Here is a 54,889-nt window from a genome sequence, read left to right as displayed (position 1 = left end):
GGAACTATCAGGCACCGCCGGCGACAAAGGCGCAAACCGGGGAAGGGGAGCGGGCGCGGTGATTGCCTCGCCCGAAGCCGTGCCCGCCGCGCCGCCGCGCCAGCCAAAGCCGTCGAGCGCCGAGGTGGCGTGCTTATACACCAGCGCCGCCGGGATCAGGTGTCCGGCAAACGCCACCAGCGCGCCGTGCGCCGCCAATTCCGGCGTGGCGGCGGCGCGCAGGGCGGCGGCCAAATTGCCCGGACCATCGCTGTTCGGATCGCTGATCGGCAGCATCGCCCCGGTCACGATCACTGGCTTGGTCAGCGGCAGCGACAGGTCGATAAGGAAAGCCGTTTCCTCCATCGCATCGGTGCCATGGGCCACGACGATGCCGCTCACCTCCGGCTTGGCCAGAGCGGACAGCACCGCATCGCGCACGCGGGCCATATCGGCCAGCGTCATATCCTCGGACAGGCCTGCGTAAACCTGTCGCACGACTGGCCCCGCCAGCGTTTCCCCAAGGCCGGACGCGCCCCCGGCCAGCTTGCCGCCCGCATCGGGCAAGGAGGAGATGGTTCCCCCGGCGTCGATCAGAATGATGCTCATGGGCCCAGCCTATGGCCGGGCCGCGCCGGGGGAACAAGGGGGCAAACTGCGAAGGCGCTACATCCGCCAGTTCACGCCTGCCGAAAAGCTGCGCTGGGGGAAGGGGTGGAAGAGGAAGTATCTGTCATTGTTGAGATTATCGACGCCAAGGCTGGCCTCGAAATGATCGGTGACGCGAAACAGGGCGCGGATATCGACGACGAAATATTTGTCGAAGCCCTGATAGGTGTTGCCGATGATGTCGCTGTTGTCGAGCGTGCCATAATTGCGGCTGGAATAGCGCGCCGCCGCGCTCAGGCTGAAGCGAGGCGTGGGATGCCATGTCAGCACGGCGCTGGCCTTCCAGCGGGGGACAGAGGGCAGCAATTTGCCTTGAGCCGAGGGCAGGACGCTGTTCTTGCTGGTGATCGCGGCGGCATGGGTCATGCTGGCCTGAAGGTCGAAGGCGCCGAGGATGTCGTGGCGTTCGGCGGCGATTTCGACCCCGCGCGCGCGGGTGCGCTCGACATTTTGCACATAGGTTGTGTTGGTTGCGGCATTGAGCTGCGAAATCAGAGCATTGTCCACGACTTCGTTGAACAGTGCGATCCGGGCCGAACCATGGCCCGCCTTATGCTCCATCGCCAGTTCGAGGCTGCGCGCGCGTTCGGGCAACAGGCCGGGGTTGGGATTGGCCAGCAAGGTGCCGGTGGTGACGGTCTGATAGAGCTCGCCCACGGTGGGCATGCGAAAGGCTTGTCCTGCCGAAAGCCGCGCGATCCATTGCGGTGCAAGGCGATATTCCAGCGCAGCCTTGGGGCTGAACCCGGCAAAGCTGCGCTCGGGCTGGGCCAGCGCGGCGTTGATCGTGGAGGAAAGCGCGGTGTTGGCCCCGCCATAGGCCCGCCACCATTCCTGCCGCCCGCCCAGCGTCAGTTTGACGCCGGAGGCAAGGCGGATCTCATCCTGCGCCCAGAGCGCGAAGGTCCGCGTATTGCCCCTGCTGGCCGAGCGCAATTGACCCACCGCTGAGCCACTGTCGAGCCAGTTGGCGATGGAATAGGTGGCTGCATTCAGCGTGGTGCGGTCGAAATGTGCGCCGATGCTGATCCTTTGCCCAGCCCCCACATCGCGCGCGATCCGTGCGTCCAGCGTGGCCCAGCCGGTGCCATCCTGCCGCGCCATCGTGCCGGCGCCCCCCGAAAACGCGCCGGGCAGATCGTTGCGCGTGGCTATAAATCCGGTACTGGACGTGCCGCTGGTCGTATCGGGCGAGGGGTTGTTCTGCGCATCGCGTTCATAGCGATAGAGCGTGCCGATCACCTGCCAATCGCTTGCCGTCAGGCTGAGCGCGTGGGACAGGTGGAGCGCATCGCGGGTGTAGAGCGCGGAATTGAAGGCGGTGGTGTAAGAGGACGTATAAGTCTGCACGCCTCCTTGCGTATCGTCGCGCCAGATGCCCAGCACATAGCGCGCCTGAACATTGGGCGTCAGGTCAAAGGCGAATTTGGCCTTATAGGTGTCCTGAATATGATGCTCGATGCCGCCTGCGCCCAGCACACGGATGGCTGAGCCTGTGCGGCTGACATCGGCATAGCCCGCCGTGCCGGTGGCGGCGGTGATAAAGCTGACGGGCTGGCTGTTGGCGGTGGTGCGGGTGGCGCTGAGCAGCACCGAGAAGCGGCCGAAACGTTGGCCCAGCGAGCCGGAGAACTGCGTGGTCGGCAGGGTCTGGTCGGTGCCGTAATAGGAATAGGTCTGGATGTTGGTCTGGGCCGAGAGGCGCGCCTCCAGATGGTCGGGCATGCGGGTGGTTATATTGACCACAGTGCCGATTGAATTGCCCGCATAGGCCGCCGAAAACGGGCCGTAGATCACATCCACCCGCTCGATTTCCGAAGGCGTGACGAGGCTCCAGCGGGGCGATCCGTTGCCGTTATTATTGGCGATCAGCGCCGAGAGCAGCGCGCCATCGGCATAGATCAGGCTGCGCGCGGAAGAGCCCAGCCCGCTGGTACGCGTGGCGATGGGGGCGTAATTGTCGCCTATGTGGCGTTTGCGGATGATCAGGCTGGGCAGATATTTGAACGTGTCCTCGACGCTGATGGCATTGACCTGCGCGGCGATGGTGGAGGCATCGACCGAGGCGGTGGTGGCCGCAGGTGTTGCGATGGTGGTGGCTTGGGCATTGACGATGATGGTGCGTTGGTCCTCATCGCCGGCATAGGCAGGCGTTGAAAGAACAGGCAGGGCAAGAACGGCCGAGAGGGCGACCATAGGTAGGGCCGCATAGGAAACAAAAGACATAAAACCCCCGAAACAGGCAGGCGCAGAAGGGCGCGGCCAAAGGCGCGCCATGGCGTCATTCCGGCAAGAAGCGCCGGTTCAGGGGCGGGCAGGCGGCCCGCGCAAAGGCGGCCGGATCGCGCGCGCGCGGCGCAGCGGCAGGGCAGGCCGGGGCAAGAACCCCAGCGCCAGAATAAAGGCCAGCGCGGCGGCCAACAGGAACCCATCGGCCCCGCCCATCGCCGCGTCCGCCATCACGCCATAGTCGCAATGGTTCTTCACCCGCGCCGTACCATCGTCGCGGCCGGGCAGGGTAATGCTGCGGGTGATCCTTTGCCCCAAAGAATCGGCGCAGATTTCCATGGTGAGCACCCGCGCACGATGATCGGGCATATAGCCTGCCGGAACCCATGCGCGCACCAGCAGCGCTAGCGCCACAAGGGCGGCGGCCAGCCAGCGGTGGGCCAGAGCAAGGCGGCGGATCGAATGCACGATCAAACGCATAGCGGCGCGTGGGCCTCGCGTCATCCGCTCGTTTCAGGACATATTGCCCCATGGCGGGTGGCCCATCACAAGTGGAAAGCGGGCGGGCATAAGTGGAAGGCAACTTGCCATCCAGATTGGTTCGCCTGTCGGGGATATTCCAACTTTCCCGCCAGTATCCGTATCTGGCACAGGCCTTGCTTAACAACCCCCGCTGAAATCTTAACACGCAAATCCCCGTCAAGGGGAAACGTCCGGGGAAGAACACGCATGGCCACCGAGACATTTTACGATGTGATGCGCCGTCAGGGCATCACAAGGCGCAGCTTTACCAAGTTTTGCAGCCTGACCGCCGCCGCATTGGGCCTGCCGCCCGCCGCCGCCGCCCAGATCCAGACCGCGATGGAAACCAAGCCGCGCATCCCTGTGCTGTGGCTGCATGGGCTGGAATGCACCTGTTGTTCGGAAAGCTTCATTCGTTCGGGCCATCCGCTGGCCAAGGACGTGATCCTTTCGATGATCAGCCTTGATTATGACGACACGATCATGGCCGCCGCCGGGCATCAGGCCGAGGCGATCATTCAGGAGACCATCAAGAAATATGATGGCAATTTCATCCTGGCGGTCGAGGGCAATCCGCCGCTCAATCAGGAAGGGATGAGCTGCATCATCGGCGGGCGTCCGTTCCTTGAGCAGTTGAAAGAGGCCGCCGATCACTGCAAGGCGATCATCTCTTGGGGATCTTGCGCAAGCTGGGGCTGCGTTCAGGCCGCGCGGCCCAATCCCACGCAGGCGACCCCGGTGCATAAGGTGCCCGGTCTGCCTGCAAAGCCCATCATCAAGGTGCCCGGTTGCCCGCCGATTGCCGAGGTGATGACCGCGGTGATCGCCTATATCCTGACCTTTGAACGTTTCCCGGAGCTGGACCTTCAGGGCCGCCCCAAGATGTTCTATTCGCAGCGCATTCACGACAAATGCTATCGCCGCCCGCATTTCGACGCCGGGCAATTTGTCGAGAAATTCGACGATGAGGGCGCGCGCAAGGGCTATTGCCTCTACAAGGTCGGTTGCAAAGGCCCGACTACCTATAACGCCTGTTCGACGGTGCGATGGAACGGCGGCCTGTCCTTCCCCATTCAGGCCGGCCACCCCTGCATCGGCTGTTCGGAGGATGGCTTCTGGGACAAGGGTTCGTTCTATGAACGCCTGACCGACATCAAGGGCTTTGGCATCGAGGCCAATGCCGACCAGATCGGCGGGACGGCTGCGGGCGTTGTGGGCATTGCGGCAGCCGCCCATGCCGCCGCCAGCGCGGTGAAGCGCGCGCGCCAGAAGACGGGCGAAGACACCAAAAGCCCGGAAAGCAAAAGCAACGAACTTGAGGGACAGGACTGATGGCCACGATCGCCACGCCCAATGGCTTTAACCTCGACAGCAGTGGCAAGCGCGTTGTCGTCGATCCCGTCACCCGCATCGAAGGGCATATGCGCTGCGAGGTCAATCTCGATGCCAACAATGTGATCCGCAACGCCGTTTCCACCGGCACGATGTGGCGCGGATTGGAAGTGATCCTGAAAGGCCGCGACCCGCGCGATGCATGGGCCTTTGTCCAGCGCATCTGCGGCGTCTGCACCGGCACCCATGCGTTGACCAGCGTGCGCGCGGTGGAAAACGCGCTGGGGATCGACATTCCCGAAAACGCCAATTCGATCCGCAACATCATGCAATTGTCGCTCCAGGTGCATGACCATCTGGTGCATTTCTACCATCTGCACGCGCTCGATTGGGTCAATCCGGTTAATGCGCTGAAGGCCGACCCCAAGGCCACCAGCGAGCTGCAGCAGAAGGTCTCGCCCAGCCACCCCAATTCCTCGCCCGGCTATTTCCGCGATGTGCAGACGCGCCTGCGCAAATTTGTCGAGAGCGGGCAATTGGGGCCGTTCAAGAATGGCTACTGGACCAACCCGGCCTATAAATTGCCGCCCGAAGCTGATCTGATGGCGGTGACGCATTACCTTGAGGCGCTGGATTTCCAGAAGGAAATCATGCGCGTGCGCACGATCTTTGGCGGCAAGGATATTCACCCCAACTGGCTGGTCGGGGGCGTTCCCTGCGCGATCAACATCGACGGCGATATGGCCGCGGGCGCGCCGATCAACATGGCGAGCCTCAATTACGTGGCCGACATCACCCAGCGCTGCATCGAGTTCGTCGAGAATGTCTATATTCCCGACCTGATGGCGATTGCCTCATTCTACAAGGGCTGGCTCTATGGCGGCGGCCTGTCGAACAAATCGCTGCTGGCCTATGGCGACATTCCCGACAAGGCCAATGATTACAGCCCCGCCAACCTGCTGATGCCGCGCGGGGCGATCATCAACGGCAAGCTGAATGAGGTTCACCCGGTCGATCTGGCCGACCTGACGCAGGTGCAGGAATTTGTGCCCCATTCGTGGTACAAATATGAGGATGAGAGCAAGGGCCTGCACCCGTGGGACGGCGTGACCGAACCGCATTATGAGCTGGGCAAGGGCGCCAAGGGCACCAGCACCCGCATCGAGGAAATCGACGAAAGCGCCAAATACAGCTGGATCAAGGCTCCGCGCTGGCGCGGCCATGCGATGGAGGTGGGGCCGCTGGCCCGCTATGTCATCGGCTATATGCAGGGCAACAAGGAGATCAAGGAGCAGGTCGACTGGGCGCTGAAAACGCTGGACGTGCCGATGGACGCCCTGTTCTCGACGCTGGGCCGCACCGCCGCGCGCGGGCTGGAGGCGCAGTGGGCTGCGCGCAAGCAGAAGTATTTCCTCGACAAGCTGATCGCCAATATCAAGGCGGGCGACACCGCTACCGCCAACACCGCCAAATTCGACCCCAAGACCTGGCCCTCCGAGGTCAAGGGCGTAGGCTTTACCGAGGCGCCGCGCGGGGCGCTGGGCCATTGGATCCGCATCAAGGACGGTAAGATCGACAATTACCAATGCGTCGTGCCCACCACTTGGAACGGCAGTCCTCGCGACAATCAGGGCAACATCGGCGCCTTTGAGGCCAGCCTGATGAACACCAAGGTCGAGCGTGCCGAGGAACCGGTGGAAATCCTGCGCACGCTGCACAGTTTCGATCCCTGCCTTGCCTGTTCGACCCATGTGATGGGGCCCGATGGGCAGGAAATGGCGCAGGTCAAGGTACGGTAAGGGAGAGGTTTGATGAAAGCGATTGGTAAAACTGTTCTGGCCGCCTCTGTCCTTGCGGCAACGGCCATGCCCGCGATGGCGCATCCGGGCCATGATGGATCGGTGATGGCGGGGCTGGCGCATCCCTTCTCCGGCGTGGACCATCTGGCCGCGATGGTGGCGGTAGGCCTGTGGGCGGCCACGCGGCCTGCGCGTCAGGCGATGATCGCTCCGGCGGCCTTCATGGGCGCATTGGCGGCGGGCGCCGCGGCCGGGTTGATGACGGGCGCATTGCCTATGGTCGAGCCGATGGTGGCGGGCTCGGTGCTGGTGTTGGGCGCTTTGCTGGTGCTGGCCACCCGGCTTTCCTCGGGCCTTGGGCTGGGGTTGATCGTGGCGGCTGGCGCGGTGCATGGGCTGGCCCATGGCGCGGAGGCCGGCGGCAATCTGGCGGCCTATTTCGGCGGCTTCCTGCTCTCTTCGTCGCTGCTGCATAGCGTGGGCTATCGCATCGGCCGGATGATCTTCTCACGGTCGCAAGGTCGGCTGGCGGCGGGCCTCGCGCTTGGCGCCACCGGCCTTGCGCTGCTTGCCGCATAAAGGGGGAGGGCGCCATGGCCAGCACCCCCATAGAAGAACCATTATCCAGCGAACCGCCATTAACCGTAGAACCGGCAGTCTATGTCTATGAAGCGCCGGTGCGCATCTGGCACTGGATCAATGCGCTTGCCGTCACGGTGCTTTTCGTCACCGGCTATCTGATCGGCTCGCCGCCCTTCACGCTGATGGGCGAGGCCTCCAGCCATTACTTCTTCGGCTGGGTCCGCTTTCTGCATTTCGCCTCGGGGCAGATCATGGCGGTAGGCTTTGTCCTGCGTTTTTACTGGAGCTTTGTCGGCAACCATCATGCGCGCGAGATCTTCCGCCCGCCTTTCTGGCATATCGGCTTTTGGAAAGGCGTGCTGCACGAAATGCGCTGGTATGCGATGATCGAGGAACATCCGCGCAAATATGTCGGCCATAATCCGCTGGCAATGGTTTCGATGCATGTCCTGTTCGTTTGGGTGGGCCTGTTCATGATCGTCACCGGCTTTGCCCTTTACGGCGAGGGCGAGGGACCGGGGTGGATCCACACGGTCTTTACCGGCCCGGTCCTGTGGCTCTTTGGCGGCAATTCGCAGACGGTGCATACCTGGCATCATCTGGCGATGTGGGCGATGGTGATCTTTGTGATCGTCCATATCTATGCCGCCGTGCGTGAGGATATCATGTCGCGCCAGTCGATCATTTCCTCGATGATTTCGGGCTGGCGCAATTTCCGCGATGCCAAACCGATTGACCGCGACACCTGATCGGTTTTGCCACGTGTGAAGGAGAGGGGAGTGGGAAACCGCTCCCCTTTTTTGCATGGAAATCTAGTGTCCATGTTGCCTTTCCATAGTGGAAAGATAGTTTGCATTTAACTCTTCAGGCCCGGCCTCACCCCTAACCCATATGGCCCGTATCTTCACGCTTTGGCAGGAACTGGCACAGCGCTTGCTATCCATCTTTCCATAGCGAAGCCATTTGCAAGAGATGGTGGGGAGCAATCAATGAACGGGCAAAAGCTCAACACGCTCATTCTGGGCATTGGCAATCTGTTGTGGGCCGACGAAGGCTTTGGCGTGCGCGCGGTCGAGCATCTCCATCGCCACTGGTCCTTTCCCGACCAGGTGCGGCTTATGGATGGCGGAACGCAGGGCATCTATCTGGTGCAGGACATCCGCGAGGCTGACCTCTTGGTGGTGTTCGATGCGGTGGATTACGGCTTGCCCCCCGCCACGATGAAAGTGGTTGAGGGCGAGGAAGTGCCAAGCTTCCTTGGCGCGAAAAAGATCTCGCTCCACCAGACCGGCTTTCAGGAAGTGCTGGCCATGGCCGAGATGATGGGCGAGCCGCCATCCGAAATCCTGCTGGTGGGGGTTCAGCCCGAAGAACTGGAGGATTTCGGCGGCTCTCTGCGCGAAAGCGTCAAGGCGCAGATGGAACCGGCGATTGCTGTGGCGCTCCAATGGCTGGCCGCGCGCGGGGTGCATGCCACGCGCCGCGCCACGCCGCTCTCGCCCGAGCAGGGGATCGGCAGCCTTGAGATGCTGATGGAGCATTATGAGGCCGCCCGCCCCGATGCCGATGACGCCCCCCGCCATGGCGACGCGCGCGTGCTGGCCGATGGCTGGGCCGGGCCTGCCGGGCCGGAGGATCATGAGGCCGAAATCCAGTCGATCCTTGGCGGACCCAATCTGAAAGTTGCGCTGTAATGTGCGTCGGCCTTCCGATGCGTGTGGTGGAAAATGGCGCGGGTTTTGCGCTGTGCCATCACGACGGGGCGCTCCATTCCATCGACACCGCGCTGGTGGGCGAATGCGCGCCGGGCGAATGGCTGATGACCTTCCTTGGCGCCGCGCGCGAAAAGATGGATGAGGAAACCGCGCTGCAAACGCTGGCCGCCACCGATGCGCTGGCGGCCCTGATGCGCGGCGAGCCTGTCGATCTGGACGCCGCCTTTGCCGATCTGATTGCGCGCGAACCGCAATTGCCAGACCACCTTATGCCGGAGTACCGCCCTTGAGCGACCTTTCCCCCGAACTCGACCGCTCGGCCCATTCGCCGCTGCTTGCCTCGATCATCGCGCGCCATCATTACGCCGTGGTGGGTGAGGAGGATTTCGAGGCCATCGCCGCGTCCCATCCGCTCTCCATGCTGCTGGTGGCGGGGGATTGGTGGCGTCTGGCCGAATGCGATGATCTGGCCGTGGTGGTGCCCGAACTGGACAAGGCGCTGGGCGGGCATGTCGGCGTTTTGGTGGCCGCGCGCGATGCCGAGCGCGCGATGCAGCGCCGGTTTCGCTTCGCCTCCTTTCCGGCGCTGATCTTCCTGCGCGAAGGGCAATATCTGGGCGCGATGGAGGGCATCCGCGACTGGTCCGAATATATGAATGAATTGCCCGACATGCTGGGCCGCGAACCGTCCGATCCGCCATCCTTTCGTATGCCTTCGGGCTGCGCTACGCCCAATGGAGACGCATGATGAACCCGGACATCGAAACTCTGCTCAGCGCTCTTGTCGGCCCCGGCAGCCAGCCCGACGGCCCGGACGATGCGAAGCTCGATTACATGATCATGCCCGAGGAGATGCGGGTGTTCTCGATGGCCAGCATTCCCGCCGATGCAGCCGACCATGGCGCGGGCGTGGCGGCGGGCGAGGCGATCCTGGCTGCCCTGAACCGCGTGGCGGCGGGCGGGCCGGAGGAAAGCGTCGATCTGGCCCATCTGGCCCCGGCCGATCTTGCCTTTGTCGATCAATTGCTGGGCGAGGGTGAGGTTTCGGTCGTGCTGGGCGAAAGCCATCAGGCGCAGGAATCGGTGCTGGCGGGCGTGTGGCGCGTGCGGCAAACGGGCGAACGGCGCGGTGACCGGGTAGACATAGGCGCCTTTCCGGCAGGCTTTATCGCCGCCGCCTTTGGCCGGGCGCAGGGCGAGGTGACCATCCCGGAAAAGAGTTTCGACGGCCTGTTCAACGCCCCCGCGCTGATCGCCGAGATCAACGCCCATATCCCCGGCACTGCCACGCGGGCCGAGCCGCATGTCATCAACCTCTCGCTGCTGCCCCATACCGAGGGCGACCTGCTGTTTCTTGAAGAAGCGCTGGGCAAGGGCGATCTCATCATCCTCTCGCGCGGCTATGGCAATTGCCGGATCCGCAGCACGGGGACGCGGCATAATTGGTGGGTGCGCTATTTCAATTCGCAGGACACGCTGATCCTCAACACGATCGAGATCAGCCCTCTGCCCGCCGTGGCGCAGGCCGCGCCCGAGGATATTGCCGACAGCGCCGAGCGGTTGGCCGAGATCATGGACACCTATCGGTGAGCGATCCGCATTTCTTCGAAGGCTCCTTTGGCGGGGATGTGGGCAAGATCGGGCCGCAGACAAAGCTGGAATGCAAGATCTGCTGGCACATCTATGACCCCGCCGATGGCTGCACCTATTGGCAGGTGGCCCCCGGCACGCCCTTTGCCGATCTGCCCGACCATTGGACATGCCCGCAATGCGATGCGCCCAAGGCGGGCTTTATGGTGGTGGAATGAGCGAGAGCCAGTCACGGCCAAAGACGTGGGCGGCGCGGGTCGAGGCGGTGTTTGCCGATATTGCGCAGACGCGCATGGCGGGTGTGCCGGTGATGAACACTGCGCTGGGCGTGGCGATGCGCGGGGCGTGCGAGCGTGATGGCTGGCGCATGGGCGTGCTGATCACGCCTTGGTTTATGAATGTGCTGGCTTTCGGCCCGGATGATGAGGCCCCCGCCCGCGTGGGGGAAAAGCGCCACATAGCTCTGCCGTCGGGCGCCTATGAGGCGATCCGGGGGTATGAGGAGGCTTTGGGCTTCTATTGGGCAATCTCGTTGTTTTCGCCCATGTTTGAATTTGAAACCATGGAGGCGGCCACCGCCACGGGAGATGCCGCCATGGCCGAAATCATGACCGAGCCTCAGGCGCCGGAGCCGGAGCTCAGACCCGCGCTCAGCCGCCGCGCCCTGTTCCGGCTGCCTTGTGAGGATGCGGCGTGACCGGCCCGGCCATCCGCATCGCCATGACGCCCGCCGGGGGCCGGATCGCCCGTTGCGCGATCCCCAATGCGCAGGACCTGCTGATCGGCCTGCCCGCCATCAAGGTGGGGCAGGCCCTGCGGCGCCTGCACGGGATTTGCCGCGAAGCACAAGGGCTGGCGGGCGAAATGGTCGTGGCGGCGGCGATGGGGGAAGCAATTGCACCGGATTATCTCAGCCAGCGCATCGCCCGCGTCCATACCGAGGCGCGGCGCGAGACGGGCCTGCGCCTGTGCCTCGACTGGCCCGCGCTGATTGGCGAGGCGCCTCAGACCGGGCTGGCACGCGAGATTATCGCGGGCGACTGGCGCGGTGTGGAGGCATCTGGATTGGCTGCAAGAGTGCTGGCCCATGCGCCCGAGGCGTTGCGCCCGATCTTTGCCGCGCGTTTGAACGGCGCGCCGGTCGCGCCCGACATGCATTCCCCTGAACCCGACATGGGCGTGGCCGGGCTGACCTGTGCAAGGGGGCGGCTGATTCATCGCGTGTGGCTTCACAAGGGGCGGGTGCGGGCATACACCATCGATGCGCCCACCGCGCGCCGGTTCGGCCCGGATGGCGATGCGGTCGCGCTTTTGGCGCAATGCCATCGGGCCGAGGATGCGGCATGGGCGATGCAGGCCATCGACCCCTGTGTGGATTGGGCGATGGATGCGGCGATGGAGACGGCCTGATGCATGAAATGGCGATTTGCGAATCCATCCGCCAGATTTTGGAAGAACAGGCCCGGTCCGCCGGTTTCGCCCGCGTCGAACGGGTTAAACTGGCCATCGGCGCGCTTTCGGGCGTCGAACCGGAGGCGCTGCGCTTCGGTTTCGATGTGGTGATGCGCGGAAGCGTGGCCGAGGGCGCGCGGCTGGAAATCGAGGATGTGGCGGCCCGCGCGTGGTGTATGCCTTGCGCGGCCAATGTGGCGATTGCCGCGCGCTATGATGCCTGCCCGCAATGCGGGTCCTATCAATTGCAGGTGACGGGTGGCGAAGACATGACCATCCGCGAATTGGAGGTTTTGTAATGTGCACGGTTTGCGGATGCAGCGACGGCGGGGCCAAGCTGGAAGGCGGGCATCATCATCACGGGCACGACCATGAGCATGACCATGATCATCATCATCATCATCATCACCATCACCACGATCATGAGCATGACCACCACCATCATGGTGAGGATCTGCACTATGGCCACGGCCCGGCGGGCGTTTCCGTTCCGGGCATGAGTCAGACCCGTCTGATCCAGTTGGAGGCCGACATTATGGGCAAGAACGCCCGCTATGCCGCCGCCAACCGGGATCGCTTTACGGCGGCGGGCATTCTGGCGCTCAATCTGGTGTCTTCGCCCGGATCGGGCAAGACCACCTTGCTGTGCCGCACGCTCAGCGAGATCGCGGGCGAATTTCCCGTGGCCGTGATCGAGGGCGATCAGCAGACCAGCGCCGACGCCGACCGCATCCGCGCCACCGGCGCTCCCGCGATCCAGATCAACACCGGCAAGGGATGCCATCTCGACGGCCATATGGTGGGCCATGCGGTGGATCACCTTTCGCCCGCGCAGGGCAGCGTGCTGTTCATCGAGAATGTCGGCAATCTGGTGTGTCCCGCCGCCTTTGATCTGGGCGAGGGCGCGCGGGTGGCGATCCTGTCGGTGACCGAGGGCGAGGACAAGCCGCTCAAATATCCCGATATGTTCGCCAGCGCCGATCTGGTGCTGGTCAACAAGGTCGATCTTTTGCCGCATCTGGATTTCGACATTGACCTTGCGATGGCCAACGCCCGCCGCGTCAATCCGCGCGTCCGCCTGATCCGCGTTTCCGCACGCAGCGGCGAGGGGATGGGGCAGTGGCTCGACTGGCTGCGGGCCGCGCGGGCGATGGCTCTGGCCTCGCGCCCTGTGGTGGAGGGCTGATCGCATGTGCCTTGCGATCCCCGCGCAGGTGGTGGAAATCCTGCCCGATGGCATGGCCACGGTCAGCGCCGGAGGTGTGACGCGCATCGTTTCGGTCGCGCTGGTCGATGATGCGGCGCTGGGCGATTATGTGCTGCTCCATGTTGGCTATGCGCTGCACAAGATCAGCCCGGAGGAAGCCGAGGCCACGCTGAAAATGATGGCCGAGGCCGGACTGGTCGAGGAAGAATGGGGGGCGGGCGCATGAAATATGTCTCCGAATTTCGCGATCCGGCGCTGGCGCAAAGCCTTGCCACGGCGATTGCGCGCGAGGTCGATCCGGCGCGCTCCTATGCTTTCATGGAGTTCTGCGGCGGGCATACCCATGCGATCTTCCGCTATGGGGTGCAGGATCTCGTGCCTTCCAATGTGCGCTTTGTGCATGGGCCGGGGTGCCCCGTCTGCGTGCTGCCGATGCGGCGCCTGGACGATGCGCTCGAACTGGCCGAGCGGCATGGCGTCATTCTGGCCACTTATGGCGACATGATGCGCGTGCCGGGCAGCGGGCGGCGATCGATGCTGACGGCGCGGGGCGCGGGGGCCGATATTCGCATGGTCTATTCGCCGCTCGATGCGCTGGCGCTGGCGCGGGACAATCCGGATCGGCAGGTGGTGTTTATGGGGATTGGTTTTGAAACCACCACGCCCGCCACCGGCATGGCCATCCTGACTGCGCGGGCGCAGGGGCTGACCAATTTCAGCGTGTTCTGCAACCATGTGCTGACCCCGCCCGCGATGGAGCATGTGCTGGCCGCGCCGGGTATCGCGCTGGATGGTTTCCTTGGGCCGAGCCATGTTTCGACGGTGATTGGCGCTGCGGCCTATCGCCCCTTGGTGGCGCATTATGGGCGGCCGCTGGTGATCGCCGGGTTTGAGCCGCTCGATGTGCTGCAATCGGTGCTGATGCTGATCCGTCAGGTGAATGAGGGGCGGTGTGAGGTCGAGAACCAATATTCGCGCGTTGTGACGGATGCGGGCAACACCAAGGCGCAAGGGGTGATCGAGAAGGTCTTTGCCCTGCGCGATACGTTCGAGTGGCGCGGTTTGGGCAGCGTGCCCGACAGTGCCCGCGCGATCCGGCCCGAATTGGCCGATTTCGACGCCGAGGCGCGTTTCGCCATCAGCGAGAAGCAGAGCCGTGAGGTAAAAAGCTGCGAATGCCCCGCCATCCTGCGCGGCGTAAAAAGCCCCAAGGATTGCAAATTGTTCGGCAAGGCCTGCACGCCCGAAACGCCGATGGGGGCCTGTATGGTTTCCTCCGAAGGCTCCTGCGCGGCCTATTACACCTATCGCCGCGCCGAAACGATGGCGGAAATGGAGGCTGCGCAATGAGCGGCATCCTGCGCCCCGGAGCCGCCGTCGAAATGGCCCATGGCGGGGGCGGCATGGCCACCACGCGACTGATCCGCGAGATCTTCGCCCGCCATTTCGCCAATCCCATCCTCGATCAGGGCCATGACGCGGCCCGGCTAAACCTGCCCCATGGCCGCATTGTGATGAGCACGGATGCCCATGTCATCAGCCCGCTGGAATTTCCCGGCGGGGATATCGGCTCGCTGGCCGTGCATGGTACGATCAATGATGTGGCCATGGGCGGCGCGGTGCCGGTGGCGCTGTCGGCTGCTTTCATCATCGAGGAGGGGCTGCCGCTTGAAACGCTGGACCGTATTGCCGCCAGCATGGGCGCGGCGGCGCGCAAGGCGGGCGTGCCCATCGTCACAGGCGACACCAAGGTGGTTGAGCGCGGGGCCGCCGACGGTCTGTTCATCACCACAACCGGCATCGGCATCATCCCCGAAGGCGTCGAAATCGCGCCCGAACGCATCGCGCCGGGCATGGCGATCCTGCTGTCGGGCACGCTGGGCGACCATGGCGTGGCGATTTTGAGCCGGCGGCAGGGGTTGGCCTTTGGCACGACGATTGAGAGCGACAGTGCGGCGCTGCATCGGATGGTGGGCGATATGCTGGCGGCGGCGCCCTCCATCGCCTGCCTGCGCGACCCCACGCGGGGCGGGCTTTCGGCCACGCTCAACGAACTGGCCGAGGCGGCGGGGGTAAGCATGGTTCTGAAAGAGGCAGCGATCCCGGTTCGGCCCGAAGTGGCGGGGGCCTGCGAATTGCTGGGGCTGGACCCGATCCACATCGCCAATGAGGGCAAGCTGATCTGTATCTGTCCGCAGGATCAGGCCGAGGCGGTTTTGTCCGTTATGCGCGCCCATCCCGAAGGGCGCGATGCGGCGCAAATCGGCACGGTGGGCGCTCATGCTGCGCCCGGCACGCCCGGATTGCTGCGGATGGAAACGCTGATTGGCGGGATGCGCGTGGTGGACTGGTTGGCGGGTGAGCAATTGCCCAGAATTTGCTAGAGAGCTGGTTTATGACGCAATCGGCCCTGCCCACCATCCTGATCGTCGATGACGAGATCCGCAGCCTTGAATCCCTGCGCCGCATTCTGGAGGATGAGTTCGAGATCCTGACGGCCTCCTCGACGCGTGAGGCCGAGGAGATGTTGGGCCGGCATTGGGTGCAGGTGATCCTGTGCGACCAGCGGATGCCGGAGCGCAGCGGGGTTGAATTCCTGACGTTGGTGAAGGAGCGCTGGCCCGATGTGATCCGCATGATTATTTCCGGCTATGCCGATGCGCATGACATTATCGACGGCATCAATCAGGCGGGCATCTTCCAATATGTCACCAAGCCATGGCACCCCGATCACCTGCTCTTGACGCTGCATTCGGCCTGCCGCCTGTTTCAGCTTCAGCGCGAGAATGAACTGCTGGCGGTGGAGCTGCGCATGGCCCCCAAGGCCGCCGCCGCCGTGGTGGATAAGCGCAAGGCGCAGGTGCGCCGCGCCTATGATTTCAACGATGGCATCGTGCGCAGCCATGGCAGCCCGATGGATGATGTCTGCGGCGCCCTGGCGCAGGTGGCGCCTTTTGATGTGCCGGTGCTGCTGATCGGATCGTCGGGCACGGGCAAGGAACTGGCGGCGCGGGCCTTGCACTATGGCTCGCTGCGCTGGAACAAGGCTTTCGTGGTGGAGAATTGCGGCGCCTTGCCCGATGAATTGCTGGAAAGCGAATTGTTCGGCCATAAAAAGGGCGCCTTCACCGGTGCCATCGACGACCACACCGGCCTGTTCGAGCGCGCCGATGGTGGCACGGTGTTTCTTGATGAGATCGGCGAGGTCAGCTCCGCCTTTCAGGTCAAATTGCTGCGCGTGCTTCAGGAGGGCGAGATCCGCCCGCTCGGCCATGGCCGCACGCGCAAGGTCGATGTGCGTATCATCGCCGCGACTAACCGCGATCTGGAGGAAGAAGTGCGCGAGGGCCGGTTCCGCGCCGATCTGTTCTATCGGCTGGCGGGCATGATCGTGCGCCTGCCCGATCTGAAGGACCGCCCCGGCGATCTGCCGGTGCTGGTGCAGACCTTGCTTGACCGCGCGATGGGCAGCATGGGCAAGCGCGTGCAGGGCGTTTCGGACGAGGCGATGGCGCGCCTGTCGGCCTATGGCTGGCCGGGCAATGTGCGCGAGTTGCAGAACGAGATCCAGCGCATGCTGGTGCGCGGGGTGGAGGGGCGCTGGCTGGGGGTGGACGTGCTGTCGCCTCATATTGCCGCGCCCGCCGCGCGCGCGGCCACGGCGCAGGCTGAAACCGTGCCCGATCTGGGCGACCTGACCGGCGATCTGAAAGAACGGGTCGGCGCGATGGAGGCGCGGATCATCCGCGAAACGCTGATCCGCCACCGCTGGAACAAATCGCAGGCGGCGCGCGAATTGGGCCTCTCGCGCGTGGGCCTGCGGGCGAAATTGGAACGCTATGGGCTGGAAAATGTCCACCCGTTGCGTGGGGTGGCGGGGCGATGATGGCGGCGGGCGGTTTTGACAGGTTTGATGGGCGGTTCGATCCGTCCCATGTCGATTGCCCTCATGACCCCATGCCGGAATTTTCCGCGCTCGCGGATCTGGGCATGAATGGCGAGGATATGTGGATCGATGTCATCCGCAAGATGGATGATGTCTATGCCGACCTTGTCGCCAGCCAGACCGCGCTGGAGGAGCGCAATATCGCGCTCGAACGCACGCTGGCCGAACTGGACACGGCGCATCGCAAATTGCGCCAGACCCAGCAGCAATTGCTGACCAGCGAGAAGATGGCCGCGCTTGGCCGTCTGGTGGCGGGCGTGGCGCATGAGCTGAACAATCCGATCAGCTTTGTTTTTGGCAATATGTATGCCCTCAAACGCTATGGAGGGGCGATTACGCAATATCTGGCCGCGATTGATGCCGGGCGGGGCGGGGCAGACCTTGCCGCCTTGCGTGAGAAGCTCAAGATCGACCGCGTGCTCTCCGACATCGGTCCGCTGGTCGATGGCACGCTGGAGGGGGCCGAACGGGTGCGCGACATTGTGCAGGATCTGCGCCGCTTCTCCGCCAGCCAGCGCGAGCCGCTGGAGAGTTTCAACCTTGTCCGGCTGGTGCATACGGCGGCGGATTGGGTCTTGAAGGCGCTGCGCGATCCGCCCGAATTGGATTGCGCCCTGCCCGAAAGGCTGGAGATCTCCAGCCGCAAAGGACAGTTGCACCAGATCCTCGTCAATCTGGTGCAAAATGCCGCTGATGCGCTGAGGGACCGCGATGGCGGGGCGATCCGTATTTCCGCCGCGCAGGATGGCGATACGATTGCCCTGTCCGTGGCCGACAATGGGCCGGGCGTGGCGCGCGATCATCAGGACAAGATCTTCGAACCCTTCTTCACCACTAAGCCCATTGGCGCGGGCACAGGGCTGGGCCTCTATGTCTCTTATACGATGGCGGGCAAATTGGGCGGATCGCTGGACTATGCCGATGCGCCCGGCGGCGGGGCGGTGTTCACACTGCGCCTGCCCCTGTCCGGGCCGGAAGGAGGCGAGGAATGACCTATCCCTCCGGCACCGCGCAACGCCCGCTGCGCCTGATCTGGCTGCAGTCGGGGGGCTGCGGGGGCTGCACGCTCTCCTTGCTGGGCCAGCAGGAGCCGGACCTGATCTCGGCCCTGCGCGCCGCCCATGTCGAGGTCTTGTGGCACCCCTCGCTCTCCGAGGCGACCGGGGCGGAGGCGCGCGCGATATTGGATTCCGCCGCGGACGGGACACAGCCGGTCGATATTCTCTGCCTCGAAGGATCGGTCATCCACGGCCCGAACGGCACCGGCGGCTTTCACCTGATGGCGGGCACCGGGCGGCCGATGCGCGACATGATCGGCGCGATTGCCGCCCATGCGACCCATATTATAGCGGTTGGCTCCTGCGCGGCGTTTGGCGGGATCACGGCGGGCGGCGGCAATGCGGTGGAGGCGGGCGGCCTTGCCTATAACGGCACGCGGGCGGGCGGGTTGCTGGGCGCGGGGTTTCGCGCAAGGGGCGGATTGCCGGTCATCAATATCGCCGGTTGCCCGATCCATCCGGGCTGGTTTGTCGATACGATCCTGCAACTGGCGGACGGCACCTTGTCCGCCGCCGATCTTGACGAATGGGAGCGCCCCTTGGCCTATACCGCCAGCCTTGTTCACCACGGCTGCGCCCGTAATGAATATTATGAATTCAAGGCCAGCGCCGAGGAACTGGGCGATCTTGGCTGCATGATGGAAAACCTTGGTTGCAAGGGCACGCAGGCGCGCGCCGATTGCAACACGCGGGCGTGGAACGGGTCGGGATCGTGCCTTTCGGGGGGCTACCCTTGCATCAACTGCACCGCGCCGGGGTTTGAAGATCCGGGCCACAGTTTCTCCACCACACCCAAGATCAGCGGCATCCCCATCGGCCTGCCCACCGATATGCCCAAGGCGTGGTTCGTAGCGCTGGCCAGCCTGTCCAAGGCCGCCACGCCGCGCCGGTTAAAAGAGAATGCCGCAAGGCCCACCCCCGCCATCCTGCCGCGCGACCGGCGCAAGGAGGGCGCATGACCGACAAACCATCGCGCCTGATCCTTGGCCCGTTCAACCGGGTGGAGGGCGATCTTGAGGTGCGGCTCGATTTGGCGGGCGATCATGTCGAGGACGCGCGCGTCACCTCGCCGCTCTATCGCGGGTTTGAGGCGATGCTGGTGGGGCGCCCTGCCGCCGATGCGCTTACCTATGCCCCGCGCATCTGCGGCATCTGTTCGGTCTCGCAAAGCGTGGCGGCGGCTCGCGCGCTGGCCGGGGTGCGCCCCGCCGGGCTGGAGCGGCGCTTGCCCCCTGCCAATGGCCAACATGCGATCAATCTGGTCCATGCGGTGGAAAATATCGCGGATCATATCACCCATTTCTATCTGTTCTTCATGCCCGATTTCGCCCGCGCCGCCTATGCGGGCGAGCCATGGCATCAGGCAGCGGCGGACCGTTTCACCGCCCTGAAGGGCAGCGCGGCAACCCAGATGCTGCCTGCGCGGGCCGGGTTGATGAACATGATGGGCGTGCTGGCGGGCAAATGGCCCCATACGCTCTCCATCCAGCCGGGCGGATCGACGCGGGCCATCACGCGGGCCGAACAGGCCCGGCTGCGGCTGATGCTGGCGGGCTTTCGCAGCTTTTGCGAAAATGTCCTGTTCGACGCGCCGCTGGAGGCGGTGGCCGCGATTTCCAGCCGCGATGCGCTTTATGCCTTTGCGCAGGGGAATGGGGGCGATTTTGCTCATTTCCTGAAGATTGCGCAAAGGCTTGATCTCGCCCGCGCTGGGGTGACGCGCCTGCGCCATATCGCCTTTGGCGCCTATGCCGGCGGGGACGGACCGCTGTTTCCGCGCGGGATGTTCGATGCCGGGATCGGGGCTGCGGGGCCATTGCCTATCGGCGCGATCACCGAGGATGTTTCACACGCCTGGTATGCCGGGCATGGCGGCGCGCCGCGCCATGCCGCCCCTGTGCCCGACATGAGCAACCCGGATGCCTATAGCTGGTGCAAGGCCCCGCGCCTTGGCGGAAATGTCGCCGAGGTGGGCGCGCTCTCGCGGCAATTGGTGGCGGGCCATCCGCTGCTGCGCGATTATGTCGCGCGCGATGGTGCCAGCGTTGAGGCCCGCGTGGTGGCGCGCATCATCGAGGTCGCGCTGGTGGTGATGGCCATGGAGCATTGGATCGCCGTCATCGACCCGGCCTCGCCCTTTCAGGACACGCGCCCGCGTCTGGACACGGGCGATGCCATGGGCCTGACCGAGGCGGCGCGGGGCAGTCTGGGCCACTGGCTGCGGCTGGATGGCGGGCGGATCAGCCATTATCAGATCATTGCGCCGACAACGTGGAACTTCTCGCCCAGAGACAGCAACGGCATCCCCGGTCCGCTGGAGCAGGCGCTTGTCGGCGCACCCATCCGCCCCGGCGAGACCGAGCCGGTTTCGGTCCAGCATATCGTGCGCAGCTTCGATCCCTGCATGGTCTGCACGGTGCATTGATGTCGGCCAAAGGGCGCAGCATCCGTGTGCGCGGGACGGTGCAGGGTGTGGGCTTTCGCCCCTTCGTCTGGCGTCTGGCGCGCGAATTGGGCCTGACGGGCGAGGTGTCGAACGATGGCCAGGGCGTGCGCATCGCGGCATGGGGCGATGAGGCGGAGCTTGACGAACTGGCCCGGCGCATCCGGGATGAAGCTCCCCCCTTGGCCCGCGTGGCCGGGGTCGAAGTCTGCGATGGGCCCAATGGGCAAGGCTGGGGCGCATTCAAAATTGTCGAGAGCGGGCAGGGCGCCACCACCACCGCCATCCCGCCCGATGCGGCCACCTGCCCGGCCTGCCTGGCCGAAATCCGCGATCCGGGTGAGCGGCGGCATAAGTATGCTTTCACTAATTGCACCCATTGCGGCCCGCGCCTGACCATCGCTCGCGCCATTCCGTGGGACCGGGCGCAGACCAGCATGGGTGATTTCCCGATGTGCGCGGATTGCGCAGAGCAATATGGCGACCCGGCGGACCGGCGCTTTCATGCCCAGCCGATCGCCTGCGCCGCTTGCGGGCCGCGCTTGTGGATCGAGGGGGCCGAAGGAGAGCCCATCGCCGCCGCCGTGAAATTGCTGCGCGGCGGGGCGATTGTGGCGGTTAAAGGGCTGGGCGGGTTTCATCTGGCCTGCGATGCGATGAATGCGCAGGCGGTGGCGGAATTGCGCTGCCGCAAGGCGCGTGATGCCAAGCCCTTTGCGGTGATGACGACGCGGCCGGCGGATCTGTGCGAGGTCAGCGCCGCGGCGCGCACGCTGCTGGAAAGCGCGGCGGCGCCGATTGTGCTGTTGCCGCGCCGGGCGGCGGCGCCTGAGGCGCTGGCGCCCGATCAGGATCATCTGGGGGTGATGCTGCCTGCAACGCCGCTGCACCATCTGCTGCTGGTGGAATTTGGCGGGCCTTTGGTGATGACCTCAGGCAACCGCAGCGGCGAGCCGCAGGTTATCGACAATGCGCAGGCGCGTGAGGTTTTGTCGGGGATTGCCGATGCTTTTGTGATGCATGACCGCGCCATCGAAAACCGGTTGGATGACAGTGTGCTGGCGATGGATGAGGCGGGGGCGTCGATCCCCATCCGCCGCGCGCGCGGGTTTGCGCCCGCGCCCATCGCACTGCCCTTCGATGGCTTGCCGCCGGTGCTGGCCTGCGGGGGCGAGTTGAAGGCGACCTTCACTCTGATCCGTGGCGGCGAGGCGATGGTCGGCCCGCATATTGGTGATCTGGAGCAGGCGGCGGCGCTGGGGGATTACCGGGCGATGCTCGATCTCTATCGCCGCCTGTTCGATTTCACACCTGCGATCGTCGCGGTCGATGCCCATGGGGGCTATCTTTCCACCCAGATGGGCGAGCGGATTGCGCAGGAAACCGGTGCGTGTCTGGTCCGCGTGGCGCATCATCATGCCCATATGGCCTCATGCCTTGCCGATAATGGCATGGGCGATGGCGAGTATATTGGCCTGTTGCTCGATGGCTTGGGGCTGGGTCCGGACGGAGCGCTGTGGGGCGGGGAAGTGCTGCGCGGGGGCTATCGCGGGGTGGAGCGTGTGGGCGGTTTCGTGCCGGTGCCCCTGGTCGGCGGGGTCGCTGCGATGAAGGAGCCATGGCGTAATCTGCTCGCCCATTTGCGCGCGGCTTTCGGGGCGGATTGGCGAGCGGTGACGGGGCCGGTCATGCCGTATCTGCCCGATGAGCCCCGGTTGCGCTTGGCCGAAAGCATGATCGACAGCGGCACGAATTGTCCGCCATGCTCATCGGCAGGGCGGTTGTTCGATGCGGTGGCGGCGGCCTTGGGGATCTACCCTGCGCGGATCAGCCACGAGGGGCAGGCGGCCATGGCGCTGGAGGCTTTGGCCCGGCCCTATGATGAGGCGGCGTGGGATATTGCGCCCGATCTGGCATGGGGCGGATTGTGGCGGGCGCTGCTGGGTGATTTGAACGCAGGCGTGGCGCCGGGGCGGATTGCGGCGCGGTTTCATGCCACACTGGCAAGGGTGCTGGCGCATCAGGCGGCGGCTGCGGGGGCGCCGGGCGGGTATGTCATCCTGTCGGGTGGGGTGATGCAGAACCGTGTGCTGCTGGCCGGTTTGCGCCGGGAAATCCGCGCGCGGGGCATGGTGCCGGTGGCCCACAAACAGGTGCCGGCCAATGATGGCGGCTTGTCGCTGGGGCAGGGGATAATCGCCGCATTAAGGGAGAGGGGTGAATGAGGCTCGACGAACATCCGCTGCGGCGGCAGGTGGTGGGCGAGATGCATCTGCGGCGCTGGCCCGCGATCCATGCGCCGACGCAGATCCTTCAGGTGCTGCGCCTTGTCTCGCCCGAGGAGCGGGCGGGGCAAAGGGCGATGCTGGAAAACTGGCTGGGCCAATCGGACAATCCGCGTCATGCCGAGGGCGAACTTGGCCCCGGCATTTCCTTTGTCTGGGAACAGCATAGCGAGGCCTGCGGTATTACCCTGTTCATGCACGAACCCCATGCCGATCCTGCCGATGCGCTGGCATGGATCGAGCGTTTTCCCGGCCAGACCATACGTGCCACCCGCATCCATGTCGTTGAAAATCAGGCGCAGGCGCGCGACCTTTTGCCACAGATGGGCTTTGTCGGCTCCGATCTCGTTTCCTGTATGATCGGGGCTTCGGGTGTGAGGCTGTGGTCGGATTTCCGCATCGGGGTCGAGGGGCTGGGCATTGCGCTGGTTTCGGCCAATGGCGCGGCGCCTGCCGATCTGGCGCGATTGCTGCAAAGGTTTCAGGAGCTTGGCAATTACCGCAATCTGGCGCTGATGGGCCTGCCGATGGCGCAGGCCTATTGGCCAAGGCTGGACGCGGCCGAGGCAACCTTGCGCGAATTGGCCGCCGATGTGGCCAACCCCGATACGACCGACGATGCTTTGCTCGAACGGGTTTCGGTTCTCAGCCTCGATCTGATGTCGCTGTCGACCGAGACGCATTACCGGATGAGCGCGACCTCTGCCTATGCGCAACTGGTCGAGGAGCGGCTTGCCGCGCTGGCCCCGCGCCCGATCCCCGGCCACCCCAGTCTTGAGGATTTCACCCAGCGCCGCCTCTTGCCCGCGATCCGCACCGCGCAGGCCTATTCGCGGCGGCTGGAGGATCTGACCGGGCGTGCGGCGCATTTCACCTCGCTGCTGCGCACCCGCGTGGAAACGCGGATCGAGAATCAGAACGGGCGATTGCTGCGTTCGATGGAGCGGTCATCCAGCCTGCAATTGCGGCTGCAACAACTGGTCGAGGGCCTGTCGGTCGTCGCACTCAGCTATTATGGCATCAGCCTGATCGGCTATATGCTGAAAGCCGCCGAGCATCGTTTCGAGCATTTCCCGGCGGCCGAGATCATGGGCGTGATGGTGCCCATGGTGGTGGTGGGCATGTGGATGGGGTTGCACCGGATGAAGGCGCGGGTTCTGGGCGAACATTGATCGCCCAGAACCCCGCCCGGAACCTGCGCTTGCCTTACTTGGGGCGATAGATCGCAAAGATCTTGGTCACGTCCTCGCGGCTTTCCCAACTGCACTGGGCATTCTGTTCGACAAGGAACAGGTCGCCCTTGCGGAATGTGCCCTCGCGGCCTTCCTCGTCGATGAAGGTGACGCTGCCGTCCAGCAGATACATCAGTTCGAAATGGCGATAGGGCATCGCGCGACGGTGATAGGGGCTGGAATCCCAGACACCCACCATGAATTCGCCATCGGCGGACAGGAACTGCGTGTGATTATGGCATTGCGGCGTGGGGCCGATCAGCAATTCTGCCAGAGGCGCGCCCGAGGGGACGCGCTGCGTGGTCGGGTCGATGGCGGTGACGCCCGCCGCTTCGCCAGCCCCGCCGGTATAGCGCATGGTGACAATGCGGGCCTTGTCCGCGCTCCAGTCAAAGCCTTGCGGGCCGGAGAGGACGAGGCTGCCCCCCTTGGCCAAGGTGTGGGTCTGGCCGCCCGAGGTGATCTGCGCTTCGCCTTCGGCCACGATCAGCATCGTGTCGCCGGTTTGCGTCTGCGCGCTGCCGCTGCCGGAAAGGGCGCAGGCCAGCAATTCAACCGGCCCGCCGCGCAGGGGCAGCAGCGCCGCATCTGCGCCAAACGGTTCCGCGCCCGGCTGGGCGCTCTGGGCAAAGGCGGCAATGTCAATGAAGGAGGGGCAAGTGGTCATGGTCATCACTCCTGCGGGGCCAGCCAGTGGCGGGCCAGCGCGAGATGGAGACGCAGGCCGGTTTCCAGCACCGCGTCGTTGAAATCATAATGCGGATTGTGCAGCGGGGGCGGGTTTTCTCCGACACCTTGCCCTAGCCAGATATAGGCGCCGGGGCGGGCCTGCAGCATGAAGGAAAAGTCCTCCGATGTGGCCGCCGGCTCCGGCGCGCGTTGTGCCGTGCCGACTGTTGCCGCGACGATCAGGGCATCTTCGGCGGCATCGGCGTCATTGATCGTGGCGGGGTAATAGCGGTCATAGTCCAGCTGGGCGCTGACCTCGAAACCGGCCTCGATCCCGGCGATGATCTGGCGCATCCGCTGCTCGATCCGGTCCTGAACCACGGGATCGAATGTGCGCACGGTGCCGGCTACCATCGCCTCTCCGGGGATGACGTTGTGCGCGTGGCCGCCGTGGATCTGCGTGACGGACAGGACTGCATTGGCGCTGGCGGGGGTATTGCGCGCAATGATCGTGTTCAATTGCTGCACCAGCGATGCTGCGGCCAGCAACGTGTCATTCGTGTCATGCGGAACCGCAGCATGGCCGCCGCGCCCGCGCAGAGTGATGTGAAACTTGTCCGCCGCGCCCATGATCGCGCCCGCGCGGGTGGCGATCGTCCCGGCGGGCAGAGCGGGCCAGTTATGCAGCGCATAGACCCGGTCGCAGGGAAAGCGCTCAAACAGACCGTCCTCGATCATCGCGCGCGCGCCGCCCTGGCCTTCCTCGGCAGGCTGGAAGATGAAATGGACCGTGCCGTCGATCCCCGAAGGATCAGCCGCCAAAGAAGCTGCCAGCGCTTGGGCCGCGCCCAGCAGCATCGCCATATGCCCATCATGGCCGCAGCCGTGAAAGCATCCCTCGTGGCGGCTTGCATAGGGCAGGCCGGTTTTTTCATCGATGGGCAACGCGTCCATATCGGCGCGCAGGCCTATTTTGCGCGGGCCATTACCGGCGCGCAAAACGCCCACGACCCCGGTGCCGCCTATGCCCTCATGCACCTCCAGCCCCGCCGCGCGCAGAGCATCGGCAATCACCCGCGCGGTGCGATGTTCGGCAAAGCCCAGTTCCGGGTGAGCATGGATATCATGGCGCAGCGCCACCAATGGCGCCAAGAGCGCAGCTATGTCTGTCATGGGTCGGAGGCCTTAAAGCGAGTTGCCGAACAGGCTCTGGATCGGGAAATGATGTTTGATGAAGGGCGATTTGATCACGACATAGGAGAAGTACTTCTCGATCCCGTAATCGCTTTCCAGCATCCCCTCGATGATCGACTGATAATGCGACACGCCGCGCGTCACGAATTTGAGCAGATAGTCATAGCCGCCCGACACCAGATGACACTCGACGATCTCGTCCAGTTTGACGATCCGGCTTTCAAATCGCGAGAAATCGCCGCGCCGGTGTTCGGACAGCGTGACCTCGGTGAAAACCGTCAGAAATTCGCCCAGCTTGCCGAGGTTCAAATGCGCCCCATAGCCGGTGATATAGCCTGCCTGTTCCAGCCGTTTCACCCGCGTCAGGCAAGGGCTGGGCGACAGGCCCACCGCATCGGCCAGTTCGACATTGGTGACGCGTCCGGCCTGTTGCAGCTTGGCAAGGATCTTGAGATCGATGCGGTCGAGTTTGGGGCCGGGCATCATGGGGCGTTTTCCTCTTATTGGCCGATTGCGGCGCGAATATCGGCCTGATCAAGCAATTGGTCGAGGCACAATTGCACGCGGTCGAAGATGATGTCCATTTCGTCGGGCGTACAGGTCAGCGCCGGGGCGAAACCGATGACCGCATTGGCAAAACAGCGCGCGATCACGCCATTGTCCCACGTCATCTGCGAGAGGCGGTCGCCAATGGCCAGATCGGCGGCGAAAGGCGCCTTGGTGTCCTTGTTGGCCACCAGCTCAATTGCGCCCAGCAACCCGCGATAGCGCACATCGCCCACCAGCGGGTGGCTGCGGATTGCCTCCATACGCGCGGCAAAGCGTTCGCCCACCATCACGCCATTGGCCAGCACGCCGCCCTCGCGATAGAGGCGCAGCACCTCCAGCCCCACCGCCGCCGAAACCGGATGGCCCGAATAGGTGCCGCCATGGCCCACCGGCAGCGGGCTGGCGTCGGCAATCGCCTGATAGATATGATCGGCCATGAACAGCGCGCCCATCGGGGCATAGCCTGCGGTCAGGCCCTTGGCGGTGGTCATGAAATCGGGGGTCACGCCCTCGGCCTCGCAGGCGAACAAAGGCCCGGTGCGGCCAAAACCGGTGATGACCTCGTCCACCAGCAGCAGGATGCCCAGCCGGTCGCAAGCCTCGCGGATGGCCTTGAGCCAGCCCACCGGCGGCACGATCACCCCGCCGCTGCCCTGAATGGGTTCGCAGCAGAAGGCGGCAACCTTGTCCGCGCCGATTTCCGCCACCTTGGCCTCCAGCGCCGAAATGGTGCCGGCGATCACGGCGGCATCGTCATGGCCCTGCGGGTGGCGATAGGGATAGGGCGAGGCGATATGATGCTGCCACTTATAGGGCAGATCGAAACCGCGATGGAAATTGGCCAGCGCCGTCAGGCCCGCCCCGGTGGCCGAGGAGCCGTGATAGCCCCATTCCAGCGCGATGAACTCTTTCTTGTCCGGTTTGCCGATGGCGTTGAAATAGTGGACGATATAGCGCACCGCGCTGTCCACCGATTCCGAGCCGCCTTGCGTGAAATAGACGTGATTGAGGCCCTCGGGCGTCAGTGCGGTCAATTCTGCCGCCAACCGGATGGCCGGTTCGCTGGCAAAGTGGAAATAGCCGGTGGCATAGGGCAGGCGGCGCATCTGATCGGCCGCGGCTTCGACCACGCTTTCCTGACCATAGCCGACATTGACGCACCACAGGCCGGCAAAGGCGTCGATCACCCGCTTGCCCTCTATATCGGTCAGCCACATGCCGTCCCCGCTGGCCAAAACGCGCGCGCCATGCGCCTCGTGGCCACGGAAAGAAGCCACCGGGTGGATCAGGTGATCGCGGTCAAGGTCGATCAGCGAGCGGTTGGTCAGGGTTTCGGTCATGAGGCAAACCTATGCTAGCGGTTCAGGCGTGTTTCGCCAAACAGGGGCAGGGGCGCGGCATTTTATGCCGTGGTTCAGCCGATGGCTTCGGAAATCGCCTTGCCGCATTCCACGGTGTTGGCGCTGCCCTTGAGGTCGCCGGTGCGGCCCGTGGGGGTGGAAAGCACATCCTCGATGGCGCGCATGATCCCGGCGGCGGCTTCCGCCTCGCCCAGATGTTCGAGCATCATCGCGGCCGACCAGATCTGGCCCACCGGATTGGCGATGCCCTTGCCCGCAATATCCGGGGCCGAACCATGCACAGGCTCGAACAGGCTGGGATGCTCGCCGGTGGGGTTGATGTTGCCCGATGGCGCGATGCCGATCGTGCCGGTGCAGGCCGGGCCAAGGTCGGACAGGATGTCGCCGAACAGGTTGGAGGCCACCACCACGTCGAAACGCTGGGGGTTCATCACGAATTGCGCGGTCAGGATGTCGATGTGATATTTGTCATGGGTCACATCGGGGAACTCTTCGCCAATCGCCTCGACGCGCTTGTCCCAGAACGGCATGGTGATGGCGATGCCATTGGATTTCGTCGCGCTGGTCAGGTGCTTGCGCTCGCGCTTTTGCGCCAGATCGAAGGCGAAGCGCAGCACGCGGTCCACGCCCTGGCGCGTCATCACGGTTTCCTGAATGACGATTTCGCGGTCGGTGCCGGGGAACATATGGCCGCCGACGCTGGAATATTCGCCCTCGGTGTTTTCGCGCACGACCCAGAAGTCGATATCGCCCGGCTCACGTCCGGCCAGCGGGCAGGGCACGCCCGGCATCAGGCGCACGGGGCGCAGGTTGACATACTGGTCATATTCGCGGCGGAATTGCAGCAGCGATTGCCACAGCGAAATGTGATCGGGCACCGTTGCGGGCCAGCCCACCGCGCCAAAGAAGATCGCATCGGGGCGCCCGATCTGATCCTTCCAATCCTCGGGCATCATGCGGCCATGCTGGGCATAGTAATCGCAATCGGCAAATTGGTGGACTTGCAGGTCGAGCCCAAAGCCATAGCGGCTCGACGCCTGTTCCAGCGCGCGCAGGCCCTCGGGCATGACTTCCTTGCCGATGCCGTCACCGGCCAGAACGGCGATTTTGTAATTGCGCATGGATGTCACGCCCCCAATTCCAGCCCGCCAATGTGGAAGGCCTTGGTTTCCAGATATTCTTCGATGCCCTGATGCCCGCCTTCGCGGCCAAGGCCCGATTGCTTGACCCCGCCAAAGGGCGCCATTTCCATCGCGATCCCGCCGGTATTGAGCGCGATCATCCCGGCCTCCAACGCCTCGGCCACGCGGAACGAGCGCGAGAGGTCGCGGGTGTAGAAATAGGCGGCAAGGCCGAAAGGTGTGTCATTGGCCATCTCGATCGCCTGACGCTCGCTGGTAAAGCGGAACAGCGGGGCGAGGGGACCGAAGGTTTCCTCCGACGCCAGACGCATCTCGGGGTTGGCATCGCCAATGATGACCGGGCGGACAAAGCGGTCATCGCTGCGGCCCTTGCCCTGCCCAAGAATCTTGCCGCCCTTGCCCAGAGCGTCCTCCAGATGGGCGGAGACTTTCTCGACGGCGGCGGCGTTGATGAGCGGGCCAACGGTGGAATCCGCCTCCATCCCCGGCGCGGCGTTCAATCCGGCAACGGCTGCGGAGAGCTTTTCTGCAAAGGCATCATAGATTTCATCGGCCACCAGCATCCGGTTCGCACACACGCAGGTCTGGCCCGCATTGCGGAACTTGCTGGCCATCGCCGCCTTCACCGCCAGATCGAGATCGGCATCTGCAAACACGATCAGCGGCGCATTGCCGCCCAGTTCCATGCTGGTCCGCTTGATCGTCTTGGCGCATTGTTCGAGCAGCAGCGCGCCCACGCGGGTCGATCCGGTAAAGGACAGTTTGCGCACCAGCGGGCTGCCGGTGATAGCCGCGCCAATCGCGGTGGGCAGGCCCGTCACGATATTGATGACGCCCTCAGGAAAACCTGCCCGCAGCGCCAGTTCGCCCAGCGCCAGCGCGGTGAAAGGCGTCATTTCCGAAGGCTTGATCACCACCGGACAACCGGCCGCCAGCGCGGGCGCGCATTTGCGGGTAATCATCGCGGCGGGGAAATTCCACGGCGTGATGGCGGCCGAAACACCCACCGGCTCGGTCAGCACGATGATGCGCCGGTCGCGTTCGGGCGAAACGACATTGCGCGCGCCGGTGCGGCGGCCTTCCTCGGCAAACCATTTGATAAAGCTGGCGGCATAGCGGATCTCGCCTTGCGCTTCGGCCAGCGGCTTGCCCTGTTCGGCGGTCATGATGAGGGCCAGATCATCCAGATTGGCCAGCACGAGCGCATGCCATGCCTCCAGCAGGGCGCAGCGTTCGCCCGCCGTGCGCGCGCGCCATGCCGGCCATGCCGCATTGGCCGCGGCAATGGCGTCCTGCGTGTCGTCGCCCGTGCAATCGGGCACCGCGCCAAGCACCGCACCATCGGCCGGATCCTTCACCGCCAGCGCATCGCGTGAGGAGGCGTCAAGCCATTGTCCGCCAATCAGCGCGGCCTGCTTCAAAAGGGTGGAATCGGAAAGTTGCATGGTTTACCCCAGTGCTTGGGTGGTGAGAGCGAAGAGCGTGGCATCGCCCGAAGTTTCCGGCACCGGCCCGCGCGCCATCATGCGTACCGTATCGACGCGCGGTAGGCCAAGCCCTTCAAGCCATGGCGAAAGTCCGCTCTCTTCAGTAACGTCGAGGCGGGTGAAATTGCCCGCATTCTGGGCCAGCCAGTGCAGGATCAGCGCCTTGGCGCCATCGGTGTCGGGCGCCACCACGGGGGCGACCGACCATCCCCGGCCAAATCGGCGCAGCAGGGCAAAGCCCACCGGAATATCGTCATGGGTCAGCACCACCGCGCTGTCCAGCGCGGTCAGCGCGCGCATCATCGCATGGCGATCGCTGCCGGTGGCTTTGCTGTACAATTCGCCCGGCGTCTGTTCGGATGAGCCGAGCGGGCGGATGCGCTCGCCGCTGCGCAGCGCTGCCAGCGGGGCCAGCGGGATCGTGCCCTGATGCTGGTACAGGGTGCCGATGTCGACAAAGCCCAGCTTTTCATACAGCGGCGCGCCCTCGACAGTGGCCTGAAGCAGCACGGTCCGGTCGCCCAGATGGTCGAGCATAGCCTGCATCAACTGGCGGCCATAGCCTTTGCCCTGATGCGCATCATCGACGATCACCATGCCCAGCGTGGCGACGCGCTCGCCATAGGGAAAGCCGATGATGGTGCCGATCACCTCTCCATCGACCTGCGCCACGATGCCGTCGCCCAATGCCAGGAACAGCGCCCAGTCCTCTTCGCGGTGCGGCCAGAACAGCGCGCGCGACATTTCCACCGCACGCTCGATGTCCTCATGCCGCATCGCTCGAAAACTCACGCCGCTGGTCACCAGCTCGCCCATCGCCGCACTCCTTCTCTTTGCCCCACCAACCGGATTGGTGTGTCGGCGCATCCACAGGGGATGGGATGCGCCAGTCCTGATAATGGGTTAGCGCCGCGCGAATGGAATAGGCTGCTGCCTTATGCATAAGATCAGAAGATTATGGCGTTGAGCGCCCCGCTTTGCCCAGTCGATTCTGCCGCAGGGCAATAATCTTGCCCCCAGAACCCCCGAAGAACCACTGCGGAGCCATGCCCCATGACAATTGCATTCAACCCCGATTCCATCCGGCCCGATCTGGCGGCCAATTTCATCGGTGGGCGCAAAATTCTGGGTGCTGGCGCGGTGTTCGATGTGCTGCGGCCTTCCGATGGCGGGCTGCTCTCGCCCCTGCACGCGGCCAGCATGGACCAGATGAGTCAAGCGGCAGAAGGTGCCGCCGCCGCGCAGAAAAGCAGCGGATGGGGCCGGATGGACCCGCGCGCCCGCGCCCGCATCCTGCGCCGCTGGGCCGATGCGATTGATGCCGACCGCGCGGTGCTGGCCCCGCTGGAGGCGGTCGGCTCGACGCGGACGCTGGCCGAGATTTTGGCATGGGATCTACCCTATACTGCCGAATGCATCCGCTTTTTCGCCGAATTTGCTGATAAGCATGGCGGTGAGGTGGGCGCAACCGCCGATGACCGTTTTGGTTTCACCGCCAATGAGCCTTATGGCGTGGTCGGCGCGATTGCGCCGTGGAACCTGCCGCTGGTGATGGCGGCGTGGAAATTGGGCCCGGCGCTGGCGGCGGGCAATGCGGTGGTGCTCAAGCCTTCCGAACTCACGCCCTTCTCGGTCGTGCGTCTGGCCGAACTGGCGGTGGCGGCAGGCGTGCCGGCCGGCATCTTCAATGTGGTTCAGGGCATGGGCCACGATATTGGCGACGGCCTTGTGCGCGCCGAGCAGGTTGGCAAGGTCAGCTTTACCGGATCGACCGCCACGGGCCGTGCGATCATGAGCGCCTGCGCCGCCACCGGACCCAAGCCCTGTACGCTCGAGCTGGGCGGCAAGAGCCCGCAAATCATCTTTGCCGATGCCGATATGGACAAGGCCTGCGCGATTGTGGCCCGCGCGATTACGCTCAATGCCGGGCAGGTCTGCGTGGCCGGTTCGCGCCTGCTGGTTGAGGCCAGCGTGGCCGATGAGGTGACCGACCGCATCGCCGCCCTGTTCCGCGCGCATCAATTGGGCGAGACATGGGCCGATGGCACGACGATGGGGCCGATCGTTTCGGAAAAGCAATTGTCGGGCATCGACGCCATCGTCCAAACCGCCCGCGCCGAGGGCGGCGAAGCGATCACCGGCGGCGCGCGGGTCGAACGGGCGGGGACTTTCTACGAACCCACGCTGATCGCGGGCCTTTCCGCCGACGCCACCGCGGTGCAGAGTGAGATCTTCGGCCCGGTGCTGACGGTGCAGAGCTTTGCCGATGACGAGGAAGCCTATGCGCTGGCCAATGGCACGCGCTATGGTCTGGCGGCGGGGGTTCATACGCAGAACCTGAGCCGCGCGATCCGCGCCACGCGGGCGCTTGAGGCGGGCACGGTCTGGGTCAACCGCTATGGTCGCTCGGATGATTTCATCCTGCCCACCGGCGGCTTCAAGCAATCGGGGCTGGGCAAGGATCTGGGGCGCGAGGCCTATCTGGCAAGCTGCAAGAGCAAGACGGTTCTGATCGGGCTGTAACGAAAAGGGGGCAAAGGTTCGATACCTTTGCCCCCTTGCTTATTTGGTAAACCGCGTCACCGCATAATGTTCCAGCGGAATGTCGGTCGCGCCGGTGGCGATCAATTCGGCCATGGTTTCGCCCACGCCCGGCCCGATCTGAAACCCGCTGCCCGAAAAGCCGAAAGCGTGGAACAGGCCTGAAACCTTGGCGCTCGGCCCCATGATCGGCAGGGCGTCATCGGTATAGCCCTCGATGCCGCTCCACACGCGGATCACCTGCAAATTGGCAAGTGCGGGGGCCAGACGGCGCAGATGCTCAAACTGCGTCATCGTGTTTTGCGGCAGGACATAGGAGCGGTAATCATCCGGGTAGGACGCCGCCCGCGTCGATCCGCCCAGCACGATATTGCCGCGCGCCACCTGCCGGAAATAGACGGTTTCCACCTCCTCCGGCGTCATCACGCCCACGGCGGGCGCAATGGCATAGGGCACCGGCTCGGTCACGCTCATCGTCGGCGCGCGGGGGGTGAGGGGGATCTCCTCGCCAAACCAGCCGGCGATCTTGCCCGCCCATGCGCCCGCCGTGATCAGCAGGATCGGCGCGGCAAACTGGCGACCATCTTCGGCAGTCAGGCGGAAATCCTCACCGACCTTTTCGGCATGGACGATCTTGGTGTCTTCGACGATCGAGGCCCCTAGCCGCGCCGCCGCCCGCGCAAAGGCGGGCGCAGCAAGGCGCGGGTTGGCATGACCATCGGTGGCCGAATAAGACCCGGCCAGCACATCCGGCCCCAGCCATGGGAATTTCTCCCGCAGGGCATTGGCGGACAGCAATTCGAGGTCCAGCCCTTCCTCGCGGGCAAGGGCGGCATATTCCTCCATCTTGCCGATGTTTTCCGGGCGCTCGCGAAAGCAAACGCGGATATGGCCGGATTGCAGATATTCCACATCCGAACCCAGCAGTTGCGGGGAATCGCGCCAGATGCGGATTGCGCGATTGGCTAGGGGAAGCTGAAAGATCGGGCGGCCTTGACGGCGGACATTGCCGAAATTGGTGCCGCTGGCCTGCCGCCCCACCTTGTCGGTTTCCAGCACGGTGACCGACATGCCGCGCTGGCGAAGGAAAAATGCCGCGCTGCATCCCATCAACCCGCCGCCGATGATGGCGACATCGCTCTGGTGGATCTGGGTCATAGGTCGTTCCGCTTCAGGGCTACGGGGATGGGTTTGACGGGAGCCTGTCCGCGCAGGCGGCCGGTTTTCTCCAACGACACGCTGCGCGCCGCCGCGATGATTTCGGCGCTGGCATGGCCGCAATAGCGCCCCTGACACCGACCCATGCCGACCCGGCTAAAGGCCTTGGCGCGGTTGGCTTCCTGCGCATGGGCGGTGTTCACGCTGGCGCGCAGCGTGGCGGCGGTGACGGCCTCACATCGGCAGACGATGGCCTCATCGGGGATGGCGGCCACCAGTTCATGGGGCCATGGGAAGGCCTGCGCCAACCCCTTGGCGAACTTTGCGTAATTGGCCTTTTCGGCCAGCAGCCAGCGGCGGCGATCGGCATCCATCGTCAGGCCCAGATCGGCCAGCGCCGCCATCGCGGCCAGTTCGCCCGTCACCTCGGCGCTGCGCGCGCCCAGCACGCGGGCGCCATCGCCGCCCAGATAGAGCGCGTTGCCCGCCCGCCCATCGGCGTCGGTCTGGGGCAACCATTGGCGCGTAGCCTCGTCAAAGGCGAAAGTCGCGCGGGCAAGGTCGGCAATCTGCGCCTCGGGCTTCACATGCCAGCCCATCGCCACGGCATCGCCAGCGAAATGCTTGACCGCGCCCTTGTGGCGGACGGTCACGCCCGAGACGCCGGTCTGCGGATCGCCCTCGATCTCGATGGGCGTCACCCCGGTCAGCACCGGCACGCCCGCGCGCTTCAGATCGCGCAGCAGTTTCACTCCCTGCCACAACAGACCGGGCATGGCGGCGAGTTTCGGCGCGGCCTTCACCCTCAGCCAGAAAGGCGAGGTGTCCAGCACGGCGGCGACTTCGGCCCCCGCCTTCACATATTGCGCGGCAGCCAGATAGAGCAGCGGGCCGGAGCCGAGGAAGATCACCCGATGCCCGATGGCGCAGCCCTGAGCCTTAAGCGCAATCTGCGCCCCGCCCAGCGAATAGCACCCCGCCGCCTGCCAGCCCTTGATCGGGGCCACGCGGTCGCTGGCCCCGCTGCACACGATCAGCGCGTCATAGGGAAGCGGCTGCGTCTCGCCTTCATGCGCGGCCCAGACATGGCCCTCGGCCACATTCCACACCAGCGTTTCGGGGCGATAGTCGATATGGGGAAGGAGGGCGGCGAAATCCTCATGGATCGCGCGGGCACGCGCCGCCTCGGTGCCGTAAAGCGCGTCATGGTCGCGTTTGAAGTTTTCGGGCGGGCGGCGATAGATCTGGCCCCCGGCGCGGGCGGCCTCGTCGATGACGATGGGGCGCAAGCCGGCGCGCACCACCGCCTGCGCCGCGCGCACCCCGGCAGGGCCTGCGCCGACGATGATTACGCGATGTTCGCCCATGTGGCCTCCGGCTGCCGGGTGGAAATAGTCATGCCGTTTTGCACCGGCGTCGAACAGGCACGCAGCCGCGCGCCCGACGCGGTCCAGACCCAGCAGTCCTGACAAGCGCCCATCAGGCAGAAGCCCGCGCGGCGGCCATCACTGGGTTCCGGGGCGGCCGGTTCGCTCCCGGCAAATTCGCTGGTGCGCAAGGCATCGCCATGGGTCAGCATCGCCACCATCAGCGTATCGCCCAAAAGCGCGGTCACACCTACGCCATCAATGGTCAGGCTGACCGGTGGCCGGTCGGTTTCGACGAGGCGGCGGAAACGGGCGGTCATGCAGGTTCCTTGATGCTGGGAGAATGGTGGCACAGCCAGCGCATGCCATCGCCTTCGCGCAAGGGCGCGGGCACGGCGTCGCACAGGCCGGGGACGGCATCGGCACAGCGCGGCTGAAACGGGCAAAGGCCTTCGACGCGGAAACCGCGCAGGATCGGCGGGCGCGTGGTGTCCAGCCATGCGCGGTCCATCGTAGGCAGACTGGATTGGAGCAGGCTGGTATAAGGATGGTGGCGCGGGCCGTTGAACGCCGCGCGCGTGGCCAGTTCGACCGGCGTGCCGCCATAAAGCACCAGCACCTTTTCGCACACGGCCGAGACGGCATGAATGTCATGGCTGATAAACACCGTGGCCAGACCCAGATCGCGGCGCAGATCCTCGATCAGCGAGAGGATCGCCGCGCCAACGACCGTATCGAGCGCGGATGTCACTTCATCGCAGAGCAACACCTTAGGCTCGGCGGCCAGCGCGCGGGCGAGGTTGACGCGCTGCTTCTGGCCGCCCGACAGTTTCGTCACCGGCCGGTCGATCACTTCGGCGGGCAGGCGCGTCAGATCCAGCAATTCGGCCACCCGCCGATCCGCCGCCGCGCCCGTCAGCCCATGGTAATGCTGCAAGGGGCGGGCAAGGATACGGCGCACGCTATGCGCCGGATTGAGCGCGGTATCGGCGTTCTGAAAAACCAGTTGCACGGTGCGGAACTGGTCGAGGCTGCGGTCTTCCAGCCGTGGCGGCAGGGCGCTGCCGTTGAGCAAGACCTCGCCCTGCGCGGCGGGCAGCAGTCCGGCTATCACGCGGGCCAGCGTCGATTTGCCCGAACCGCTCTCGCCAATGATGCCCAGCGCGCCGCCCGGCGGCAGATCAAATGCCACATCGCGCAGCACCGGGATTTGCGGCATCCCATCAACCACGCGCCCATAGCCCGCCGTCAGCGCGCGCACCGATAGCACCGGCGCGCCATCGTCACCCACGGGTGCTGCAGGCACCGGGCGCGGGGCGTTGACCAGCACCTGCGTATAGGCATCGCGCGGCGCGGTCAGGATCTGCTCGGCGGGGCCTTCCTCGACCAGCCGCCCTTTCAAAAGCACGGCGATCCGGTCGGCCATCTGAGCCACCACGGCAAGGTCATGGCTGACATAGATCGCGGTGGCGCCCCGGCCATGGTTGCACTGAGCCAGCGCCGCCTTGAAGCATTTGAGCACCTCGACCTGCGTGGTCACGTCGAGCGCGGTGGTCGGTTCGTCAAGGATCACCAGTTCGGGATCGGTGATGAGCGCCATCGCCGCCATCAGGCGCTGCAACTGCCCGCCCGAGACTTGATGAGGATAGCGATCCCCGATGGTTTCGGGCGTGGGCAGGGCCAGCGCGCGGAACAGGTCCACCGCCTTGGCCTCGGCCTCCTCGCGCGTCATGATGCGGTGGATGATGGCCGGTTCGATCACCTGCGCCATGATCCGGCGCGAAGGGTTGAAGGCCGCCGCCGCGCTCTGGGCGATATAGGCGATGTGGCGGCCCCGGATCGCGGAGAGCGCTTCCTCGCTCTTGCCCTCGATCACCATGCCGCCCACGCGGATTTCGCCTGCGGCGATCCGCCCGCCATGGCGGCACCATCCCATCAGGGCCAGCGCGGTGGTGCTTTTGCCCGAACCGGACTCGCCGATCAGCGCCAGCACCTCGCCCCGCTGAACCGCAAAGGAAATGTCCGAAACAATCGGCACATCGCCCACGGCCACGGTCAGGCCGGAAACCTCGATATGGGGCGCGCTCATCGTTTGTCCTCGGGCTTGAGGGCGTCAATCAGAAGGTTGGTCCCCACCGTCAGCACCGCAATCGCCAGCGCGGGGGCAAGAATGGCGGGCGCGCCCTCGGTGAGGCCCGAGATATTCTCGCGCACCAGCGAGCCGAGGTCGGCATAGGGCGGCTGTACCCCAAGGCCAAGGAACGACAGGCCCGAGAGCAACAGCACCACGAACACAAACCGCAGCCCCAGATCGGCCAGCAGCGGGTGGACCATATTGGGCAGCACCTCATGGAGGGCGATGGCGAATTTGCGCTCGCCCCGCGCCCGCGCCGCCGCCACGAAATCCAGCGCGGCAAGGTTCATCGCCAGCGCGCGCGCAATGCGGAAATTGCCCGGCACATAGGTGAGAGCGCAAATCAGCAGCAGGAGCGGCAAGGACGAGCCGCAGGCCGCCACCAGCACCAGCGCGAGGATTTTGGACGGGATCGAGATCAGCGTATCCATCAGGCGCGAGATCACCTCGTCCACTGCCCCGCCCGACAAAGTGGCCCAGAGCGCGAGGCTGGTGCCGCAGCAGGCCGCCAGCAGCGCTGCGCCCAGGCCCAGAAACACCGTATAGCGCGCGCCATAGAGCAGGCGCGAGAACACATCGCGGCCCAGATAGTCGCTGCCCAGCCATAAGCGAGAGGACAGGCCGGAAAACACGTCCTGATCGACGAAGGCGCCCACCGGATGCGGCGCGACCCAAGGTCCGGCCACGGCCAGCACCAGCCAGAAGCCGACGAATCCTGCCGCAATGCGCGTGGCCAAAGGCGCCTTGGCCAAAAGGGAGATCGAGCGTTTCATTGCGCACGCAACCTTGGGTTGGCCAGCAGCGCGACCATATCGGCCACCAGCATCAAGAGGAGATAGGCCGAGCAGAAGATCATGGCGCAGGCCTGCAGCAAGGGCATGTCGCGGCTGGTCACGGCATTGACCATCAGGCTGGCCAGACCGGGGAAGTTGAAGATGGTTTCGACAATGATCGCCCCGCCCATCAGATAGGAAAGCGAGAGCGCCATCGCATTGACAATCGGCCCCAGACAATTGGGCAGCACATGGCCCAGCACCACCCGCGAGAGCGATGCGCCCTTCAAACGCGCCATTTCGACATAGGGCCGGTCAAGCTGGTCCGCGATGGCGGCGCGCGTCATGCGCGCCATTTGCGCCACCACCACCACCGTCAGCGACAGGATCGGCAGCGCGCAGGAGCGCAGCGTATCGCTCCACGAAGCCTCCGCAGACACCATCGCGATCGAGGGTAGCCACATGAGCTTGACCGAAAAGATCAGGACGCCCACCGTCGCCACCAGAAATTCGGGCAGGGCCACCATGGACAAGGACGCCAGATTGATCGCCCGGTCGATCCATGTGCCGCGCCGGATCGCCGCCGTGATGCCCATCGCCAAGGCAAGAGGCACCGCCAGCACCGCCGTCATACCCGCCAGCATCAGCGTGTTGGGCAGGCGTTCGGCAATGATCGCGCCCACCGGCATCCCGGCCACCAGCGATTGGCCCGCATCGCCCTGAACCATGCCCGAAAGCCAATGCGCGTAACGCACCGGGGCAGGCTGATCCAGCCCCATCTCGTGGCGCAGCGCGGCCACCTGCTCGGGCGTGGCCGACTGGCCAAGGGCCTCCTGCGCCGCGTCGCCGGGCAATAGGCCCGCAATGCCGAAAATCACCATCGAGACCAGCAGCAGCGTGAGCAGGGCCGATCCCACCCGCCGGGTCAGCAGTGGCCACAGGCTGGCCTTTCCGGTTGAGGCCCCGCTCATGCCGCCCACCATACGTGTTCGGCAAATTGATAGCCCATCAATCCCCCCATCGGCAGCGGGTTCAGCCCCTGCAAACGCCGGTCATGGCCGTCGATCAGGCTGATGAAGACCGGGATGATCGATCCGCATCGGTCATGGACGATCTGTTGCATCTCGCCATACATGGCCTTGCGGTTTGCCTCGTTGGTCTCGCCCCGCGCGGCCAGCAGAAGTTGGTCGAAGCGCGGGTTTTTCCATCCCGTCTCGTTCCATGCAGCGTCGGATTTGTAGAAGAGTGAGAAGATCAGATCGGCGGTCGGGCGCGGATTGGTGCTGCCAAAGGAAAGCGGATGGCGCATCCAGTGTGTGGACCAGTATCCGTCCGAGGGAACCCGCGTGATCGCCAGATCGAGGCCGACGCGCGCGCCATATTCCTGAAGCACCGAGGCCATATCGACCGAGCCTTCGACCGCCGGGCCGCAAAAGATCGGCAGGCGCACATTCTGCAACCCACCGCGCTGCACATGCCATTTCGCGCGGTCCAGATCGAGCGCGGTCTGGGGAATGGCGGGGTTGTAATAGGGGTGGAACGGCGGGATCGGCTGATCATTGCCGATGGTGGCATAGCCGCGAAACAGCGCGCGTTTGACCAGCGGGCGGTCGATCAGATGTTTGAGCGCGGCGATGAAATCGGGGTTGCCGCTGGGCAGGCGATCCATCCGGGTGATCAGATTGGAATAAAGCGCGGATGGCGCGGTGGCGATGGCATGGGTGGGCGATGCTTCGACGCGCCGGGTGGAATGCGGCGCCACCGCATTGACCAGTTGCACATCGCCCGCCAGCAGCGCGTTGACCCGGCTGACCTCATCGGGAATGGCGATCAGTTCGATACGGTCGAGATAGGGCTTGCCCGGCACCCAATAGTCGGGATTGCGGACCACCACGGTGCGGATGCCCGGTTTGAAATCGGCAAGGCGGAACGGGCCCGTGCCATTGCCGTCGGGCCGGTCAACCCCATGGCGCACGATCAGGAAATGCGACTGCGCCAGCATGGCCGGCAAATCGGCATTGGGGCCCGAAAGGCGGATGACCACGCCATAGCGGCCATCGGCACGCACATCGACGAATTGCCCGGCGATGCTGGCCATCTTGCTGCCCAGCTTGGGGTCTTTATGGCGCAGCAGCGAAAAAACGACATCGGCGCTGGTCAGTTCGCCGCCATGATGGAAATGCACGCCCCGGCGCAGCGCGACATGCCATGTGATGCGGTCGGCGCTTTCGAGCCGTTCGGCGAGTGAAAGATGCGCGAGCAGGTCGTGCCCGATCCGCGTCAGGCCCGAATAGAGCATGTAATGACGCACATAATCGGTCGAAAGCGCGCCCTTGGCCGGATCGAGGGTGTCGGCGGTGGAGACCGATTGCGTGGCCACGCGGATCGAACCGCCGCGTTTGGGCAGGGCGGCGCCCATCGCGGGCATGCCGATCAGACCCGCGCTTAATCCGCCCAGCATCATGGCACGGCGTGAAAAGTCCATCATTGGAAATAATCCAGCACGCGATAATAGGCGCCCACAAAGGGCAGGAACCATGGCTTGCCCAGATGGCCGGGAATGGCGGGCCAGTTGAGATCGGCAAAGGGATTGGCATCGGCATCGCCGCCCATCACCTTGGCCATCTGTCCGCCCATATGGGTGGCCATCTGCACCCCATGGCCCGAATAGCCCATGGCGTAATAGAGGCCCTCATGCTGCCCGGCGCGGGGCAGGCGGTCCTGCGTCAGGTCGATCGCGCCGCCCCAGCGATGGTCAATGCCCACGCCCGCCAGATCGGGAAACAGGCCCAGCATGGCCCTTTCCAGAATATCCGCGCCCTTCAGATCCGAGGCCGGATTGGACAGGGCAAAGCGCGCCCTTCCGCCAAACACCAGCCGGTTGTCGGCGGTCAGGCGGAAGTAATTGCCGATGATCCGGCTGGTGACGTAATTGCGGCGGCCCGGAAACAGGTGATCGACCAACGCGGCGTCGATGGGCGCGGTGGCGATGGCAAAGCTGCCCACGGTGACGATGCGGCGGCGGAACCAGCCGAAGGGCGCCTGCGGGCTGGCCCCGCCGGTGGCGACCAGCACCTGCGATGCCGAAAGTGCGCCGCGCGGGGTTTCCACACGATAGGCCGCGCCCTCGCGGTTGATGCCGGTGACGGCGGCCTGTTCCCAGATATGCGCGCCCGCACGGGCGGCGGCATGGGCAAGGCCCACCCCGAACCGGCCCACATGCAATTGCGCGCTGGTATGCTGGATCAGTGCGCCGTAAAATCCATCGGCGCGAATTTCCTGCGCCAGGCCATCGGCATCCACCAGCGAGACATTGGGGTCCACCTCGGAGGAGAGCAGCTTGTAAGCCGCCTCGATCTTGGTGAAATGTTCCGGTTTGGCGGCCAGTTTGGCGCGGCCCGCGCGGCGGAAGTCGCAGTCGATGCCTTCCTCGCGGGCGAGGCGTTCGACCGTGTCCACCGCGTCACAATGGGCCAGATACCAACGCCGCGCCTTGTCCACGCCATGGGCCGAGGCCAGCGCGCCGAAATCATGCGCAGTGCCCGAATTGCATTGCCCGCCATTGCGCCCCGATGCCGCCCCGATCACCGCGCCCGCTTCCAGCAGGGCAACGCGCGCGCCGCCTTTGGCCAGAGCCAGCGCCGCCGACAGGCCGGTAAACCCGCCGCCGATGATGGCCACGTCATATTGGCCTTCGACAGGCCCGGTCATGCCGGAGGCAAAACCGGGGGCTGTCGCTTGCCAGAGGGAAGGGGCGGCGCGCATCAGGATCAGAGGCCCACCAGCGCGGGCAGGCAGCCGATGTGCGGAATTTCGACATCGCGATAGTTCGCGTTCGAAGGCTCATGCCCACGACCCACGAAAACGCGCGTGCCAAAGCCAAGGTCGGTCGCGGTGTTCTGGTCATAGCGGAAGCTGGAGGAGACATGCATGCCCACCTCAGGCCCCCAGCCGAGCTGGTCGAACATATATTCAAAGGCCTGCATGCGCGGCTTGTAGGCCTGTGCGCTCTCGGCGGTATAGACGGCGTAGAAAGGCGCGCCCAGCTTGGCCACATTGTCGTGGATCTGGCTGTTCATCGCGTTGGAGAGGATCACCAGCGGGATCTTGGTGCCGATTTTGCTCAGGCCGCCAGGCACGTCCGGATGCGGGCCCCAGGTGGGCACGGCGTTATAGATGGCCTCGCCATAGGCTTCATCATAGGCAACGCCCCATTTCTTGGCGGTGCGCGACAGGGCATTGCCAATGATCTCACGATAGGGCTTCCACGCGCCCAGCACTTCATCAAGGCGATAGGCCGAGAAGTCGCGGTTGAAAGCGGGCATGTTTTCCGCGCCGATCACGCCTTCGTAAAAATCGCGCGCCATGTCGCTCATGTGAAACTTGATCAGCGTACCATAGCAGTCGAAGCTGATGAACTTGGGAGTGAAAATGGTCATGGGTCCATCCTGAAAAAGGTGCGCGATCGGCACCGAACACCCTCATAATAGGCCACCGCCGCGCCGGAAGAAGAAGCCGATTGGCATCGGCCCAAGGGGGCGCATACGGTTTTTTAAGCGGGCCTTTCGGCACACTATGCTGCGCTCTTAATAACCCCTGCTGCGGTCGATGTCGCCCGCCACGCTCCGGCCCGCCATCACGCCTTTGAGCGCGTCGATCAGGGCGTAGACCGCTGTGTCGATGCGGGTGACGCCCGCGATATGTGGGGTGAGGAAAACCGCGGGATGGCTGCGTAAAGCGTGGGTTTCGGGCAGGGGTTCTGGGGTCGAGACATCGAGGAAGGCAGCACTTATGGCTCCTTCATCAAGCGCAGACAGCAGATCCTCCTGCACCAGATGCCCGCCGCGCGCGACATTGATGAGCGCGGCGCCGCGCGGCATTTTGGCAAAGGTTTCGCGGCACAGAATGCCGCGCGTTTCCGGCGTCAGCGGCAGCAGACAGACGAGGATGTCGAGCCCGCCCAGAAAGGCGTCCATGCCCTCTTCGCCTGCGAATGTCTCCACGCCTTCGATTTCGCGTCCGCTGCGGCTCCAGCCCGAGAGACGAAAGCCGATGGGGGCCAGCATGCGGAGCGCGGCCTGTCCCAGCTCTCCCAATCCCATGATCCCCACACGGCGTTCGCGCGCCATCTTGACCGGCATATAGGGAAACGTCCCCGCGCGTTGCCCCGCCACCAGCGCGGGCAGATCGCGGTGCAGCGCCAGCACCGCCATGGTGACATATTCGGCCATGGTGGTGGTGATGCCCGGTTCGATCATGCGGATGACGCGGACATGGGGCGGCAGGATCGAGAGGTCGAGCTGATCCACCCCCGCGCCGATGGAAAACAGCACCTCCAGATTGGGCAGGGCGCTGATGACCTCTTCGGACAGCGTCCATGCGATCAGATAGCGCACGTCCTGCGCATCGCCAATCTCGGGCCAGCAGCGGAAAGGAACCTGCGGCAGATCTCGGGCGAAGATTTCGGCCCATGCCGCGCCGCGCTTGGGGTCGCCGCAATGTACGATTGTCATTTGCTTTTTCCTTTGCGGGCGCGGTTCCATGCGATCACGCCGCTGATGGTGAGAAAGAGGAGCGCGCTGCCGACCAGCGCGATGAGAATTTGCCCGAAAATGCCCAGCGCATCGCCCGTATGCAAGGGCAGCAGCCGCATCCACAGGGCGGGCGCATCGGCGGCGCGGGTGATGCGCGGGCGACCATCGGGGCCGAGCACCACCGTATCGAGATCCCAGTGATTGCGGCTATGGGCGGCAAAATGGAATGTCGCATGGCCCGAGGGCGCAAGGCGAATATCGCGCAGGGACTGACCCGGCAGGGCGGCGCGGGCATAGGCGGCGTCCAGCATGGGAGCGGGATCGGCGCGCGCGGGCGCGGCGGCGGGCGGCGCGATCAGCGGCCAGACCAGCAGCAGCCCCGTTATCGCCATCATCCCCAGCAGCGCCGAGGCAATCACCCCGGTCGAGCGATGCCACAGGCGTAGTTTCAACCGCTTGGGCGCGCGGGCGGGGATGGACAGGCCCTGACGCAGGCGGGTCTTGCCGGGCCACCAGAAGATGATCCCGCTGATGCCCAGCGCCAGCAGGGCGGTGGCTTCGAGCGCGACCAGAGTTGAACCAAACGCCCCGGAAAACAGGCTGTTGTGCCATTCCTGCGCCACGCGCCACGGGTCGTGCCAAAGCGTGCCGCTGTCCAGCACATGCGCAGTGGCCGGGTCGATGGTCACAAAGATGCGCCGGCCCTGCGCATTGCTCATCCGCGCCACCACCGGGGCATCGGGCGGATAGTCGAGGCGGAAGGCACGAAAGCCGGGCGCGGCCCGCATCGCGCTTTCCACCAGCGCCGAGGGGGGCAGGGCGGGTCCCGGCGCGATGGTCATGCGGGGCGAGGGGAGCAGCAGGAACAGCCCCGTCAGCGCTTGCAACAGGAACAGGGGGGCAAAGGCAAGCGCGATGCGCCGATGCCAGATCAGCAGGCTTTTGCGGTTCATTCCGGCCTTCATGCCTTCTTTTGGAAGCGGGGGGCACAAAAAAGCCACCGCCTGCATGGGAGTGCAGGCGGTGGCCGGTCAGGGTGGAGTTTAGAACGCGTAGCTGATGCGCCCCGTGATCGTGCGCGGCGCGCCCGGCGCCACCCACAGCGTCGAATAGGACGAGGCGTACCACGTCACATCGAACAGGTTGGTGACATCAACGCCCAAACGGATCCGCTTGGTCGGCTCATAGGTCATCAGCGCGCGGGTCAGCGTATAGGCGGGCAGGATGAAGCTGGTCGCCGTTTCGCCCAGACGCGAGGAGACGTAATTGACGCCCGCGCCCACCGTCACCTTGCCCTTTTCGCCAAGGTCAAAGCCCTTGGTCACCAACAGGTTGGCCGTGTGGGCCGGAATGTTGATGAGCTTGGACCCCGGCGTGATGGCAAGGCCGAAGTTGAAGTCCTTCGACGTGCTGGTCCAATGCGCGTCGGTATAGGCATAGGTGCCGTGAACCTCGATCTGGCCCGGCAGGTGGGCGTCCACGCCGGCCTCGACGCCGGTGCTGCGAGCGCTGCCGCCCGCGATGGAAAAGCCCTGATGCGCGGGATCGGGATCTTGGGTCAGCACATTGGCCTTGGTCATGGTGAATACGGCCAGCGAGGCCGAGATCACCTTGCTGGTATAGCGCGCGCCCACTTCATAGGACTTGCTGGTTTCCGGGGCAAAGGGCTGGCCGGAAAAGTCCTGACCGCTGTTGGGGCGGAAACCGTTGCCCCATGCGGCATACAGCCCCATGCGCGGCGTCATGTCATAAAGCAGGCCGACGGTCGGGCTGAAGCGTTCCTTGACCGTGTTGACGGTGGGGTTGTAATTGCCCACGCGGGCGCCGATCAACTGGTTGAAATGGTCAAAGCGGCCGCCGAAGCGGATCTTGACCTTTTCGCCGATGTCCATCTGGTCCTGAAAATAGATGCCCCAGCTCTTCTGCTTTTCCAGAGAGTTGAGCACGATTGCCGTGGGTGTCGGCATCTGGCCATAGACCGGCGCAAAGACGTTGATGGCATTGCTGGCCGCGGTCACCGGGTTGCCCGGCGTATAGGCGACGGGGCGATAGCGGGTCTGCCAGGTGTTGATGTCGAATTCATCCATATCCGCGCCCAGCATGACATGGTGCAGGATCGGCCCGGTGGTGATCCGGCCCGAAATTTCGGCGCGGCCGGTGATGTTGCGGGTGCGGAAATCGCGAAAGCGGCGCTGGCGGGCCAGCATCGTGCCGGTGCTGAAGAAGGGCTGGCGGCCGGTGGCCAGTTCGGCATCTTCCGAGAAACCGATCATGCTGGTTTCGCGCAGGCCAAAGCCAAGGATCGCCACCCAGTCGCCGCCCAGCTTTTGCTGCAGTTGGGCCTGATGGCCAAAGACCTTCACGCGGGTCGGACCGTCGCCGGGCTCGCCAAGGAAGGTGTTGCGCGAGACTGCGCCCAATTGCCCGTTGATGGCCACAATGCCGCGATCAAACGGCGTTGCCAGCCCGACATATTCCATTTCATAGGACAGCGAGGTCTTGTCGGTCGGCTGCCACAGGATCGAAGGATTGATGACTTCCTTGTTCGATTTTACCGTGTTGCGGAACGAATGGGCATCCTCGATCGCACCATTGACACGAATGGCCAGCTTGTCGGAAATGCCAAGGTTGAGATCGCCTTCGCCGCGATAGGTGTCGAAGGAACCGGCCTGCGCGCCGATCTTGCCGAAGGTTTTGCCGATCTTGGCCTTTTTCGTGATGATGTTGATCGTGCCGCCCGGCTCGCCCCGGCCAAAGACCGCGCCATTGGGGCCTTTGAGCACTTCGATGGTTTCCACGTTGGACGCATCGCGCGCACCGCCATAGCCGCGCCCGCCGTTAAACCCGTTGACCAGCACGCCCGAAGGGAAATTCTCGTCGCCCGCAAAGCCGCGGATGGCGAAACTGTCCCACAGGCCGCCGAAATTGTTCTGGCGGACAACGCCGCTGGCGATGTCGGTGATGGCCTCCATCTTGGTCATGTTGACCACGTCCATCATCTTGGCGTCGATCAACTGGATCGTTTGCGGCAATTCCTTGACCGGAACATCGCCGCGATAGGCTTGACGCTGGCCGGTGACGACAATCGAGCTGGGATCGTCGGCGGCAAAAACGGGTGTCGAGAGCAGCGCGGCTGTTGCCAGCAGCACGGGTTTGATAGCGGATCGGTCGATCATTCTGAAATCCCCCTGATGAATGCTTGTTCTCAACCTGCTTGGGTGTCGGACCGATCCTGCCGCATATTTTTTACGTCCATTTCGCGGCGGCCGGTCTCTTTTGTGACAATTGTGAGGCTATGCCCTTTATAAGGAATCTTTAGTCGAAGCGGGCCGACTTGACGGACGATCATGTCGAAAAGAAGGGGGGCGCGGCACGATTGCTGCGCAGCCCCCCCTTGGCCCGCCGGGTCACAGATATTTGAGCCAGGCCAGATCGCGGCGGCGCTGTTTCAGCCCGGCAAACCAGCGCGTGGGCAGGTAGAGCACCGGCAGCAGGATCGCCACCCAGATCCACACCGTCGAGAGGTGATCGACGCCGAAGAACTGCCCTTTGACCGGACCATAAAGCGCCATGGCGACATTATAGATGAGTTTGAGCGTATAGAGATGCAGCACGTAATAGAAGAGCGGCGCACCCCCAAGGCAGGCCAGCATCGGCATCGCGCGATGATCGCCCAGCCGTTCAAACCACGCCAGGAGCAGGCATCCCGCGCCAAGAGTAGGCATCAGGAACAGCAGGCTGGGCGGATATTTGGTCAGCGCAAGGAAGCTCATCACGGTGCGCAGCGGGGTCTGCGCCACGAACCACGGCTTGTCGCCATAGACATTGGCAAAGCGCAGCAGGGCAAAGCCCAGCACAAGTCCAAGCCCCAGCAGCGCCAGACGCCGGATGCGCGGCGCAGGATCACTCCCGCGCGCAAACCACGGCCCCATACCATAGCCAAGCGCGATTACCCCGATCCACGGCAGAATGGGATAGGTGATCTTGACCGTCATCCAGTCGGCGGCATGGATCGCTGCGCGCTGGTGCAGCAAGGCCCAAGGCACATACCATGCGTCGCCCTCGGCCAGCCGGATCGGGTCGAGCAGATTGTGCAGCGTGACTATCCCCAGACCCAGCGCCACCAGCACCGCGCGCGGCAGATGGAGCAGCGCCGCCAGCGCCAGCATCGACCCACCGATCGCCCACATCACCTGAAACCAGACGGTGGGCGGGGGGAAATGGTTCGCCTGCGTGGGCCATGCATAGCATACGACCGAGAGTTCGAGCGCGATCAGGAACAGGCCGCGCTTGATGAGGAAGGTGCTGACCTCGCCCTTGCTGTGCGATTGGCCATAGAGCCATGCCGAAAGCCCGGTCAGCGCGACAAAGGTGGGCGCGCAGAAGGTGGATAGCAGGCGCGTAAAGAACAGGCCCGGATCGACGGTGTTGGCGTCGACCGGATCACTGACCTGCAAATGCAGGAAAAAGGTTTCGCGCACATGATCGACCAGCATGAAGGCCATCACCAGCCCGCGCAGGGCGTCGATGGCGATCAGGCGCGTGGATGAGGAAGGTTTCTGTGTCATGTTATATCCTCTTATCGAGGTCATTCTTCCGCGGTCAAGCCGTGATACAGGGCCTGTCCCTTATTCCGGCACGCTGGGCAGAATAAAACTCAGCTTGGGCAGGTGCTCGGTAAAGTCATATTTCCGCGCCCCTCGCCATGGATCAGCGCAAGATGTTTGGCGCGCGAGGCGAGTATCGTCGCCCCCATCGCCGCGCACCCCAACGCGAACAGCGGCAGTTTCATCATCATGCGGCCCCCTTCAGCAAGGCCGCCAGACGGCCCTGCGTTATGACGAGCTTATGACAGAAACGCACATTACTTTGCCGAAATTGATAGGTCTGGCGGCAGAGTGTCGCGTTGGGGTGGGTCTTCTCGGTATTAGTGCGTGTTGAAGGTCAGCGCGCCGTCGGCCTTCTGTGCGCTCTTGTCGGCCACATGCCAGCGCGCGACATAGGTCCCCTCGGACAGCGGACGGGCCAGTGTGGCGACCAGCGACCGGCCATCGGGCGAGACGGCGACCTTGACGCCCGCCATCTTCATCGGATCATGATGGTCCATGCCGGGCATGCCGGTCATCATCACATCAACGCCCGATGCTGCCGGATCGACCGCTTCGCTGAAATTCAGCGTGATGCGGGTGATATTGGCGGTGTCGCTGCCTTCGGCGGGAGAGGCCGAGGTGAGCGCCGGGGTGGCCATAGCGGGCGTGGCAATAGCGGGCGTGGCAATAGCGATCAGGGGGAGGATCAGGAAACGCATGGGCAAATTCTCCACTTGGGGATAGGCATGTTTGAGTGACACATGGACCGATACGCATGGCGCGGCGCTGTCCCTCGCAGATATGGTGAGGGGTGGGGCAATGCGGCGCGTATAGAGGGCAAGGTCAGTTGCGAAAGGCGAGGCAAGGATAATGGTGCAAATCGACGATCTGCTGGCGCAGCTGGGCGCGGCGGGCCCCGATCCGCGGCTGGAGATGATCGAGGCGGCGGTGCTGGAAGGCGCCGAACGTGCCCGCCAACCGGCGCTCTCGGCGCCGATGCTGGCCGGGATTGCGGCGCTGGCGTTGGTTTCGGGCGCTTTGGTGGGTGGAGGCGCCGCGCGGCGCGCGCCGGCCGATCCGCTGGGGCAGGGCTTGGCGCTGGCGCCGTCCACCTTGCTGGAGCGGGCGCTGTGAACCGCAAGGGTTCTTTGCTTCTGGCGCTGGCGCTGGGCTTTGTCGGGGCGCTGGGCGGGGCGATGGTGGGGCGCATGATGCCGCACGGCGCGCGCGATGAAACCGCGCTGCACCAATTGCTGCATGACGAATTGGCGCTCGATGCATCGCAGCAAAAGCAGATCGCGGAAATGAACGCCCGCTTTGCCGTGCAAAAGGCGCAACTGGTGGTCCAGCAGCGCGCGGCCAACGCCGACCTTGCGGCGGCCTTGCACGATGAACATTCCTATGGCCCGCGCGTGGCCGCCGCCGTCGATCATGCGCATCATGCGATGGGCGCGCTGCAAAAGGCTACGCTGGAGCATGTCTTTGCCATGCGCGCGGTGCTGCGCCCCGATCAGGCGGCGCGCTTCGATGCCGGGGTTGCCCGGATGCTGACGGCCACGGAGGCGGATCAGCCCCGCTGATGCCCGCACCCGAAGCCTGGAGCCCGGAAGCCTTGAGCGATGGCGATCTGGCCGCGCTGGCGCTGGGCGGGCGGCAGGCGGCCTATAGCGCCTTGCTGCATCGCCACCGCGACGCGGTGTTCCGCATCGCGCGCGCCTCCTGCGGTGATGAGGATGCCGCATTGGACATCACCCAGCAGAGTTTCATCAGCGCCTTTGCCGCGCTTGGCCGCTATGACCAAACGCGGCCCTTTGCGCATTGGATCGCGCGGATCGCTCTGAACAAATGCCGCGACCGGGCGCGCCGCCGAAAATTGCGCGCGTTCTTCTCCTTCGCCATGCCCGAGGATCACGAGCCCAACATGCCCGATCCGGCGGTGGGGGCCGATGATGTTCTGGCCGACCGGCAGGAACTGGCGCGCGCTATGGCCGCCATGGCGCGCCTGCCCGCCTCGCAGCGCGAGGTTCTGGTGCTGCGCGGGGTAGAAGGCATGGCGGAGGCCGAAGTGGCCGCTTTGCTGGGCATTACGGGCAAAGCGGTGGAAACGCGCCTTTATCGCGCGCGGCGAGCGCTGACGGAGATGCTGGAAAATTAAGGGAAATGGTCGGGGAGACAAGATTCGAACTTGCGACCCTCTGCTCCCAAAGCAGATGCGCTACCAGGCTGCGCTACTCCCCGACACCGCCACGCCCCTAGAATTGCTGGGCATTTAGCGCAAGGGGAAAAAGACAAGAAGGGCAGCGAAAGGCAGAACGAATCGGGGACATGCACAGGGAGTCCCGGAATAGTCCCGAACTGGCCCGGCCAAATCCACATTGCCCTGACTGACCTCGGCACCATCCGTAAAAGGTCTGCCGAGCCGTTTGATGGGGAACCACCTATGTCCGTGCAGACCTGACCGACACCACGGTTCTGTGCGCCGTACTGGCCGACATTCGGGCGGTGACAGGTGTGGGCATGGGGCCGGGCCTGACTGAACTGGCGCAGGCGATAAGGGGGCGGATGGGGTAGGGGGCGGTTTACCGGGGAGGGTTAGGGAGGTGGGGCTTTGCGCCTTAATACTTGTCGTTCAGCGCAGCCCTCAACATCGCGGATGTCCGCCATGCTTGAAAAGTCAGCCAAAGCCCGGCAGCAGCAAGCGCCACTCCAACAATGCCCAGAGCATATGCATCCCAATGTCCGGGCGCGGACCTAGCTGACGGCCCAAGAGATGAAGCAGCGACAAACAATGTTCCCATCGCGCACGGAACCATGAAGCATGCAGGCAACAGCCAGTTTTGGCCGAGAAACTGGTTTGTTCGTTCGATGTGGACCGCCTTGCCAACCATTCCTGTCGCATCGCGCATATGGCCGACCACGGTTATCTTATCTCCCTCCGCGATGGGAAACGTCTCCTTCTGGAGAACGCCGAACTGGACCTGATATTCAATGGGCACGCTCGTAACCGTAAAACGACCGGTATGAATCGAGCCGTATTTGCCCCGCGATTCTCGTGTCACGTTCAGGTTCTCGACCACGCCGGACAGGATCTCTAGCTTTGCCATCGTCATCTGGTAACACGGTCGCATTAAGATCGTTTTACGAGATTTGCCGCTAGCTTGTTCAGCAGAGCAATGAATTCGCCCAGCTTGTCATGATAGGCTGTGGCAGACCCAACGTAACCCATGCGGCTTACATTACTTCATTTTATCATTCTTCGACCCCTATGTGATTGGATCAAGCTAACTTCGGTCTAAACTGCCGGGCCACATTGCGCTCCCCCCCGCCTGAACTCCACCATGCCTTTGCCCCTTAAGGCTGATCCCACCCGCAACCACATCGCCATTGGCGGTAATGTCGCCGGTGGCGCGGACCGTTTCCGCGTCCAGCGTGAGGTGGTGGCCTTGATCGTGGCCGTGGCGCCATCGGGCAGGGTGGCGGCCAGATGGTGGGTTTCGGGATCGTAAGACAGGATCGCGCCATCGGCGAAGGCGATCAGCTCGGCCAGCGTGTTGGCGGGGGCCGGGTTGTTGTCATTGTTGAGGCTCGGCACTATCGCTCAGTTAAAGCTGATCTTCGCGATAGTGTCGGGTTGATTGTATAAAAAACTCATATAAAAAGATGGTCTCGGTTTGGCCGATTGAGCCATCGGGATCGCATGTGGCGGTGTCTGCGCTGGGGGGCGCGGGCACCGCCATATCATTATGCCTATTCGCCGATCCCTTGGCCCCAATCATGCGCGGCGCGCGCATAGGCCCAATCGGCGTCACAGGTCAGCCAGTCGGAGCGGGTGATCCAGACGCGGGAGATGTCCGCCATGATGGCGTCGGGGGCGGGGCTTTCAGGAAGTGCGGGAGGGTCGGCCTGAACGGGGCCGGGGCGATGGGGTGTGTTTTGGCGCACCCCGTGATCAGCAGCATAGGCAGCAAAGCGGCCATTGCCGCCAGCGGCAAGCGCGGTGTGGTTCGTGTCGGCATGGGCGGCATCCTTGTTCGATTGGGCATTGGCGGCGCGTGCGGCCGCCAAGATGCGGGCGTTTTGAGCATCCCATGAGGTTTGGGTCTGGTGCGCGATCTCTTCCCAATGGTCGGCGCGGCGGTGCTGCAGTCCAGCCGCCGCCAGTGCGAGGATGGCTGTTGCCGCCCAAGCCCGCGCAGGCGTGGCGGTAATCCAGCGCAGGAGCGCCAGCGGCCAGCGCCAGAGCGAGCCGGTGAGCAGGGAAAGGGCGAGGGAGAGGATCTTGCGGATCATGCGGCATCCCTCAGGCAAATCGCCTGCTCCCTTTTGCGGCGCGCGACGATGCCGGGCACGACGCGGCCACCGGCGCGGTTGAACCATGTGAGCGAGGTGCAGGCCCCGCGGATATTCCCGGCGTTGATCCGGCGGCGCATGGTCGAGCGGCAATAGGTTGGCCAGCCCACATGATGGCCCAGACTGAGCGCGGCATAGCGGACATTATCCCGGCGCGGGATCGAGAGGGCGAGGCCGGGCGTGCAGGCCATGATATGCGCGCCGTCCGCCGTCAGCCGGTCCACCAGCATTTGCGCGCATTGGGCCTCGGTGAAGCTCTTGCCCACCTTGATGCCTTCGCCGGTCAGCCCGTCGCAGGCGGTCGCCACGCCGATCATATCGAGGTAGACTCGCAAATACTGCTTGCCGCTGATATTTGTGATCGTGGCGGTCCCGGCTTGAGGCGAGACGGCGACCGCCACCTTGCGCCCGCTTTCTTCCTTGGGCACCTCGGTCAGCACCAGTTGCGTCGTGGCCGAGCCGATCAGGGCCAGCAGCGCCATTATCGACACCACCACGCCGCCGCGTTTGGGCTGGGCGGTTTCAGGCAGACTGGCCATTGGCCTTGCTCCCTTGCTGGATCAGCCGCGCCATGGTGGGCGCGGCAAACACCACCAGCCCGGCCAGCGCCGAGGCGGCGGGGCGCCATGGTTCGGGCACATAGGCCACCAGCCCGGTCAGGATCTGGGGCTGGGCGACCAGCGCGCCCGCCACCACACCGGCCAGCGCGGCCATGCGCACCGACCACCAGCGCCAGCACGCGCGCGCATCATCAACCAAGGTCATCGGATTGCTCCTTTTTGCGGCGCAGAGGGTTGCTGATCCAGCCCAGCTCGATCAGCTTCTGCACAGCGGTGAGGCAGACCACGACAAGGCCGCCCAATTGGATGAGGTGAGGCAGGGCCTCCCAGAAATTCGCCAAGGCCATCACCATCAGGGCAAGGATTGTGTCCCACCAGCCGCGCGCATGCGGCGCGGCCAGCGTTGCGGTTGCCAGCGCGGGGGATGGCAGGGGCGAGAGGTCAGCCATGGGGCACGGCTCAGGCCACATTGCCAAAGACGCTGAAGGCCAGCGGCCCGGCGATCTGGCCTTCCTGCCAGCCCAGCGTGCCCTGAATGGTCAGGGTGACCGACTTGTCCTCGGGGATGGCTTCGAGCTGGCCGAGGATGAAATCGGCGCAGGTCTGCGGGAAGCTGGGGTCATTGGCGGGCCGCGCGGCCAGATCGGTGCGGGCGTCTTTCATCAGGCCGGAAAGCGAGAAGGCGAAGGGAGTGGACATGGCGAAGCCCTTATTTGGTGCGGTTGAAAATGGGGGCGTAAACGCGGAAAACCGTGTTCAGCGTGACGCCGCTGGCGTAGTTGATGTTGAGCAGCGGCCAGAGGTAATCGGCGGTATTGTGGAAATAGGCCGCGCCCTCGGTGAGCGTGCGCCCGTAGAGGGCGAAGGCGCTGGACGGGGTGAAGGCGATGCCGCGCTGCACCAGCAGACCGTCCGCCGCGCTGTAGCTGCCGACCTGCATGGTGAGCTTGCCCGACGAGCCGTCGTAACCGGTTTGCGTGGTGGCCGCCGAGAAATCGCCGCTGATGATGCGGACGGGCCAGATGCAGCGATAGTTGGAGCCTGCCTCATAGCTCATGGATTTTTGCGGGGCCGGGCGCAGCACCCAACCGCCTGAGCCGGTGGTGGTGCCGGTGTGCGAGAATTCGGTAAAGTCACCATATTTGTCGGTGCCGACCTTGGTGACGGTGATGGTCGCGCCCGACGGGGTGCCGCTCATTGACCAGCCGCTCGGCAGCGTTGCCGCCGCGCCGCCGACAAGGCGACGGTTGGCGGGCTGGACACCGCCGAAGCGCGTCAGGGCCTTGTCGCGCCCGGTGCGCCCCGTTCCCTTGGTAAGGATCATGTCGCCCATGACAAAGGTGTCGGCGCTGCCCGCCACAATGCCGCTGCCATAGACGCGGAACTGCCACGAACCGGGATTGGCATTGGGGGCAAGGTAGAACGGCAGCATCAGCTTGGC

Annotated in this window: 59 protein-coding genes and 1 tRNA gene (2 of these 60 only partly in view); 26 read left to right on the top strand and 34 right to left on the bottom strand. The window is 64.5% G+C overall.

From position 1 onward, the window contains the following. From FHW96_RS01785 to FHW96_RS01775, 3 genes are all read right to left on the bottom strand, one after another. Positions 1-588: the 5' portion of an asparaginase gene (locus FHW96_RS01785; protein WP_172338835.1), read on the bottom strand. 357 nt of this gene lie to the left of the window's left edge; only the first 588 of its 945 coding nucleotides appear in the window; its start codon is at positions 586-588; its stop codon lies off the left edge, out of view. Positions 589-645: 57 nt separating this feature from the next. After that, positions 646-2,874: a TonB-dependent receptor gene (locus FHW96_RS01780; protein WP_253950677.1), complete on the bottom strand. Its 2,229-nt coding sequence runs from the start codon at positions 2,872-2,874 to the stop codon at positions 646-648. A 78-nt stretch (positions 2,875-2,952) separates the two neighbouring features. Further along, positions 2,953-3,357 (bottom strand): hypothetical protein, encoded by a 405-nt coding sequence (locus FHW96_RS01775; RefSeq protein ID WP_216650730.1) that lies wholly within the window; start codon positions 3,355-3,357, stop codon positions 2,953-2,955. Positions 3,358-3,606: 249 nt separating this feature from the next. On the opposite strand from FHW96_RS01775, the gene FHW96_RS01770 reads away from it, so the two are divergent. The 22 genes from FHW96_RS01770 to FHW96_RS01665 all read left to right on the top strand — a co-directional run bounded on the left by FHW96_RS01770 (position 3,607) and on the right by FHW96_RS01665 (position 23,980). Continuing rightward, on the top strand, positions 3,607-4,731 hold the full coding sequence (locus FHW96_RS01770) for a hydrogenase small subunit (protein WP_172338834.1): 1,125 nt from the start codon (positions 3,607-3,609) through the stop codon (positions 4,729-4,731). Then, the gene (locus FHW96_RS01765; protein WP_172338833.1) at positions 4,731-6,530 is read left to right on the top strand and encodes a nickel-dependent hydrogenase large subunit; all 1,800 of its coding nucleotides are present in this window, start codon (positions 4,731-4,733) and stop codon (positions 6,528-6,530) included. The genes FHW96_RS01770 and FHW96_RS01765 overlap by 1 nt, the downstream gene beginning before the upstream one ends. Positions 6,531-6,542: 12 nt before the next feature. After that, positions 6,543-7,109 (top strand): HupE/UreJ family protein, encoded by a 567-nt coding sequence (locus FHW96_RS01760; protein ID WP_172338832.1) that lies wholly within the window; start codon positions 6,543-6,545, stop codon positions 7,107-7,109. A 14-nt stretch (positions 7,110-7,123) separates the two neighbouring features. Then, positions 7,124-7,861: a Ni/Fe-hydrogenase, b-type cytochrome subunit gene (gene cybH, locus FHW96_RS01755; protein ID WP_172338831.1), complete on the top strand. Its 738-nt coding sequence runs from the start codon at positions 7,124-7,126 to the stop codon at positions 7,859-7,861. A 240-nt stretch (positions 7,862-8,101) separates the two neighbouring features. After that, positions 8,102-8,806, top strand: a complete 705-nt coding sequence (locus FHW96_RS01750) for a HyaD/HybD family hydrogenase maturation endopeptidase (RefSeq protein ID WP_172338830.1) — start codon at positions 8,102-8,104, stop codon at positions 8,804-8,806. Next, the gene (locus FHW96_RS01745) at positions 8,806-9,117 is read left to right on the top strand and encodes a HypC/HybG/HupF family hydrogenase formation chaperone (protein WP_172338829.1); all 312 of its coding nucleotides are present in this window, start codon (positions 8,806-8,808) and stop codon (positions 9,115-9,117) included. The genes FHW96_RS01750 and FHW96_RS01745 overlap by 1 nt, the downstream gene beginning before the upstream one ends. Then, a complete protein-coding gene (locus FHW96_RS01740; RefSeq protein WP_172338828.1) occupies positions 9,114-9,575 on the top strand; it encodes a hydrogenase-1 expression HyaE in 462 nt (153 codons plus the stop codon). The genes FHW96_RS01745 and FHW96_RS01740 overlap by 4 nt, the downstream gene beginning before the upstream one ends. Further along, a complete protein-coding gene (locus FHW96_RS01735) occupies positions 9,572-10,417 on the top strand; it encodes a hydrogenase expression/formation protein (RefSeq protein WP_172338827.1) in 846 nt (281 codons plus the stop codon). The genes FHW96_RS01740 and FHW96_RS01735 overlap by 4 nt, the downstream gene beginning before the upstream one ends. Then, positions 10,414-10,635 carry a rubredoxin gene (locus tag FHW96_RS01730; protein WP_172338826.1) on the top strand — a complete coding sequence of 74 codons (222 nt, stop codon included), beginning with the start codon at positions 10,414-10,416 and terminating at the stop codon, positions 10,633-10,635. The genes FHW96_RS01735 and FHW96_RS01730 overlap by 4 nt, the downstream gene beginning before the upstream one ends. Then, positions 10,632-11,114 (top strand): [NiFe]-hydrogenase assembly chaperone HybE, encoded by a 483-nt coding sequence (gene hybE / locus FHW96_RS01725; protein WP_172338825.1) that lies wholly within the window; start codon positions 10,632-10,634, stop codon positions 11,112-11,114. The genes FHW96_RS01730 and hybE overlap by 4 nt, the downstream gene beginning before the upstream one ends. After that, positions 11,111-11,827 carry a Ni,Fe-hydrogenase I large subunit gene (locus FHW96_RS01720; protein ID WP_172338824.1) on the top strand — a complete coding sequence of 239 codons (717 nt, stop codon included), beginning with the start codon at positions 11,111-11,113 and terminating at the stop codon, positions 11,825-11,827. The genes hybE and FHW96_RS01720 overlap by 4 nt, the downstream gene beginning before the upstream one ends. Further along, the gene (gene hypA / locus FHW96_RS01715; RefSeq protein ID WP_172338823.1) at positions 11,827-12,168 is read left to right on the top strand and encodes a hydrogenase maturation nickel metallochaperone HypA; all 342 of its coding nucleotides are present in this window, start codon (positions 11,827-11,829) and stop codon (positions 12,166-12,168) included. The genes FHW96_RS01720 and hypA overlap by 1 nt, the downstream gene beginning before the upstream one ends. After that, positions 12,099-13,055: a hydrogenase nickel incorporation protein HypB gene (gene hypB / locus FHW96_RS01710; protein WP_371815606.1), complete on the top strand. Its 957-nt coding sequence runs from the start codon at positions 12,099-12,101 to the stop codon at positions 13,053-13,055. The genes hypA and hypB overlap by 70 nt, the downstream gene beginning before the upstream one ends. Positions 13,056-13,059: 4 nt before the next feature. Continuing rightward, positions 13,060-13,302 carry a HypC/HybG/HupF family hydrogenase formation chaperone gene (locus FHW96_RS01705; protein ID WP_172338821.1) on the top strand — a complete coding sequence of 81 codons (243 nt, stop codon included), beginning with the start codon at positions 13,060-13,062 and terminating at the stop codon, positions 13,300-13,302. After that, a complete protein-coding gene (gene hypD / locus FHW96_RS01700) occupies positions 13,299-14,426 on the top strand; it encodes a hydrogenase formation protein HypD (protein ID WP_172338820.1) in 1,128 nt (375 codons plus the stop codon). The genes FHW96_RS01705 and hypD overlap by 4 nt, the downstream gene beginning before the upstream one ends. After that, positions 14,423-15,460, top strand: a complete 1,038-nt coding sequence (gene hypE, locus FHW96_RS01695) for a hydrogenase expression/formation protein HypE (RefSeq protein ID WP_172338819.1) — start codon at positions 14,423-14,425, stop codon at positions 15,458-15,460. Before hypD ends, hypE begins: the two co-directional genes overlap by 4 nt. An 11-nt stretch (positions 15,461-15,471) precedes the next feature. Then, a complete protein-coding gene (locus FHW96_RS01690) occupies positions 15,472-16,962 on the top strand; it encodes a sigma-54 dependent transcriptional regulator (RefSeq protein WP_172338818.1) in 1,491 nt (496 codons plus the stop codon). After that, a complete protein-coding gene (locus FHW96_RS01685) occupies positions 16,959-18,014 on the top strand; it encodes a sensor histidine kinase (RefSeq protein ID WP_172338817.1) in 1,056 nt (351 codons plus the stop codon). Before FHW96_RS01690 ends, FHW96_RS01685 begins: the two co-directional genes overlap by 4 nt. Then, positions 18,011-19,039, top strand: a complete 1,029-nt coding sequence (locus tag FHW96_RS01680) for a HupU protein (protein ID WP_172338816.1) — start codon at positions 18,011-18,013, stop codon at positions 19,037-19,039. Before FHW96_RS01685 ends, FHW96_RS01680 begins: the two co-directional genes overlap by 4 nt. Further along, positions 19,036-20,505, top strand: a complete 1,470-nt coding sequence (locus FHW96_RS01675; RefSeq protein ID WP_172338815.1) for a nickel-dependent hydrogenase large subunit — start codon at positions 19,036-19,038, stop codon at positions 20,503-20,505. The genes FHW96_RS01680 and FHW96_RS01675 overlap by 4 nt, the downstream gene beginning before the upstream one ends. Continuing rightward, on the top strand, positions 20,505-22,748 hold the full coding sequence (hypF, locus tag FHW96_RS01670; protein WP_172338814.1) for a carbamoyltransferase HypF: 2,244 nt from the start codon (positions 20,505-20,507) through the stop codon (positions 22,746-22,748). The genes FHW96_RS01675 and hypF overlap by 1 nt, the downstream gene beginning before the upstream one ends. Continuing rightward, positions 22,745-23,980 (top strand): DUF3422 domain-containing protein, encoded by a 1,236-nt coding sequence (locus tag FHW96_RS01665; protein WP_172338813.1) that lies wholly within the window; start codon positions 22,745-22,747, stop codon positions 23,978-23,980. The genes hypF and FHW96_RS01665 overlap by 4 nt, the downstream gene beginning before the upstream one ends. A gap of 34 nt (positions 23,981-24,014) precedes the next feature. On the opposite strand, the gene FHW96_RS01660 is transcribed toward FHW96_RS01665, so the two are convergent. The 7 genes from FHW96_RS01660 to FHW96_RS01630 all read right to left on the bottom strand — a co-directional run bounded on the left by FHW96_RS01660 (position 24,015) and on the right by FHW96_RS01630 (position 31,258). Continuing rightward, the gene (locus FHW96_RS01660; RefSeq protein ID WP_172338812.1) at positions 24,015-24,713 is read right to left on the bottom strand and encodes a cupin domain-containing protein; all 699 of its coding nucleotides are present in this window, start codon (positions 24,711-24,713) and stop codon (positions 24,015-24,017) included. Then, complete coding sequence (locus FHW96_RS01655; protein ID WP_172338811.1) at positions 24,713-25,882, bottom strand: amidohydrolase; 1,170 nt, start codon at positions 25,880-25,882, stop codon at positions 24,713-24,715. Before FHW96_RS01655 ends, FHW96_RS01660 begins: the two co-directional genes overlap by 1 nt. A gap of 12 nt (positions 25,883-25,894) precedes the next feature. After that, positions 25,895-26,389 carry an Lrp/AsnC family transcriptional regulator gene (locus FHW96_RS01650; protein WP_216650729.1) on the bottom strand — a complete coding sequence of 165 codons (495 nt, stop codon included), beginning with the start codon at positions 26,387-26,389 and terminating at the stop codon, positions 25,895-25,897. Positions 26,390-26,403: 14 nt separating this feature from the next. Beyond that, on the bottom strand, positions 26,404-27,792 hold the full coding sequence (locus FHW96_RS01645) for an aminotransferase class III-fold pyridoxal phosphate-dependent enzyme (RefSeq protein WP_172338810.1): 1,389 nt from the start codon (positions 27,790-27,792) through the stop codon (positions 26,404-26,406). Between the two features lie 74 nt (positions 27,793-27,866). Then, positions 27,867-28,934, bottom strand: coding sequence for a tartrate dehydrogenase (locus FHW96_RS01640; RefSeq protein ID WP_172338809.1), 1,068 nt, complete (start codon positions 28,932-28,934; stop codon positions 27,867-27,869). Between the two features lie 5 nt (positions 28,935-28,939). Next, entirely contained in the window at positions 28,940-30,400 is a 1,461-nt protein-coding gene (locus FHW96_RS01635) for an NAD-dependent succinate-semialdehyde dehydrogenase (RefSeq protein ID WP_172338808.1), read from the bottom strand. A 3-nt stretch (positions 30,401-30,403) separates the two neighbouring features. Beyond that, positions 30,404-31,258, bottom strand: coding sequence for a GNAT family N-acetyltransferase (locus FHW96_RS01630; RefSeq protein ID WP_172338807.1), 855 nt, complete (start codon positions 31,256-31,258; stop codon positions 30,404-30,406). 237 nt (positions 31,259-31,495) lie between these two features. Here FHW96_RS01630 and FHW96_RS01625 point away from each other — a divergent pair, with 237 nt between their 5' ends. After that, a complete protein-coding gene (locus tag FHW96_RS01625) occupies positions 31,496-32,965 on the top strand; it encodes an aldehyde dehydrogenase (protein ID WP_172338806.1) in 1,470 nt (489 codons plus the stop codon). A gap of 39 nt (positions 32,966-33,004) precedes the next feature. Here the strand turns inward: FHW96_RS01625 and FHW96_RS01620 are convergent, their stop codons facing one another. The 15 genes from FHW96_RS01620 to FHW96_RS01550 form a co-directional block, all read right to left on the bottom strand. Beyond that, positions 33,005-34,141, bottom strand: coding sequence for an FAD-binding oxidoreductase (locus FHW96_RS01620; protein ID WP_172338805.1), 1,137 nt, complete (start codon positions 34,139-34,141; stop codon positions 33,005-33,007). Then, positions 34,138-35,508, bottom strand: coding sequence for an NAD(P)/FAD-dependent oxidoreductase (locus FHW96_RS01615; RefSeq protein WP_172338804.1), 1,371 nt, complete (start codon positions 35,506-35,508; stop codon positions 34,138-34,140). Before FHW96_RS01615 ends, FHW96_RS01620 begins: the two co-directional genes overlap by 4 nt. Beyond that, positions 35,490-35,828, bottom strand: a complete 339-nt coding sequence (locus FHW96_RS01610; protein ID WP_172338803.1) for a (2Fe-2S)-binding protein — start codon at positions 35,826-35,828, stop codon at positions 35,490-35,492. Before FHW96_RS01610 ends, FHW96_RS01615 begins: the two co-directional genes overlap by 19 nt. Continuing rightward, positions 35,825-37,597 (bottom strand): ABC transporter ATP-binding protein, encoded by a 1,773-nt coding sequence (locus tag FHW96_RS01605; RefSeq protein ID WP_172338802.1) that lies wholly within the window; start codon positions 37,595-37,597, stop codon positions 35,825-35,827. Before FHW96_RS01605 ends, FHW96_RS01610 begins: the two co-directional genes overlap by 4 nt. Next, on the bottom strand, positions 37,594-38,415 hold the full coding sequence (locus FHW96_RS01600) for an ABC transporter permease (RefSeq protein ID WP_172338801.1): 822 nt from the start codon (positions 38,413-38,415) through the stop codon (positions 37,594-37,596). The genes FHW96_RS01605 and FHW96_RS01600 overlap by 4 nt, the downstream gene beginning before the upstream one ends. Beyond that, on the bottom strand, positions 38,412-39,386 hold the full coding sequence (locus tag FHW96_RS01595) for an ABC transporter permease (protein WP_172338800.1): 975 nt from the start codon (positions 39,384-39,386) through the stop codon (positions 38,412-38,414). Before FHW96_RS01595 ends, FHW96_RS01600 begins: the two co-directional genes overlap by 4 nt. Beyond that, on the bottom strand, positions 39,383-40,903 hold the full coding sequence (locus FHW96_RS01590) for an ABC transporter substrate-binding protein (RefSeq protein ID WP_253950675.1): 1,521 nt from the start codon (positions 40,901-40,903) through the stop codon (positions 39,383-39,385). Before FHW96_RS01590 ends, FHW96_RS01595 begins: the two co-directional genes overlap by 4 nt. Continuing rightward, positions 40,900-42,126, bottom strand: a complete 1,227-nt coding sequence (locus tag FHW96_RS01585) for an FAD-binding oxidoreductase (protein WP_253950674.1) — start codon at positions 42,124-42,126, stop codon at positions 40,900-40,902. The genes FHW96_RS01590 and FHW96_RS01585 overlap by 4 nt, the downstream gene beginning before the upstream one ends. 59 nt (positions 42,127-42,185) lie before the next feature. Then, on the bottom strand, positions 42,186-42,854 hold the full coding sequence (locus FHW96_RS01580) for a haloacid dehalogenase type II (RefSeq protein ID WP_172338798.1): 669 nt from the start codon (positions 42,852-42,854) through the stop codon (positions 42,186-42,188). A 147-nt stretch (positions 42,855-43,001) separates the two neighbouring features. Continuing rightward, on the bottom strand, positions 43,002-43,928 hold the full coding sequence (locus tag FHW96_RS01575) for a glyoxylate/hydroxypyruvate reductase A (protein WP_172338797.1): 927 nt from the start codon (positions 43,926-43,928) through the stop codon (positions 43,002-43,004). Then, positions 43,925-44,902 carry a PepSY domain-containing protein gene (locus FHW96_RS01570; RefSeq protein ID WP_172338796.1) on the bottom strand — a complete coding sequence of 326 codons (978 nt, stop codon included), beginning with the start codon at positions 44,900-44,902 and terminating at the stop codon, positions 43,925-43,927. The genes FHW96_RS01575 and FHW96_RS01570 overlap by 4 nt, the downstream gene beginning before the upstream one ends. Positions 44,903-44,992: 90 nt before the next feature. Further along, entirely contained in the window at positions 44,993-47,125 is a 2,133-nt protein-coding gene (locus tag FHW96_RS01565; RefSeq protein WP_172338795.1) for a TonB-dependent siderophore receptor, read from the bottom strand. A 231-nt stretch (positions 47,126-47,356) separates the two neighbouring features. Further along, positions 47,357-48,517 carry a DUF1624 domain-containing protein gene (locus tag FHW96_RS01560; RefSeq protein WP_253950673.1) on the bottom strand — a complete coding sequence of 387 codons (1,161 nt, stop codon included), beginning with the start codon at positions 48,515-48,517 and terminating at the stop codon, positions 47,357-47,359. An 89-nt stretch (positions 48,518-48,606) separates the two neighbouring features. Further along, on the bottom strand, positions 48,607-48,747 hold the full coding sequence (locus FHW96_RS01555) for a hypothetical protein (RefSeq protein WP_172338793.1): 141 nt from the start codon (positions 48,745-48,747) through the stop codon (positions 48,607-48,609). Between the two features lie 129 nt (positions 48,748-48,876). Further along, positions 48,877-49,257, bottom strand: coding sequence for a copper resistance protein CopC (locus FHW96_RS01550; RefSeq protein ID WP_172338792.1), 381 nt, complete (start codon positions 49,255-49,257; stop codon positions 48,877-48,879). A gap of 151 nt (positions 49,258-49,408) precedes the next feature. Here FHW96_RS01550 and FHW96_RS26075 point away from each other — a divergent pair, with 151 nt between their 5' ends. The 3 genes from FHW96_RS26075 to FHW96_RS01535 are packed head-to-tail and all read left to right on the top strand — an operon-like array spanning position 49,409 to position 50,693. Beyond that, a complete protein-coding gene (locus tag FHW96_RS26075; protein ID WP_172338791.1) occupies positions 49,409-49,672 on the top strand; it encodes a hypothetical protein in 264 nt (87 codons plus the stop codon). Then, on the top strand, positions 49,669-50,118 hold the full coding sequence (locus FHW96_RS26070; RefSeq protein WP_172338790.1) for a periplasmic heavy metal sensor: 450 nt from the start codon (positions 49,669-49,671) through the stop codon (positions 50,116-50,118). Before FHW96_RS26075 ends, FHW96_RS26070 begins: the two co-directional genes overlap by 4 nt. Beyond that, on the top strand, positions 50,118-50,693 hold the full coding sequence (locus FHW96_RS01535; RefSeq protein ID WP_172338789.1) for an RNA polymerase sigma factor: 576 nt from the start codon (positions 50,118-50,120) through the stop codon (positions 50,691-50,693). Before FHW96_RS26070 ends, FHW96_RS01535 begins: the two co-directional genes overlap by 1 nt. 6 nt (positions 50,694-50,699) lie before the next feature. Here FHW96_RS01535 and FHW96_RS01530 read toward each other — a convergent pair. The 9 genes from FHW96_RS01530 to FHW96_RS01490 form a co-directional block, all read right to left on the bottom strand. Then, positions 50,700-50,776 (bottom strand) — tRNA-Pro (locus FHW96_RS01530). A 377-nt stretch (positions 50,777-51,153) separates the two neighbouring features. Further along, positions 51,154-51,648, bottom strand: a complete 495-nt coding sequence (locus FHW96_RS01525) for a hypothetical protein (protein ID WP_172338788.1) — start codon at positions 51,646-51,648, stop codon at positions 51,154-51,156. Between the two features lie 182 nt (positions 51,649-51,830). Then, entirely contained in the window at positions 51,831-52,130 is a 300-nt protein-coding gene (locus FHW96_RS01520) for a hypothetical protein (protein ID WP_172338787.1), read from the bottom strand. Between the two features lie 155 nt (positions 52,131-52,285). Then, positions 52,286-52,828, bottom strand: coding sequence for a hypothetical protein (locus tag FHW96_RS01515; RefSeq protein WP_172338786.1), 543 nt, complete (start codon positions 52,826-52,828; stop codon positions 52,286-52,288). Next, on the bottom strand, positions 52,825-53,427 hold the full coding sequence (locus FHW96_RS01510) for a lysozyme (RefSeq protein ID WP_172338785.1): 603 nt from the start codon (positions 53,425-53,427) through the stop codon (positions 52,825-52,827). The genes FHW96_RS01515 and FHW96_RS01510 overlap by 4 nt, the downstream gene beginning before the upstream one ends. After that, complete coding sequence (locus FHW96_RS01505) at positions 53,411-53,653, bottom strand: hypothetical protein (protein WP_172338784.1); 243 nt, start codon at positions 53,651-53,653, stop codon at positions 53,411-53,413. The genes FHW96_RS01510 and FHW96_RS01505 overlap by 17 nt, the downstream gene beginning before the upstream one ends. After that, positions 53,640-53,897, bottom strand: coding sequence for a hypothetical protein (locus FHW96_RS01500; RefSeq protein WP_172338783.1), 258 nt, complete (start codon positions 53,895-53,897; stop codon positions 53,640-53,642). The genes FHW96_RS01505 and FHW96_RS01500 overlap by 14 nt, the downstream gene beginning before the upstream one ends. Positions 53,898-53,907: 10 nt before the next feature. Beyond that, positions 53,908-54,147, bottom strand: coding sequence for a hypothetical protein (locus FHW96_RS01495; RefSeq protein WP_172338782.1), 240 nt, complete (start codon positions 54,145-54,147; stop codon positions 53,908-53,910). A 10-nt stretch (positions 54,148-54,157) separates the two neighbouring features. Further along, on the bottom strand, positions 54,158-54,889 hold the end of the coding sequence (locus tag FHW96_RS01490) for a hypothetical protein (RefSeq protein ID WP_172338781.1). The gene runs 2,232 nt beyond the window's last position; only the last 732 of its 2,964 coding nucleotides appear in the window; the start codon falls outside the window, past its right edge; its stop codon occupies positions 54,158-54,160.

The organism is Novosphingobium sp. SG751A (assembly GCF_013149295.1).
Taxonomy (GTDB): domain Bacteria; phylum Pseudomonadota; class Alphaproteobacteria; order Sphingomonadales; family Sphingomonadaceae; genus Novosphingobium.
Note: the sequence above shows the minus strand (reverse complement) of the source record. Positions and strands in the feature narration are given on the sequence as shown.

Coding starts and splice junctions, on each gene's coding strand:
- FHW96_RS01780 (WP_253950677.1), bottom strand. CDS start 2,874: ATGTCTTTTGTTTCCTATGCGGCCCTACCTATGGTCGCCCTCTCGGCC.
- FHW96_RS01775 (WP_216650730.1), bottom strand. CDS start 3,357: ATGCGTTTGATCGTGCATTCGATCCGCCGCCTTGCTCTGGCCCACCGC.
- FHW96_RS01770 (WP_172338834.1), top strand. CDS start 3,607: ATGGCCACCGAGACATTTTACGATGTGATGCGCCGTCAGGGCATCACA.
- FHW96_RS01765 (WP_172338833.1), top strand. CDS start 4,731: ATGGCCACGATCGCCACGCCCAATGGCTTTAACCTCGACAGCAGTGGC.
- FHW96_RS01760 (WP_172338832.1), top strand. CDS start 6,543: ATGAAAGCGATTGGTAAAACTGTTCTGGCCGCCTCTGTCCTTGCGGCA.
- cybH (WP_172338831.1), top strand. CDS start 7,124: ATGGCCAGCACCCCCATAGAAGAACCATTATCCAGCGAACCGCCATTA.
- FHW96_RS01750 (WP_172338830.1), top strand. CDS start 8,102: ATGAACGGGCAAAAGCTCAACACGCTCATTCTGGGCATTGGCAATCTG.
- FHW96_RS01745 (WP_172338829.1), top strand. CDS start 8,806: ATGTGCGTCGGCCTTCCGATGCGTGTGGTGGAAAATGGCGCGGGTTTT.
- FHW96_RS01735 (WP_172338827.1), top strand. CDS start 9,572: ATGATGAACCCGGACATCGAAACTCTGCTCAGCGCTCTTGTCGGCCCC.
- hybE (WP_172338825.1), top strand. CDS start 10,632: ATGAGCGAGAGCCAGTCACGGCCAAAGACGTGGGCGGCGCGGGTCGAG.
- hypA (WP_172338823.1), top strand. CDS start 11,827: ATGCATGAAATGGCGATTTGCGAATCCATCCGCCAGATTTTGGAAGAA.
- hypB (WP_371815606.1), top strand. CDS start 12,099: ATGCGGGTCCTATCAATTGCAGGTGACGGGTGGCGAAGACATGACCAT.
- FHW96_RS01705 (WP_172338821.1), top strand. CDS start 13,060: ATGTGCCTTGCGATCCCCGCGCAGGTGGTGGAAATCCTGCCCGATGGC.
- hypD (WP_172338820.1), top strand. CDS start 13,299: ATGAAATATGTCTCCGAATTTCGCGATCCGGCGCTGGCGCAAAGCCTT.
- hypE (WP_172338819.1), top strand. CDS start 14,423: ATGAGCGGCATCCTGCGCCCCGGAGCCGCCGTCGAAATGGCCCATGGC.
- FHW96_RS01690 (WP_172338818.1), top strand. CDS start 15,472: ATGACGCAATCGGCCCTGCCCACCATCCTGATCGTCGATGACGAGATC.
- FHW96_RS01685 (WP_172338817.1), top strand. CDS start 16,959: ATGATGGCGGCGGGCGGTTTTGACAGGTTTGATGGGCGGTTCGATCCG.
- FHW96_RS01680 (WP_172338816.1), top strand. CDS start 18,011: ATGACCTATCCCTCCGGCACCGCGCAACGCCCGCTGCGCCTGATCTGG.
- FHW96_RS01675 (WP_172338815.1), top strand. CDS start 19,036: ATGACCGACAAACCATCGCGCCTGATCCTTGGCCCGTTCAACCGGGTG.
- hypF (WP_172338814.1), top strand. CDS start 20,505: ATGTCGGCCAAAGGGCGCAGCATCCGTGTGCGCGGGACGGTGCAGGGT.
- FHW96_RS01665 (WP_172338813.1), top strand. CDS start 22,745: ATGAGGCTCGACGAACATCCGCTGCGGCGGCAGGTGGTGGGCGAGATG.
- FHW96_RS01660 (WP_172338812.1), bottom strand. CDS start 24,713: ATGACCATGACCACTTGCCCCTCCTTCATTGACATTGCCGCCTTTGCC.
- FHW96_RS01655 (WP_172338811.1), bottom strand. CDS start 25,882: ATGACAGACATAGCTGCGCTCTTGGCGCCATTGGTGGCGCTGCGCCAT.
- FHW96_RS01650 (WP_216650729.1), bottom strand. CDS start 26,389: ATGATGCCCGGCCCCAAACTCGACCGCATCGATCTCAAGATCCTTGCC.
- FHW96_RS01645 (WP_172338810.1), bottom strand. CDS start 27,792: ATGACCGAAACCCTGACCAACCGCTCGCTGATCGACCTTGACCGCGAT.
- FHW96_RS01640 (WP_172338809.1), bottom strand. CDS start 28,934: ATGCGCAATTACAAAATCGCCGTTCTGGCCGGTGACGGCATCGGCAAG.
- FHW96_RS01635 (WP_172338808.1), bottom strand. CDS start 30,400: ATGCAACTTTCCGATTCCACCCTTTTGAAGCAGGCCGCGCTGATTGGC.
- FHW96_RS01630 (WP_172338807.1), bottom strand. CDS start 31,258: ATGGGCGAGCTGGTGACCAGCGGCGTGAGTTTTCGAGCGATGCGGCAT.
- FHW96_RS01625 (WP_172338806.1), top strand. CDS start 31,496: ATGACAATTGCATTCAACCCCGATTCCATCCGGCCCGATCTGGCGGCC.
- FHW96_RS01620 (WP_172338805.1), bottom strand. CDS start 34,141: ATGACCCAGATCCACCAGAGCGATGTCGCCATCATCGGCGGCGGGTTG.
- FHW96_RS01615 (WP_172338804.1), bottom strand. CDS start 35,508: ATGGGCGAACATCGCGTAATCATCGTCGGCGCAGGCCCTGCCGGGGTG.
- FHW96_RS01610 (WP_172338803.1), bottom strand. CDS start 35,828: ATGACCGCCCGTTTCCGCCGCCTCGTCGAAACCGACCGGCCACCGGTC.
- FHW96_RS01605 (WP_172338802.1), bottom strand. CDS start 37,597: ATGAGCGCGCCCCATATCGAGGTTTCCGGCCTGACCGTGGCCGTGGGC.
- FHW96_RS01600 (WP_172338801.1), bottom strand. CDS start 38,415: ATGAAACGCTCGATCTCCCTTTTGGCCAAGGCGCCTTTGGCCACGCGC.
- FHW96_RS01595 (WP_172338800.1), bottom strand. CDS start 39,386: ATGAGCGGGGCCTCAACCGGAAAGGCCAGCCTGTGGCCACTGCTGACC.
- FHW96_RS01590 (WP_253950675.1), bottom strand. CDS start 40,903: ATGATGGACTTTTCACGCCGTGCCATGATGCTGGGCGGATTAAGCGCG.
- FHW96_RS01585 (WP_253950674.1), bottom strand. CDS start 42,126: ATGACCGGGCCTGTCGAAGGCCAATATGACGTGGCCATCATCGGCGGC.
- FHW96_RS01580 (WP_172338798.1), bottom strand. CDS start 42,854: ATGACCATTTTCACTCCCAAGTTCATCAGCTTCGACTGCTATGGTACG.
- FHW96_RS01575 (WP_172338797.1), bottom strand. CDS start 43,928: ATGACAATCGTACATTGCGGCGACCCCAAGCGCGGCGCGGCATGGGCC.
- FHW96_RS01570 (WP_172338796.1), bottom strand. CDS start 44,902: ATGAACCGCAAAAGCCTGCTGATCTGGCATCGGCGCATCGCGCTTGCC.
- FHW96_RS01565 (WP_172338795.1), bottom strand. CDS start 47,125: ATGATCGACCGATCCGCTATCAAACCCGTGCTGCTGGCAACAGCCGCG.
- FHW96_RS01560 (WP_253950673.1), bottom strand. CDS start 48,517: ATGACACAGAAACCTTCCTCATCCACGCGCCTGATCGCCATCGACGCC.
- FHW96_RS01555 (WP_172338793.1), bottom strand. CDS start 48,747: ATGATGATGAAACTGCCGCTGTTCGCGTTGGGGTGCGCGGCGATGGGG.
- FHW96_RS01550 (WP_172338792.1), bottom strand. CDS start 49,257: ATGCGTTTCCTGATCCTCCCCCTGATCGCTATTGCCACGCCCGCTATT.
- FHW96_RS26075 (WP_172338791.1), top strand. CDS start 49,409: ATGGTGCAAATCGACGATCTGCTGGCGCAGCTGGGCGCGGCGGGCCCC.
- FHW96_RS01535 (WP_172338789.1), top strand. CDS start 50,118: ATGCCCGCACCCGAAGCCTGGAGCCCGGAAGCCTTGAGCGATGGCGAT.
- FHW96_RS01525 (WP_172338788.1), bottom strand. CDS start 51,648: ATGACGATGGCAAAGCTAGAGATCCTGTCCGGCGTGGTCGAGAACCTG.
- FHW96_RS01515 (WP_172338786.1), bottom strand. CDS start 52,828: ATGATCCGCAAGATCCTCTCCCTCGCCCTTTCCCTGCTCACCGGCTCG.
- FHW96_RS01510 (WP_172338785.1), bottom strand. CDS start 53,427: ATGGCCAGTCTGCCTGAAACCGCCCAGCCCAAACGCGGCGGCGTGGTG.
- FHW96_RS01505 (WP_172338784.1), bottom strand. CDS start 53,653: ATGACCTTGGTTGATGATGCGCGCGCGTGCTGGCGCTGGTGGTCGGTG.
- FHW96_RS01500 (WP_172338783.1), bottom strand. CDS start 53,897: ATGGCTGACCTCTCGCCCCTGCCATCCCCCGCGCTGGCAACCGCAACG.
- FHW96_RS01495 (WP_172338782.1), bottom strand. CDS start 54,147: ATGTCCACTCCCTTCGCCTTCTCGCTTTCCGGCCTGATGAAAGACGCC.